The following is a 57671-nucleotide window of genomic DNA, read 5'->3' as shown; positions in this document are numbered from 1 at the left end:
AGCGCCTCGGACGGCTGGTTTCGGCTACAAAGGAACACCACGGCGAGAGTGCTGCGTGGGACTACACCTTCCCGAATGGAAAAACGCACAGTTAAATTATCCGAGGGGTGAAGTCTCACGAAGTCATCCAGGAAAGCGTCTTCAATCTTTTGATCTGGATCTGGAAAACAAAGATTATCTGAAAGCACGTGCGAATGCCCTCGGGGTTACTAAGAAAATGGTCGAGGATGCAGTAAATAGCTATGTTGAGCTTACTGTATGTGCTGACCTTGCTAATCCTCAAGCACGGGCGGCTGGATAGAGCAAGCAGCTCTGGCCTAAACCCCTCCCTTGGTAATGTATCATTTTACGTACCGCAAAGTGCGATGGGGGCGCTGACCTTTCGTTCATCGAAGTGGAAATATATGTCAGTGACTCGAGTCAGATTGAGTTGCGGTTGCCTATACTTGATGGCTGCGGCGACGAAATTAGTCATGCGTTTGTATGCGCGGCTGACGCAATCAAAGCGTTGGAGTCCATTCACGATAGAATCGAACAGTCGGTATAATCAGGCCAATCACTGCGACAGCTTTTCCGTTGCGGCTACGCCTCACTTCAAAACTGCGCGTGTTGGCGGCGTTATACATAGAAGGATCGGTGCCTTGGCATATAGTGCTGATCCTTGCCTACTGTCCGCCCAACGGGTTGAATCCTCCGCTTGCGCCACCACCTTGTAGGGAAGAGCCGCCGCGAGGGCGTTGCTCGGTTCATCGTTTCAATGCGTTTCATGGGAGGATCGCCATGCCTTTTGCACCGTCCAGCATGCAAGTCGAAAGCACCGCCTTCACGCCGAATGGGACGATTCCGAAGCGCCATTCGGCGGAAGGTGACGATGTGTCCCCGGCCCTGAGCTGGAAGGATGCGCCGGCGGGGACCAAGGGCTTCGCGGTGATCTGCCACGATCCGGATGCGCCGCTGGTGAAGGATGGCAGCTACGGTTACGTCCATTGGCTGCTCTACAACTTGCCGGCGGATGTCACCTCGCTGGAAGAAGGCACGAAGACGGGCACTGCCGGCATCAACGATGGTGGCGCTATCGGCTATGGAGGTGCCATGCCGCCGGAGGGCCACGGGCCGCACCAGTATTATTTCTGGGTGCTGGCGCTGGATACCCTCACCGAACTGCCCGAGGGACTGACGCAGCCGGAACTGCTCAACGAGCTTGAGCCGCATATTCTGGGCATGAGCCGGTTGGTGGGGACGTATCGCCGCGACTGATTCGCCTTTGACTATTTAGACGCCGCTTCACACACTCGGCGCCTTCCCTTGGGAGGCGCCGAGTGTCGTTTGGGGCCTGGTTCAGCGATAGCCGTCCATCAACTCGCGTACCAGTGGCGTATCGGCGTCGCGGTGGGTGGGGAGCTCGAAGCGGGCGCGGGCGATGGCGGTGCGCGAGAGCTGGGCTTCAATCAGCGTTTCGCCGTCCTCGGCCAGGGCGAGGGTGTCGCCGCGCGGGCCGAGAATGCGTGAGCCGCCCCAGAAGTGGCTGTCGCCTTCGGGGCCGAAGCGGTTGGCCATGATCACGGGGGTGCCGTAGGTCATGGCGTAGAACTGCAGGTTGACGGCCCAGTTCTGCTCGTTGGAAAAGTCGTCGCTGACGATGCCAGAGGCCGAGTTGATCGGTGCGCATAGTACGGTGGGGCGGGCTAGCAGGGCGGCGTGCACCAGCCCCGGGTTCCACAGGTCGGCGCAGATCAGCGAGGTCGCCGACCAGCCGGGACACACCGGAAGATGCGTGAGCTCGCTGCCGTGGGTGAACAGCTTGCCTTCTTCCAGGCCACCGTAGGTGGGCAGGTTGAGCTTGCGGTGCACGGCCTGGAGCTTGCCGTGCTGGAGAATCGCCAGGGCGTTGTAGTACTCGCCGGGGCTGGCCTCCTCGACGAAGCCGATCACCACCTGCATCTCGCCGGCGGCGCGGGCCAGCTCGTCCAGGCGCGGATCATGAGCCGGGCAGGCCACGTCGATCACCCGGTTGCCCAGGCCGTAGCCGGTCAGCGAGAGCTCGGGGAAGACCAGCAATTCGAGCCCCTTGCGGCGTGCGTCGGCGATGAACGCGAGATGGCGTTCGAGGTTGGCATCGACATCGCCGAGGCGGGCGTTGATCTGCGCGGCGCCGACGCGAAGGTGGTCCTGGTAGTGCATGGTGGCGTCTCGCTATTGTTTGGAAAACGTGGGTGCGCCGAGCAGCGCCAGCAGGTCGCTTGCCGGACGTGTCTCGAGGCTCATCACCACGTCGTGCAGCCGGGCCGCGCGCTCGCCCAGCACTGGTTCGGCCAGCGCCCAGTACTTGGCGAATATCTCGGCGTCCGAAAGCGGGCGATCGGGGTTGCCGCGCGCCTCGAAGTCGGCGCTTTCGATGACCTCGCCGCTTTCCAGATGCAGCCGGGCGCGCGCCCAGCGCTCGGCGGGAAAGCGCGCATTGAAGGTGTCATCCTCGTGGATTTCCACCTTGCTGGCCAGGGCCTTGAGATCCGGGGCGTCGAGTTCGTCGCTGACGCCGGCGACATCCACGGTGCCTCGGCCCAGGGCGCAGGCGACGGACCAGGGCAGGCTGTACTGAGCCTGCTCGGTGGTGGTCGGGTGCGTCACGTGCAGGCGCTTGCCCTCGTGGAAGGTGACGATCTCGATGCGCGCGATGGCGGCGGGGTCGCGTTGCTCGGCGGGCAGTGACAGCACGGCTTCCACCGCGGGCTGGGCCCAGCGGCAGACCGGGTAGGCCTTGAAGTACTGCTCGTGGAGATACCAACGCTCGCCCAGGTCCTGCCAGAGAGCGGCTACGTCCGGCGCGGTCACGGTCAGCGCCGGGGCGCCGGTGAAGCCATCCTCGGCCAGCAGGGCGGCGGAGATGCCGGTCATCGCGCCCCAGCCGGAGCCGTCCTTGAGCATCGTGGGATGGTCGATGCAGCGCATCATCTGGCTGCGCGGGCCGTAGAACTCGGCGATGCCGAGGGCATGATGCAAGGTCTCGACATCGGCCCCGCGCAGACGCGCGGCCACGGCGGCCACCCCCAGGGCATTCCAGGCGCCGGAGGTGTGGTAGTCCGGGCTGGTGGCGTGCAGGGCGATCCCCGCGCGGGTGGCGATCTCGTAGCCGTAGGCGAGCAGGGCGAGGAAGTCACGCCCGGAGAGGTCGGCCACCTCGGGCAACGCTAGCAAGCCGGGAAGCAGGGCCACGCCGGCATGGCCCTTGGTCAGCACCTGGCCGTCATGGGCGTCGAGCGCGTCGATCAGCCAGGCCCCGTGCAGGGCGACGCCGGTGGGCGAGGCCTTTCCGGCGGTGAACAGCAGCGGGCGGTCGCCGCCATGCTGGGAGGTCACGAAGCGTGTGGCCTTGTCGGCCAGCGGCGTGCGAGTGGCGCCGGTGGCCACGCCCAGCAGATCGAGCAGGCAGCGCTTGGCCTGGTGGAGGTGGGCGTCGTCCAGGGCGGAGAGATCGACCCCGTGCATCCAGTCGAGGGGGGCATGGTCGTGCATGGCAGTGGCCTCGGGTGCTGGCGAAGAAAGGCGTGACGAAAGACGGGGCCGGTATGAGGCGGCCCGCGTCGCGGTCGGCGGCGGAGCCTGGCTCCGCGTGCCGGTTACAGCAGGTCGTGCTTCTCGAGGAAGCGCTCGGCGACCTTTTCGACGGGCTGTTTGTCGACGTCGACTTTGGCGTTGAGGCGCGCCATGGTGCCGTCATCGAGCAGGGCGGAGAGCGCGTTCATCCGTTCGGCGAGATCGGGGTTCGCCTCGAGCGTTTCCTCGCGGACCACCGGGGTCAGCGCATAGTCGGGGAAGAAGTGCTTGTCGTCCTTGAGGACGGTCAGGTCCAGGGCCGGGATGCGCCCGTTGGTCGCCGTGGTCATCGCCACGTCGACTTCTTCCTGATCCAGCGAGGTCAGGGTCAGGCCCTGGTCCATCCGCTTCACGTTGCGCCGGCCGAACTCGAAGCCATAGGTCTCCTGCATCGGGCGCAGGCCGTCATCGCGCGAGTAGAAGGTCGCGTTGGAGGCGAGCACCAGCTCCTGGCCGCCATTGATGACGTCGGCGAGATCGGAAATGGTGGCGATGCCGCGTGCTTCGGCGTCGTCTTTCCGCATGGCCAGGGCATAGGTGTTGTTGGCCTCGGAGGGCTCGAGCCAGATCAGCCCCTTCTCGGCGTCGAGTTCCTTGACGCGCTCGTAGGTGGCCTCCGGCGAGAGGTCCTCGGTCACCTTGTTGTAGCTGATCAGCGAGGTGCCGGTGTATTCCCAGTAGAGATCCACCTGGCCGCTCTCCTGGGCGCGGCGCAGCACCGTGGTGCCCATGCCGGCGCGCTGGTCCACGTCGTAGCCATGGGCCTGGAGGTATTGCGTGGTCATGCTCGACAGGATGAGCTGTTCGGTGAAGTTCTTGCCGCCGACGGTGATGTCCTCGGCGTGGGCGGCGGTACTGGTGAGGGGGCTGACGAGGGTGCTGGCGAGAGCCAGGCCGCCGATCAGCGGGAGCAGGGATTGTCGCATGGATGACACTCTTGCCTGGGAAGGGGAAGGCAGCGGGCACCGTGCGCCGTCGGCCGGCACGGTGCCCGCTGTCTGCGGAACGACGATTACAGCAGGTCGTTTTCCTCGAGGAAGTTCTCGGCCACCTGTTCGATGGGCGTCTTGTCGACATCGACCTGGGCGTTGAGGGTGGACATGGTGTCGTTGTCGAGCAGGCCGGAGAGGGTGTTCATCTGCTCGGCCAGCTCGGGATTGGCGTCCAGAGTCGCCTGGCGCACCACCGGTGTCAGCGCGTAGGCCGGGAAGAAGTTCTGGTCGTCCTCGAGCACCTGGAAGTCGAAGGCGGGGATGCGGCCGTCGGTGGCGAACACCAGCCCCACGTCGACCTGCTCGTCGCGCAGCGCTTGGTAGACGAGGCCGGAGTCCATGCGCTTGACGTCGCCCCGGCTGGCGCGGAAGTCATAGGCTTGCTGCAGCGGGCGCCAGCCGTCTTCACGGGCGTAGAATTCAGCGTTCATGGCGAAGGTCAGCCCCTGCTCGTCGTTGACCGCCTGGGCCAAGTCGCTGAGCGAGGTGATGCCGGTTTCCTCGACGCTTGCCTCGCGCATGGCCAGCGCGTAGGTGTTGTTGGCGTCGGAGGGCTCGAGCCATACCAGGCCCTTCTCGGCGTCGAGTTCCTTGACCTTCTGGTAGGTCTCGTCGACGGTCAACCCTTCGGCGGATTCGTCGTTGTAGTTGATCAGCGAGGTGCCGGTGTATTCCCAGTAGAGGTCGATCTGACCGTTTTCCTGAGCCTGACGGAGAACGGCGGAGCCCAGCCCGGCGCGCTTCTCGACGTCGTAGCCGAGGCCTTCCAGGTACTGGGTGGTCATGCTGGAAAGGATCTGCTGCTCGGTGAAGTTCTTGCCGCCGACCACGATCTCGTTCGCCTGGGCGGTGGCCAGGCTGCCGGCCAGCACTGCGCCGGTGAGCAGGGGGATCAAGGTTTTCATGGTGTCGCTCCTTTCGTTGCTTGTTGGACAGCCGTTGCTTGTTGGATAGCGGTTGATTGTCGGGTTCGAGCCGTCGAGGGCGTCCGCTAGGCGCGGCCCGGATTCACCCCGCGCGGCACTACCACGAAGGCGGTGATGGCGATGAGCATGTCCACCACGACCGCCAGCAACGCCGTGGGAATCGCGCCGGAGAGCATCATGACCGGGTCGTAGAGATCGATGCCGGTGAAGATCAGCTCACCGAGACCGCCCGCGCCGATCAGGAAGGCCAGCGGCACCGTCCCGATGTTGATCGCCAGCGCCGTGCGGATGCCGGCGAAGATGACGTACAGCGCATTGGGCAGTTCGACCCGCAGCAGGCGCTGGGTGGGCGACATGCCGATGCCCGCCGCGGCTTCCTTGAGGGCCGGATCGACGCCCTTGAGCCCGGTATAGGTGTTGCGGGCGATGGGCAGCAGCGTGGCCACGAACAGCCCGAAGACCGCCGGGACGGTGCCGATGCCGAGAAAGCTCATCGACAGCGCCAGCACGGCCAGCGTGGGGATGGTGGTGCCCACGTTGAGGACCTGCATCATGGATTCGGCGACCCGCGCCATGCTGGGGCGCGATAGCCAGATGCCCAGCGGGATGGCGACCAGGATCGCCAGGCCACCGGACATGACGGTCAGCCACAGGTGTTGCACGGCCAGGTAATGGACGTCGGGCAGATAGAAGATGAAGTCGTCGATCACGCCGCTGGACTGACTCCAGACACCAGCGAGGAAGACGGCCACCAGCACCAGCAAACGCCCGGCGCCGGCAAGATTCAGCGTCGGCATGGGCTTACTCCTTGGGGGCCGATGACGGAGAGGCCTCGTCGAGCGCGACGCCGTCATCGCCCTTGGAATGGGCGCGGTAGCGCGACCCCAGGTGATGGGTGATCGCGCGCTGGGTTATCTGGCCGACGATGCGGCCGTCGTCGTCGACGCAAGGCACCCAGGTCATGTCGTGGGCGAACATCAGCGAGGCGACCTTGCGCAGGTCGTCGTCGAGGCTGACCACCACCGGCACGCTCTGGTAGTGATCGCGGCAATGGCCCTGGGTGGTGCGGGCGACGGGGGCGGTGATGATGCCCACCGGCTGGCGCTTGTGGTTCACCATCACGATGCTGTTCACGTAGCCGTAGGATTCGATGCGCTGAAGTGCCGTGGCCAGGGTGTCGTCCGGGCGGACGAGGCCGATTTCCTCACTGGCCAGATCGCGGACCTTGACCAGGTTGAGGCGCTTCAATGCCCGATCCTCGCCCAGGAAGGATTCGACGAAATCGTTCTTGGGCGCAGCGAGCAGCTCGTCCGGCTCCGAGTACTGGACCAGCTTGCCTTCACGGAAGATGGCGATGCGATCGCCCATCTTGATCGCTTCGTCGATGTCGTGGCTGACGAACATGATCGTCTTCTTGAGGTCCTGCTGCATCTTCAGGAACTCGTCCTGAATCACCGCCCGGTTGATCGGATCGATGGCGCCGAACGGTTCGTCCATCAGCATCACGGGGGGATCGGCGGCCAGTGCCCGGGCCACGCCGATGCGCTGTTGCTGCCCGCCGGAAAGCTCGCTGGGATAACGCTTGAGGAAGGCATCCGGCTCCAGCGCGATCATGTGCATCATCTCGCGGGCGCGCTCTCGGTACTTGGCCTTGTCCCAGCCCAGCAGCTTGGGCACCACGGTGATGTTCTCCTCGATGGTCATGTTGGGGAACAGACCGATCTGCTGGATCACGTAGCCGATGTTGCGGCGCAGATCCTGGGTGTCGAGGCTGGTGGTGTCCTCGCCGTTGATGAACACCTTGCCCGAGGTCGGGCGGATGATGCGGTTGATCATCTTCAGGGTGGTGGTCTTGCCGCAGCCGGAGGGGCCGAGCAGGATGCAGATCTCGCCGCTCGGCACTTCCATGCTGATGTGGTCGGCGGCGGTCACCGCGCCCTTGGGCGTGTCGAAGACCTTGGTCAAGTTATCGAGTCGAATCATGAAGCGGTCCTTGTCGGGTCGGCAGCCTGTTGTAGTTTGCAGCGCGTGGCGCGGAGGCGAATCAGGTGGTGGCGGCGCGTTCCATGCCCTTGGGCGTCAGCCGCTTCTGCAGGGCCAGCAGCGCATAGTCGACGATGATCGCCAACACGCTGACGGCCACGGCGCCGAGGATCAGCTGACGTGGGTCGGACTGGGAAATGCCGCGACTGATGAGCGTGCCGAGCCCGCCGGCGCCGATGTAGGCGGCGATCGCCATGACACCGATGTTGAGCACCACGGCGGTACGCACGCCGGCCATGATCACCGGCACGGCAAGTGGGATCTCGACCATGCGCAGGCGCTGGTTCTGGCTCATGCCGACGCCACGCGCGGCTTCGCGCAGGGCCGGGTCGACGTTGTTGATGGCGGTGTAGGTGTTGCGGATGATCGGCAGCTGCGAGTACAGCAGTACCGCGATGACCGCCGGCATGTAGCCGATGCCCTGGCCGATGAGCGAGAGGATCGGAATCATGATCCCGAACAGCGCGATGGAGGGAATGGTCACGATGATCGAGGCGATGTAGAGCACGGTCTTGGCGATGCGCTCGTTTTTGGTGATGGCGATGCCAATGGGAACGCCGGTCAGCGTGGCGATCCCCACCGCGACACCTACCAGACTGATGTGCTCGAGGGTGAGGGTCCCCAGCAATTCGAGATTGTCGAGAAAATATTGCAGTAATTCCACGGCACGGACCTCGCACTCGCGATCGGAGTGGTTTGTTTGAACTCGTATAAATTTCTTATATGAAAGGCTTTTTATAAGTTCGTATTATGTGAAGAGCATAACACGCTCTTCGCGAGTGCCCCCCGTTTTGGGCATTAGGATGTGTCATCTCATTCATTTTCAGTGGCAATGGGCGTTCGATAGGAAATTCAACGACTTCGCCGTATGCTCGTCGGCGATAATGTCGCGTTTTGATTTGCCTTGCAGGAGGCCTGCATCTTGAGCACTCGCCGAACGAATTACCGACTCGCCGCCGCCCAGATTCAATGCGTTTTGGCCGATGTCGCGTGCAATGTCGAGACGCATCGTCGCGTCATCGAGTCGGCGCGCCACCAGGACGTTGATGTACTGGTGTTCCCCGAGCTCTCGTTGACAGGTTACGACCTGGGGACGCGTGTCCCCGAGGTCGCGATGGAGCGCGACGACCCGCGTCTGCTCCAACTGGCGGATGCCGCCGGCGATATGCTGACCGTGTTGGGCTTCGTCGAGCGCTGCGGTCGCGGCGAATACGCCAACGCCATGGCGTGCCTGTGTGGGGGCCGCGTCGTCGCCGTGCACCGCAAGCTCAACCTCTGTACCTACGGCGGGCACGAGGAGGGCAAACATTTCGGTAAGGGGCAGGCGCTCACCGTCGCCGACGCCGATGGGCTCGCCTGCGGGGTGATGATCTGCGCCGATCTCTGGAATCCGGGCCTGGCTCACGCGGCCATGCTGGAGCGGCCCGATGTGATGCTGGCGCCGGTCAACGCGGCGACGGGGATGGTTGACGGCGACTTCGACGACGAAGGCAATTGGCTGATCTGCCTGAAGTTCTACGCCATGATGTATGCCACACCGATGGTCATGGCGCATCGCTACGGGGCCGAAGGTGACGCTTGGTTCTGGGGCGGCAGTTGCATCGTCGGCGTCGATGGCCGAGTGCTGGCACGGGCCGAGGACGGCGAGACCCTCGTCAGCGCCGACATCGACACCGACGAGATCGACGCCGCGCGTTTTGCGATGCCGACCCACCGCGACGCCGATACGCCACTGGTGGCTTCGCTGATGGCGCAGCGGCTGGAGCGCGAGCGCCGCGGCTGAGGCCGTGGCCTGTACCTGGCGTTCCGAGTCTTCGCAAGGAGGTGGTCCGCAGCTAGGCGGACCGTTGCTCTTGGCCACGTCGACCTTGATCAGCGCCGCTCTTCGGCGCAGGTTATCGCCATATCAGTCTTCGGCCGGGTCCAGCGCTGGGCTGGCGAGCGGCAGCTTCAGCAGGATGGCGTAGCACAGGGCCGCGGCGATGACGCCCACCAGCGGCGGGAGTACCGGGGAGAAGTAAGCCATCCCGGAGGCGATCGCATAGGAAGCCAGGCCGATCCAGTTGAAGGCCGGCAGGCTGACGTCGGCCAGCGCCGGATACCGGCCCTTATGGTTGAGCCAGAAGTCCGCCATGATCACGCCGCCGATCGGTGGGATGAAGGTACCGAGCAGCACCAGGAACGGAATCAGCAGGTTGTACATGCCGCCCACGGCCAGCACGGTACCGATGGCAGCGCCGGCCACGGTGACCACCTTGCGCTTGTCGGTGCGCAGCAGGTTGCAGCCGGCGACGGCGAAGTTGTAGATGGTGTTGTCCTGGGTGGTCCAGATGTTGAGGAATAGCATCAGTACGGCAAGCACCACGAAGCCCTGAGCCAGCATCACATCGACGATATCCGCCTGCTGGTAGATCATCGCCCCCAGTGCGCCAGTCAGTACCATCAGGCCGTTGCCGACGAAGAAGGCGGCCAGCGTCGCGATCACTGCGATCTTCGGCGTGCGGGCGAAACGGCTCCAGTTGGTGGCTTGGGTGCCGCCACTGATGAAGGTGCCGATGACCACGGTGATGGCCGCGGCAAGGCTCATGCTCTCGGAAGGCGTCTGCCCCGCAAGGCCGGAAAGCCCACCCACGTCCACCATGCCGGTGTAAAGGCTGATCAGAATAAACAGCATCATCGCCGGCACGGCAAAGCGGGAAAGCAGATCCAGTCCGCGAAAGCCGATCATTGCGGTGACGCAAAAGGCAAGGCCGAACAGCACCATCAGCGGAGTCTCGAGCGACGCCGACAGGCCGGTGGTCTTTACCAGCACCACGGCGATGGTGGCGGTCCCCCAGGCGTACCAGCCGATCTGGGTGAAGCCGAGCACGAAGTCAGACAGCTTGCTGCCCATCTCGCCAAAGCAGAAACGTCCCATCAGCACGGAGTTGAGGCCGCTTTTACAAGCAATATAAGCCAGGGCCGCTGCATAGGCGCCCAGCAGCAGGTTACCGATAAGAATCACCCCCAACAGCTCACCGAACGGGAATGCGATGCCGAGTGATCCGCCCGCCCACATGGTGGCGGTAAAAAAGGTAAAACCGAGCAGTACAACCGAGGTTGAGAGTAGCCCTTTACGTTCATTATTGGGCACTTCGCTCAATGGGTAGTCTGAGTTTTCCATCGTATGCTCCGCGGAGAGTCCGCATGAATAGCTGGAGGTAGTCTTGCTACACCCTGCATGAAGCAAAAGACGTTCCACTATTGGGTAGTGATGGCAATCACTGTGCGAGGTTGTCGATTTCCGCTTTTCGGTGAGTCAATCAGTCGTGCAATGTGCACAATCAACTCCGCAACGCGGGGCCTTGGCTATCGTAGAGCGTAGTCCTTGCACCGCTATGGTTCATTGGAGGTGTCATTGTGGGGCTGACGCATGTCACAAAAATGCCCGAGGCGCTGCCTCGGGCATTCTGAAGCCAATAGGTGTCATCCTATTTCAGAGACTGGAACTCTCCTTAGTATTCCCCACGGTATTACACCCAGCGTCGGCGGCGTCGCGTTTTCCAGCGCCGGTCGATGAAGCGCTCGTCGCCCTCGAAGGCTTGCAGGCGCGCTTCCAGGTAGAACCACTCGGCGTCGCAGCTCAACTCCGCCCAGGTCTCGGTGTGTACCTGCCAGTCGTCGCGCTGAAAGGCCTGGCGCCAGCTCTTGCTCATGGTCGCGGTGGCCGGGTCCGCAGGGTGGATGGCGTAGCGCTCGTCCGCCGAGGCGATGTTGGTCAGGCCGTGGTCGTAGGCGATCTCGCCGAAGTCGTCGATGATGGCATGCCGGGTCCAGCCGTCGGTCAGCGAGTGGGTGACGTCCCGGGACTGTTCGCCCGCGCGTACGATCCGATGTTGCATGGGCCCTGAAAACACCGCCGGTTCGAACTGCACGGGCGGTGTATCGTGCGGGGCTCGCTGGGGCAGTGTGAGCCGTGAGTCGGCCTCATGCAGGGTCAGCGTCACCGGATAAGGGCTCGGCCAGACCAGCGGCCAGTAGGCGGTGGTCACCGAGACGCGCAGCCGATGCCCGGCAGTGAAGCGATAGCAGGTCTGGTTCAGTGACACGGTCACGTCGAGCGGCGTATCGCACGGCACCTCGGAGGGTGTGACGTGACTGTCACGGTGGCAGAGATTGAGTACGCCGTAGGAGACGCGTTGCGACACGCCTTCGGGCGAGACGTCGCAAACGCGCACGATCAGGTTGGCGCGCGGCTGGTCGACGCTGACCCGCAGGGATAGCGTGGGACGCCCGAGAATCACCGTGTCGGCATCCAGTGGGTCGGTGTCGTAGGTCAGCGAGTGGGCGTCGTCGCCGCGTTGATCACCAGCGATCTCGGGGCCGCTGCTGTGGGGGATGTACTCGCCGCATTGCAGGCCGTTGTCGGCGGGCGCGCGCAGTTTGGCCACGCCGGGGCGGGCGGCGCCATCGTTCGGGGCATGCAGCTCGCCGTTGCCTAGCGCCAGGTCGCGGGCAGCGATGTATGGGTTCGGCCACTGTGTCTCGGCGAGCCATTCGCCGGGCACGTCGAGGCGTTGTGGATCGGCCTCGGAAAAGGACGGACAGAATACGCGGTACAGCGGTTCCTCCATGATGCCGGTGTCGCGATCCTTCAGCCAGTGATCCCACCAGCGCAGCGCTTCCTGGAGGAAGCCGATGGTCGGTCCCGGCATCGCCAGGTGCGGGTAGGCGTGCGGCCAGGGGCCGACGATACCGCGCCGGGGGCAGGGCGCATGCTCGAGAATCTCGGCGACGAAGTTGACGTAGGCATCGGCCCAGCCGGTGACGGCCAGGGTCGGCGTCGTCAGGCGCGAATAATCCTCGCATACCGAGCCGTGGCGCCAGTAGGCATCGCGCGTCGGGTGATCGAACCAGTTCTCGGCGACGAAGGGTTGATGGGCGAGCCGGTGCTGCCAGAGTTCGCGCCAGTCGTCGCGCAAGGCGGGGTCCGGCGGCCGCGACATGAAAGCAAGCGATGAGGCTGCCCAGCCGAAGTTCTCGTTGAGCACGCAGCCGCCCTTGTAGTGGACGTCGTCGTGATAGCGGTCGACGGTGGCACCAACGGCGATGATCGCGCCGAGCGCCGGCGGTTGGCGCGAGGCTACCTGCAGAGAATTGAACCCGCCCCAGGAAATGCCCATCATGCCGACGCGGCCACTGCACCATGGCTGTTCGGCTATCCAGGCGATCGCGGCGACGATATCGTCCTGCTCGCTCGCCAGGTATTCGTCCTCGAGCACGCCGTCCGAGTCGCCGCTGCCGCGCAGGTCGATACGCAGCGCGGCGTAGCCGTGGCCGGCGAAGTAGGGGTGCATGCGTTCGTCGTCGGCACTGGTGGCATCCCGCTTGCGGTAGGGAATGCACTCGATGATCGCGGGCACGGGATGGGTCTCGGCATCAGCCGGCCGCCACATTCGTGCCGCGAGTAGGCTGCCGTCGGGCAGCGGAATGAACAGTGCCGGTTCCTCGACGATCGGGTGCGGGAAGTCGCGTACTTCCCGGGCATCGGGTTGGCTTCCACTCGGAAACATGGAGGGTCCTGTCGTCAGCAGGGGGCGATGCTCGCATCGCCCCCAGTAAGGAAGATGGGATCGATGCGGGAGTTAAAGCAGGTCGTTTTCGGTCAGGAAGTCCTTGGCGACTCTTTCGATGTTCTGGTCGTCGACATCCACGCGGCGGTTGAGATCGATCAGCGTCGCGTCGTTCAACGCGGCAGACATGTCGTTGAGCAGGGGCTCGAGGTCGGGATGCGCGTCGAGCGTTTCCTCGCGTATCACCGGCGCCAACTGGTAGACCGGGAAGAACTGCTGGTCGTCGTCGAGCACCTCGAAGTCGAAGGCGCCGTTGCGGCCATCGGTGGCGAACACCAGCGCTACGTCGACCTCGCCTTCGCGCAGCGCATTGTAGGTCAGCCCTGAATCCATGCGCTTGACGCGCGAGCGCGGGAACTCGAATCCGTAGGCTTCCTGCAGCGGCCTTAGACCGTCGTCGCGGGCATAGAATTCGGCATTGGAGGCGAGCGTCAGGTCGGCGCCGTCGTTCATCGCCGTAGCCAGATCCGAGAGGGTGTGGATGTCACGCTTCTCGGCGTCAGCCTCGCGCATGGCGAGTGCGTAGGTGTTGTTGGTGTCCGAAGGATCCAGCCAGATCAGGCCTTTCTCGGCATCCAGGCGCTTGGCGGTGGCATAGGTCTCGGCCGCGTTGTCCGGCTGCGGCTGATCATTGAACAGAATCACCGAGTTGCCGGTGTATTCCCAGTAGAGATCGACCTGGCCGTTCTCCTGCGCCTGGCGCAGCACCGAGGTGCCCAGCCCGTCGCGCTTGTCGACGTTGTAGCCGTTGGCCTTTAGCAACTGGTAGGTGGCCGAAGTGAGGATCAGGTGCTCGGTGTAGTTGAGCCCGCCGACCACGATGGGGTCGTCTTGCGCGTGCGCCGTCGTGGCGACGGTGGAAAGGCTCAGGCCCAGGGTGGCTAGTAGTGTCGTGATGGGGTGTTTCATGGCAGCGACATACCTCTGTTGTTATAGAGTGTTATCGAGTTGCGACTTTGGTCGTTACCCAGAGTAACGCACCCCGCTGCCGTGATTGATGAGAATCCATGATGCCTGCGATTTCGAACGCCAACAGATGATAAGGCAAGCGCCATGGCGGGGTAATAGTCATTGGTGGGGAGTAGGGGGCTTGGTTGAAGACTTGACATTAAAAGTTCTGCAATACACTTTAAAATAATCGAAAAAGATGCAATTCCTCGCCCAACTAAGTATGGGTGTAGCGCGAACGGGATGCTTATGAAGACCGAGACTATGAACGAGCTGGTCCAATTCCGACACAATCTGCACCAGGAGCCTGAGTTGGGCTTCGAGGAACATGATACGTCTCGCAAGGTGAAAGCCTATCTTGAGTCGCTAGGCGTCGAGTACGTCAGTGGTATCGGTCAGACTGGCATCGTGGCCTGGATCGTGGGCGCGGCTGGCGATAGCGATGCCAGTGTCGGGCTTCGGGCCGATATGGACGCGTTGCCCATCGAGGAAAAAAGCGGCGTCGAGCATGCCTCGGCGCGTGCCGGGCGGATGCATGCCTGCGGCCACGACGGCCATACCAGCATGCTGCTGGGGGCGGTCGAATACTTGAAGGAAAACGACGATTTTGCAGGTACGGTCTATTTCGTGTTCCAGCCAGCAGAAGAAGGAGTCGGCGGCGCCAAGGCGATGATTGCGGACGGTATCTTCGAGCGTTTCGATATGCGTGAAATCTACGCGCTACACAACTGGCCGTCGCTGCCGATCGGCGAGTACGGCCTTATCCCGGGGCCGATCATGGCCGGTGGTGACAGAATCGATATCACCATTCACGGCCGCGGTGGGCACGGTGGACTTAACCCACATGGTTGTATTGATCCTGTTCGCATCGCCGCCGAACTCGTGCATAAGGCCCACACCATCATTGCCAGGGAGGTCGATCCGCTGAGTCCGGCGGTGTTGAGCATATGTGCTCTGCAAAGCGGTGACCTGGCTGGTTTTGCCGTTATCCCCGATACCGCAAAGTTATCCGGCACCATTCGCGCTCTCGACGAAGCAACCCGCGAGATCGTGCAGTCGAGCCTGCGCCGACTCTGCCAGAGTCTGGAACAGTACTATGGCGCGGAGATCGAGTTAGTCATTGAGGATAAGTTCGGGGTCACCTACAACGATGCGGGCGCAACCGAATCGGCTCGGCATGTCATAGCCACCTGCTTCGGGGAGGAAGCGCTGGCGGTGAACCATAAGCCCTGCATGGGCGGGGAGGATTTCTCTTATATGCTGGCCGAGCGTCCCGGTGCCTATATCCATGTCGGGTCCGGCGACGCCGAGCATAGCCGCGGTCTTCACCACCCTGAGTACGATTTCAATGATCGGATCATGCCGGATGGCATCCGGCTGCTCACCGGACTGGCTCGCAAATCGCTTGAAAAACAACTTCAATGATGTGAGTCCATTAATAGCGTGAGCTGTCACGCCAAAGAACACCCTAAAACAATAGAAAGGAGGGCACTTATGGCCACCAGCCGCCAAAGGAAAGTTACCCGACCGTACATCATTTTCGTGGTGGTGATGTTCCTGCTAATGATATTTCCACTGTACGGGCTCGCCAACCACGTGTTCCCGCTCGTACTGGGGCTGCCTTTCGGTCTGTTCTGGGTCATTCTTTTAGAGCTGATCGCCTTCTGCGTGTTGTGCTTTTTCTACCGCTATGAGTATGGCAACGGAGGCAAGCATGAATAATTGGGTATTCGCGCTGGGCTCAATGCTAGTGTATCTGGTACTTGCCTTCGTGATTGGGCTCATGGCTGGACGCAAACGCTCTTTCTGGTCGGTTTCCGAATATGCGGTTGCGGACCGCGGTCTTGGCCTAATCGTGATCTGGTTCATGATGGGAGGGACGGTTTTCAGTGCGTTTTCCTTCCTCGGTGGCCCCGGCATGGCCTTTTCCCAAGGGGCAGCCTCGTATTTCGTGCCGGCCTATATAGCGCTAGGGATCCTTCCATGGTACTTGCTGGGGCCGAAGGTAGGCCGTATTGGCGCTCGCAAGAATTTCTTCACCATGGGGGATTTTTTGGGTGATCGATATCAGTCCAAAGCGTTGACCGTGATCGTAGGGGTGATTTCGGTACTGGCATTCATCCAGTATCTGACCCTCCAGATCAAAGGGATGGCCTTCATTTTCAATATTCTCACCGACGGAGTGATCCCCTACTGGTTCGGCGCATTGCTGGCCTACGGCATCGTGGTCGCCTATGTGGCAACCTCGGGGGTGCGCGGGGCAGCGTGGAGCGATGTGCTGCAGGGCGCGCTAATGCTTATCGTGGCTTGGACAGTGGGCTATTACCTAGTCTATACGCTGCAGGGCAGTCCGACGGAGATGTTCACTGCAATTGAACAGGCAAAGCCAGGATTTTTGACCATCGGTCAAGACGGCTCCCCGATGTCGGCCATGGCGTATTCGACCGTCATATTGGTATCGGCCCTTGGCTTCCTGATGTGGCCGCATCTATTCACCAAGTCCTATACAACCACCGAAAAGCGCATCAAGATCACGACAATGGCGTTCCCCTTGTTTGGTATCTTTTTGGTGCCGGTGCTGTTCGTTGGCTTTGCTGCCATTGGTGTGGTTGCTCCAGACGCGCTGGAAAGTTCGGACGAGATATTGCCGCACCTCGTGACCAACTATCTTGGGGCGAACAGCTGGCTGTACGGCTTGATTGGGGCAGGCGCTCTGGCTGCAGCAATGTCGTCCTCGGATGCGATCACCCATGGCGGCTCGGTCTCGCTGGGCCGCGACGTGATCCTGCCTTTCAAGCCGGACATGGATGAACGCACACAGGTCTGGATCATGCGTGTCGGTGTGGTTGCGATTGGCGCAGCGGCTTATTGGCTATCGATTTTCGGGGCGGCTGGCATCATCGCGCTGCTGGTTGGCGCCTATGGGTCGATCGCGCAGTTCGTACCGGCGGTGTATGGCGCCCTGATATGGCGGCGTGGCACCAAGCAGGGGGCCATCGCGGGGATGGTTGTCGGCATAGGCGTCAACTACTACTTCCAGATCGTGGCGGAATCGACGCCGCTGGACATCAATGCCGGCATCGTCGGCCTGCTGTGCAATATCGCGGTGTTCGTCGCGGTCAGTCTGATGACCCGGCCCGTACCCGCTACACTCGCAAACGAGTATGCAGAGGCTTGAATCCAGCTATCGTTACAGCGCACGCAACGAGGCGATCAAGCGGTCCATGTCCTTGCCCGGGTAGCCGATGACCACCAGCGCCCGCGATTGATGGGCGCGGGTCGCGGTCCGGGTCAGCCGGCCACCTGCAAGCTGGATAACATGGTAGCTGCCGGCATGGTCGTTCGCCTGCACCAATCCCTTGGCGCGAACCAGCGTGGTTGTCGCCTCGCTCAGTAGAGCCTCAAGAGTGGCGAGGTCGATGACGTTGGCGAACTCTACGCTCTCGGTGACCAGCGGCCCGCTGCCTCGCGCCTTGCTAGAGGCTTGGGATGTTGCTGCCGGCTTCTCTGCCTTTTCGAGCGTTCTGCCCGCCGTCGGATTGAGTGCGGCGATTGATTGCAATACCTGCTCGCGCTGCGCCTCTGTCAGCCAGTTGATGCGGTTGATGCGTAGCTGAGCCACCTCTCGGATCTGGTCAACGACGATATCTTTGACTGCCGCGTCGGTGTAGTGGCGCGTAAAGGCACTGGCGTCTATTAGTGTCTCGGCGTGTTCGAGCCGGAAGCCGTGTGCTGCATCGAGCAACTGCATGAGCGGGCGTGGCCGGGCGATGCCGCTGGCCTCGAAGACCAAATGCGATGGCGGCGTCGGCCATCGCCGGATGTCGCGAAGCTGTGCGGAAAGATTGCCGGCGATCCCGCAACAGGCGCAGCCGTTGGTCAGCCGCAAGATGTGGTCTTCCTGCGATTCGATCAGCTCGGCATCGATGTTGATACGCCCGAAGTCGTTGACTAGAAACAGCGCGTTCGTGAGTTCACCGCTGGCAATGAGCGTGTTGATGCGAGTGGTCTTGCCACTGCCGAGGAATCCACAGAGCAGCGTGGCGGGAATGGGCAATATCGATGTACTCATCGTTTCTGACTCCATCCACAAGCACGCTGATCACGGGAAGGGCTGGGCACTCTGCCCAACCCCAGGGGAGCCGTCCTTGGGTATTGATCAACGGGGCGCTTTGCCCCGGTATTGAGTGCCTTGCCTGGCGTAATCCGAGTAGCGTTTTGCCTGCCGGTATCTATTCACACCTAGCCACCGCCCGTCGACCGACCGGAAAGCAGCGTGTCGAACACACCGATGTCCTTGAGTGACGTGGTGCTGTCGAGCGGGTCCTCGTCGAGTACTGTGATATCGGCAAGCTTGCCTGGCTCAAGGCTGCCGATGCGATCGTCCATGCGCAGCGTGTAGGCCGCGCCTAGCGTGATCGCCTCCAGTGCGCGGGCACGACTAATCTTCTCTGCTTCGCCCAAGGTGACCCCGCTGGCGGTCTCGCGCGTGGTAGCACACCAGGCGGTAAACAGCGGCGAGATCGGCGTAACCGGCGCATCGCAGTGAATGCCGAAGACGATACCCATGCGGTCGGCACTCGCCGTCGGCTCGAGTCGCTGGCAGCGATCGAAACCGAGTGTTTTGGACAGGTGTACATCGCCCCAGTAGTAGATATGGTTGGCGAAGATGTTCAGGCAGGCTCCAAGACGTGCAACTCGCTTTAGCTGATCTTGGCGGATCAGTTGCACATGCTGCAGTGTGTGCCGATGGTCTGGCCGTGGCCACATCGTTAACGCCTCGTCCAAGGCATCAAGGATTATGCTGACCGCTTCATCACCGTTGGTATGCACATGGAGGTGCAGCCCGGTCTGGTGGTAGTGCTGAACCATGTCGTGAAACGTTTGTGGCGGTGCGTTCCAGACGCCGTTCTCCTGCCCGGTAAGATAGCCAGGCCACTGCAGGCGGGCGGTGAAGTTCTGTATCGCGCCGTCGGTGACTAATTTGACGAGCCCAAACTGCAGTCGCTCGTGGTTGTAGTCGATGGCCTGCTGCACTCGCTCGCTACCCATTTGCGGGTCCCAGGCCAGAGCGTTGAGCGCGGGCACCAGGCGGACCGGGAAGTCCTTGGCCGCAGTGGCCTCGCGAAGTGCCGCAATCGCGGCATCACTCATGGGGTTGAGCAAATCAGTGATTGTGGTCACGCCCTCGCGCCGTGCCGCTTGGGCATATCGATTCAGCGCGCGTGTATCTGAGACGCCCTCGAAGATATCGAAGTCTAGTGCATCGAACACCGGATGCATGGCGGCGAACTCTTCGAGTACGCCACTTGGCTGGCCCTGATCGTCTCGCACGATGCCTTCGAGATCCATATCTACGAGACCCGCCAGAGCAATGGTCGCGCTGTTGACGAACATTACATGCAGGCTGGCATGAATAACGACGATCGGTCGTGTGTCGCTTACCGCATCCAGCAACCACCGGTCGATCGGTGCAGCGTCGAAATAGACTGGATCCAATCCCCAGGCAATGAGCGGGCTGTCTGCAGCCCCCTGGTCAACGTGTGCGGCCAAACGCTGCTGAACCGCCTCGGGTGTCTTGAGTCCTTCCCAAAGCTTGCCTTCCGGGTCCCGCCGGTCGAAGTAGCCTAGATAGAGATGGCTCCAGACTGAGCCTTCCAGCGCATGGCTGTGGCCTTCGACGAAGCCGGGCACCAACACCTTGTCGGCATAGCGGTCGTCGACGACTACCTCGCCGAAACGCCGTATTTCGTCGATTGGTCCGACGCCGAGTATCCGCCCGTCCCGTATTGCCACACATTGTCCGACCGGTTGCGAGGGATTCATTGTATGGATGGCTTTGGCGGTGTAAGCAGTGATTGTCATGGATCTCGGATTTCATGCCTGTGAAGAATCCATCATAGTTAGCCTACCGCCGCCAGGCAAAGCATTGACCACCTGGAGTTTCCCGATTTTTTGGTCTCTTCGGCATAGGTTTCTGGGCGCTCATTGATCTCTTCGGAACCTCGTCATGCCCCCCAGTACCATTCGGACCTTCCCTAGGGAGGCGCCGAGTGTCGTCTGGGCCTCGCTGGGTTGGCAAGTCGCGGTGCGGAGGGCTCTTGGATAGCGATCAGTGGCGGGAGGTCGGTGTCTCAGGCGAGGCGTTGTCGTTGGGGGCGGCCTGATCGGCGTAGCACGGCGATGACGCGGGTGTATGATCGCCCGCCACGCGGTCTTCGTCTTCCAATGCCTTGAGCAGCATGTCGCGTAAATACGGGAGGTGCGAGCGCTGCGGCTCGCGGGAGGCGGTCAGCAAGGTGAGCGTGCCTTCGCGCGCCCAGCGCATGAGGGGCAGCAAGACGTCGGGATCGTCCTCGATCTCCCAGCGGTAACGATGGCTGAACACGGTGTCGTTGAGCTCACCTTGGTGCCAGCCACGACGCAAGGCGTTGGAGGGCGAGGCGTCGCGGTACCAGTCGGTCAGTTGCAGCGACTCACGGCGTTTGCCGCGTGGCCATAGGCGGTCGACGAGAACGCGTGCACCATCGTCCTCCTCGGCGGCCTGATAGATACGTTTGAGTGCGATCGTATACGACATTGCAGCTCTCCTTCGCCAGATACGTGCCCTTCGCTAGATGCAATGTAAGCCTATATCGATCTAGGCGATACGATAGGAATACGCCATTTCGGCCAGGGGGCCGCGTCCGCCGGCCAGGGTGAGCGACAGGTCGTGAAGCCCCTCCCAGACGGGTAACGCCGCGGCGCCCTTGATGGCCAAATCCAAGCGCTGTGCGAACAATAATAGCTTGTGTAGCCGCTTGAGCGGCATCCGTTTCAAGGCCTGCTGGTATAGCGGGCGACGCTTGTCGGGAATCGGCGGGCGCTGTGCCTTGCAGGCGTGATCAAGGCTTTGCCCTTGATCGAGATGCTGTGCCAGCGACAGAAAAATGCGCAGCTCACGCGTCAATGCCCACAACACCACCGGGGCCTCGATGCCTTCGCCGCGCAATCCACTGACGATGCGCGAGACGCGCACGCGGTCGCCGCGCAGGCAGGCGTCGATCAGCGTGAAGACATCGTAGCGTGCGTTGTCCTCCACGCCGCCGGCAATGGCCTTGGTATCGAGCCGGGCGTTGGGCGGGTTGAGCAGCGCCAGCTTCTGCAACTCCTGGTCGGCGGCCAGCAGGTTGCCTTCGGTGCGCTCGCCGAGCAGGCGTGCCGCGTCCATGTCCATCGACAGACCATGACGCGACGCGCGATCCCGCACCCAGAAGTGCAGGCGCTGATGATCCACCGGCCAGACCGGAACGAACACGCCGATCTTGTCCAGCGCCTTGAACCAGGCGCTGGACTGCGCGCGTCGGTCGAGACGCGCGCTGCTGATAAGGAGGATGTCGTCGCTGTCCTTGGCCTGTCGGGCGTAGGCATCGAGTGCCTTGGCGCCTTCTTGCCCTGGCGATTGGCTGCCCAGGCGCAGCTCGATGAGCTTGCTCGAGGCAAACAGTGACATGCTTGCTGCCGACTCCGTGAGCCGCCCCCACTGAAAGCCATTTTCCACGTGGAGCACTTCGCGCTCCTCGACGCCACGCTGACGCGCTACGGCACGGATGGCGTCGCAAGCCTCCATATGGATCAACGGCTCGTCGCCGGCGACGATGTAGACCGGCTGGAGGCGCTTGCCGAGCGCCTCGTCGAGTTTGTCGGGAAAAACCTTCATGGCGTCTCGAGCGCGCGCAGCCGCTCGACGAGTTGACGAGCCGCCTCCCGACGCAACGAGCGAAGTGCTTCGTCGCGCAGTTCGTCCTGCGCCAGCAGGTTGTTGTTGTCGACGTTCAGCGTGGTGCTGGCCTCGAGGGTCTGCTGATCGAGCAGGTAGGCGTTGTCTTCGCTGCGCTGTACCGAGAACGGCACGCTGAGGGTCAGGCGACGTTCCTGATTCCCGCTGACTCCCTGAGTCAGGCGTGTCTCACGGACCTGCTCCTCGCTCAGGTTGACGCGTAGCGGGGCGTCGTCCTCGAGTGTGGTGCCGGTGCCTTTCAGCGCTTGTTCCACGGCGTCTTCGAAGCGTCCGTCGGGGGAGGACAGCGTCAGCGCGGGGATGTCGAGCGCGGCCGCGTCGAGCCCGCGCAGTTGAAAGCCGCACCCGGCGAGCAGTGTCGTCAGGGTCAGCAGGAGCAGAGATCGGATGATGAGCGAACGGCGCTTCACGCAGGCCTCCTTGCGAGCTTGGGCCCGTTCCGTTGGGAACGGGCGTATGGGCCGAGTCAGTTGGCGACGATATTGACCAGCTTGCCGGGCACGACGATGACTTTGCGCACGGTCTTGCCCTCGGTATGGCGACGTACGTTCTCCGCCTCCAGCGCCAGGGCCTCGACAGCGGCTTTGTCGGCCGCCGCCGGGACGTCGAGGCGGGCTCGCAACTTGCCGTTGACCTGCACGGCGAGTTCGACGCTGTCCTTGACCATGGCCGCTTCGTCGGCGACTGGCCAGTCGGCGTCGATGACCGGCGTCTCATGCCCCAGGGCTTCCCATAGCGCATGGCAGGCGTGCGGCACGATAGGCGCCAGGATCAGCACGCAGGCTTCCAGCGCTTCGCGCGTGACCGCCAGGCCTTGTGGCGAGGTATCCTCGAATCGGCCGATGGCGTTGACCAGTTCCATGACCGCGGCGATGGCGGTGTTGAAGGTGGTCCGGCGGCCGATGTCGTCGCTGGCCTTGGCGATGGTCTCGTGAGTCTTGCGGCGCAACGTCTTGTGTTCGTCGTCGAGCGCGTCGACATCCAGCGTGACGGGCGTGCCGGCGTCGAGGTGATCGGCGACGAGTTTCCAGAGGCGCTTCAGGAAGCGGTGCGCGCCCTCTACGCCGGAGTCCGACCATTCCAGCGACTGCTCCGGCGGCGCGGCGAACATCATGAACAAGCGCACGGTATCGGCGCCGAAACGGTCGATCATCGACTGTGGATCGACGCCGTTGTTCTTGGACTTGGACATCTTTTCGATGCCGCCCATTTCCACCGGCTGGCCATCCTCGCGCAGCACGGCGCTGACGGGGCGGCTCTTGTCGTCGCGTTTGACGTCGACATCGGCAGGATTGAACCAGTCCTTGCTGCCGTCGGCGTTGTGGCGATAGAAGGTCTCGGCGATAACCATGCCCTGGGTGAGCAGGCGCTGGAAGGGCTCGTCACTCTCGACCAGGCCGAAATCGCGCATCAGCTTGTGGAAGAAGCGCGCGTAGAGCAGGTGCAGAATCGCATGCTCGATCCCGCCGATGTAGAGGTCCACCGGCAGCCAGTAGTTGGCGCGCTCGTCGAGCATCGCCTCCATGTTGTCGGCACTAGCGAAGCGCGCGTAGTACCAGGAGGATTCCATGAAGGTGTCGAAGGTGTCGGTCTCGCGCGTCCAGCCCTTGCCGAGGTCATAGAAATCCGGCATCTTCTTGAGCGGTGAGCCGGAGGCGTCGACCTCGACTTCCATCGGCAGGGCGACCGGCAGCTCGTCATCGGTGAGCGGTACGGTCTGGCCTTCGGGCCCGTATTTGACCGGGATCGGTGCGCCCCAATAACGCTGACGTGCCACGCCCCAATCACGCAGACGGAAGTTGGTCTTCCGCGTTCCTTGTCCGTTGGCTTCGAGCTTGGCGGCAATAGAGTCGAAGGCCGCTTCGAAGTCGAGCCCATCGTACTCGCCGGAGTTGATCAGCGGGCCATGCTCGGCATGGGCGCCCCGGGACAAATCCGGCGCGTTACCCTCGGCATCGGCGATCACCGGTTCGATGGCGATGTCGTATTTGGTGGCGAATTCCCAGTCGCGCTGATCATGGGCGGGAACCGCCATGACCGCGCCGGTGCCGTATTCCATGAGTACGAAGTTGGCCACGAAGATCGGCACTTCACGGCCGGTCAGCGGATGGATCGCCTTGTAGCCGGTATCCATGCCTTTCTTTTCCATGGTCGCCAGCTCGGCTTCGGAATTGCCGCCGTGTTGGCACTCCACCAGGAAATCGGCCAAGGCCGGATTGTCGGCGGCCGCCTGCTTGGCCAACGGGTGGCCGGCGGCCAGTGCCATGTAGGTGGCGCCATAAAGCGTATCGGGGCGCGTGGTATACACCACGAGCGGGTCGGCCTGGCCGGCGACATCGAAGGTCAGCTCGACGCCAGTGGACTTGCCGATCCAGTTGCGCTGCATGGTCTTGACCTGTTCGGGCCAGTCGACCTCGTCCAGATCGGCGAGCAGTTCCTCGGCGTAGTCGGTGATCTTGAGGAACCACAGGGGGATTTCCTTGCGCTCGACCGGCGCGCCGCTGCGCCAGCCGCAGCCTTCGATGACCTGCTCGTTGGCGAGTACCGTCTGGTCCACCGGGTCCCAGTTGACGGTCGACATCTTCTTGTACACCAGGCCTTGTTCGACCAGCTTGGTGAAGAACCACTGTTCCCAGCGGTAGTAGTCGACGTCGCAAGTGGCGAATTCACGATTCCAGTCGTAGGCGAAGCCCAACGCCTTGAGCTGACGGCGCATGGCGGCGATGTTGTCGTAGGTCCAGGCACCGGGCGGAACCCGGTTCTTGATCGCGGCGTTTTCAGCGGGCATGCCGAAGGCATCCCAACCCATGGGCTGAAGGACGTTCTTGCCCTGCATGCGTTGAAAACGCGAGACCACATCACCGATGGTGTAGTTGCGCACGTGCCCCATGTGCAGTTTGCCGCTGGGATAGGGGAACATCGACAGGCAGTAGAACTTCTCCCGGGTCGCGTCCTCGACGGCCTTGAAGCACTGGTTGGTTTCCCAGAAGGTCTGGGCGGCGGATTCGGTTGCGTGCGGCGTGTACTGTGCGTCCATCGGTTTGATCTGGCACCTTGCGTTAGGCTTGGCTTGAAGCGGATAACGCCCGGCCTCGCGATGTGGTAGAACGGAGCTGGGCGGGACGTTGTCCGTGTGTTACGACAGGCCGTCAGGATACCCCAGTCATGCGCCTACAGGTAGGGGCATGGCGTCGACGACAGATCAGGAGAAGCGTTATGAGCGAACGTCACGATCAAGAGCATCGCCTGAGCCGCGCCTATGAGCGGGTTCTCGAGCGTCTCGAAAAAGGCGCTGGCGATCTGTCCTGGGAGTCGTTGCAGCGCGAAATGGACGACGCCATCGAGTTCGAGGCGGAGTTCGAGACCTATACCAAGGATGAATTGGCCTTGCTACGCGCCTGGGTCGAACGCGATATGCGTGATTTGCGAGGGTTCCTGGCTCGGGGCGGCGAAGGCATTGCCACCTGGTTGGGTATCGATCTGGGCACCATTTCGCGGCGAATCACCGAGGCGCTTTTCTCCATCGCCGATCGCACCACCGTCGATCAGGCCCGCTTCGAGGACGATCTCGAAGCGGCGCGCGCTGATTATGTCGAAGGCGAGATGGCCGTACCCGGCCGCATGCGCTGCGTGCACTGCGACACGGAAGTCGTGCTCGAGTCGATCACCCGCCTCGAGCCGTGCCATCAGTGCGGGCATCGGTATTTCGCGCGGATCAGTGGGGTGAACCTGGATCAGTAGCGACACAATCAAGGAATAAAAAAGACGCCGTATTGAGAAGGCGTGCTGCATCAGCAAGCCTCAGCAATTACGGCGTCGCTATTGGGTCAATTCAAGTTCATGGGTCGTATTGGGTCAGTTCAGGTTCATGGAAAGTGATGCCGAATGCTCTTCCCGGCCTTCATCTTCGTGCAGGGAGCGCTTGGCCGATTCAGGCAGTTTCAGGCCGCCCCATAACGCTAGAAGTGAGATGATAAGCAGATAAAACGCTGGCGAAAGGGGATTCCCTGTCACATCAATTAGCCAAGTCGCAATGAGTGGTGCTGTACCGCCGAACAGGGTGTACGCCACGTTATAGCACAGGGCGGAAGCCGTGTAGCGTACGCGGGTGGGGAATTGCTCGGATAGCAATACGGCGGTGACCACGTTACAGATGACAGCACCGATGGCCATCATGATGGCACCTAGCATAGCGCTCCACAGTTGTCCGCTTCCAGCCAGCACATAAGCGGGGAATACTGCAATCATCAGGCTCAATCCTGCAGTGAGTATCGTGTTTCGGCGGCCTACCCAGTCTGAATAGCGTCCAATAATGGGGCAGAGGATAGCGGCAAAGATTAAAGCCCCCAGGCTAGCCAATAGGGAAACGGTGCGCGTGGCATCACCTTCCACTTTCATGTAAGTCGTAAAATATGTCGTAAACATATAGAACGATAAGGCTGTAGCCGAAATAAAAGCACCCAAGCATAGTAAAGTGCGACCGTGTTGACGGATAGTTTCCCGCAAGGGGGTATGGTGCGTTACGGGCTGGGACTTCAATATCTGGAATACGGGGGATTCATCTAGTCGTAGGCGCATATACAGACCAATGAGTCCCAATGGTGCGGCCATTAGAAAGGGGAGTCGCCACCCCCAGTTCTGTAATGTCGCCTCTGACATGACGAGATCGATGCAATACGCGAGCCCGGCGGCCGTGGCAAAGGCTACAAACGTTGAGACAGGAACGAAGCTGCCGTAGCGAGCTTTCTTTTCTTGAGGCGCATGCTCCATCACAAAAGCGCAAGCACCTGCATATTCGCCCCCCGCTGAAAATCCCTGTAGGCAACGTGCCAGCGCTAGCAACAACGGCGCTAGTAGCCCGATGCTGGTATATGTTGGTAATACCCCAATCAGTGTCGTGGAGCCAGCCATCATGAGTACTGTTATCGAAAGTACGCGTTTGCGTCCGATCTTATCACCCAGCATGCCGAAGAAGAGGCCTCCTAAAGGCCTGAGTGCGAAAGAAACGGCGAATACTGCGAAGGTTTGTAGTAAGGCAAGGGTAGGATTGCCGGGAGGGAAGAAGTGCTGAGAAATGATGACCGCGAGAAAACCGTATATTGCAAAGTCAAACCACTCGACGAAGTTTCCGATGGCGGAAGCGGCAATGACCTTTCTCAGCGTGGCAATACTGACATCGTCGGTATTTTGCTCTTTTGAAGATGAAGACGTCGGCATGATTTAACTCCATTTAATATGAAAGGCGAGGTTGTTGTTAGCGCCGATGCCTTTGGAGTACGACGAAAGGCATATAACCCCTTCGACGATAGTCCGAGTGTTTGCGTATAAGGGTAATGTAAGCGACTGTTATGTAGCTGGAAGCGACATTTTTGTATTCGCTTGGGTAGGTCTTTACAGATGCGCGTTGGTGTGGAGTCTTTCTCCATGATGGGAGAGCGTCTAGCCTTGGAACGCTCCTGGCAGAGTGCCTGCGCGGCATGCTGGCATCGGTCGATGTTCAGTCCTCTTTGAGGCCAATGTGAGTTGGGGCTGAGGGGGCAAATAAGTCTCTGGTCTGTCGACTCCTGGCGCGTCACTGTAGGGAGTTCGAAGACAGTCTTTTATGCTGCTTCGACGCTAACAATACTCGCCAGGGAGGTTTCCCATGACACAACCCAACGTATTGGTTCTGATGGCCGACCAACTCAACGGCACGTTGTTCGAGAACGGGCCTGCTGACTTCCTGCATGCGCCTAACCTCAAGAAGTTGGCCAAGCGCTCGGTCAATTTTAACAATGCTTATACGCCTAGCTATCTGTGTGCACCGGGGCGGGCCGCCTTCATGTCGAGCCAGTTACCGAGCCGCACCGGGGTTTATGACAACGCCGCAGAATTCCCCTCCAGCGTGCCGACCTGGGCGCATCATCTACGCCGCGCCGGTTATTCCACCTGCCTGTCAGGCAAGATGCATTTCGTCGGCCCCGATCAGCTCCACGGCTTTGAAACGCGCTTAACCACTGACGTTTATCCTGCCGATTTCGGCTGGACGCCGGATTACACCAAGCCGGGAGAGCGTATCGACTGGTGGTACCACAACCTGGGCTCGGTGACCGGGGCCGGCGTCGCCGAGATCTCCAATCAGATGGAGTACGATGACGAGGTCGCTTTCCACGCCGAGCAGAAGCTTTACGATCTTTCGCGCGGTCACGACAAACGCCCCTGGGCGCTGTGTGTCAGCTTCACCCACCCGCACGATCCTTATGTGGCGCGTCGCAAGTATTGGGACCTGTATAACGACTGTGAGCATCTGGAGCCGCAGCAAGGGCCAGTGCCCTTCGATAAGCTGGACCCGCATTCCCAACGGATCTTCGAGGCCAACGACTACACCAAGTTCGATATAAAGCCTCAGGATGTGCGCAACGCGCGTCATGGCTATTTCGCTAACATTTCCTATGTCGATGACAAGATCGGCGGCATCCTGGATGTGCTCGAACGGACCCGCATGCTCGATAACACGATTATCGTGGTGTGCGCCGACCACGGTGACATGCTTGGCGAGAAGGGCCTGTGGTTCAAGATGAGCCCCTATGAAGGCTCGTCGCGTGTGCCGCTGATGCTTTCCGCGCCGGGGATCGAGCCGCGCAATGTCGAGGACCCGGTGTCGATCATCGACATCAACACCACCATTGCCGACTTCGTAGGAATCGACCTGTCCTCGATCGCGCCCTATACCGATGGCCAGTCGCTGCTGCCCTTGGCCCGGGGCGAGAAGCGCGATGCACCGGTGTACATGGAATACGCTGCCGAAGGCAGCTATTCGCCGATCGTGACCATTCGCGAGGGTAAGTGGAAGTTCAACTACTGCGAAATCGATCCGCCGCAACTGTTCGATCTGGAATCCGACCCGCTGGAGAAACACAATCTGGCGGAGAATCCCGACTACGCTGAGAAGCTGGCCGAATATCAGGCCAAGGTGCACGAACGCTGGGATATGGCCAAGTTCGATGCCGATGTGCGCGCTTCCCAGGCACAACGCTTGCTCGTCTACGAAGCGCTGCGCAACGGCCATTACTATCCGTGGGATTATCAGCCGTTGCAGGATGCTTCCGAGCGTTACATGCGTAACCACATGGACCTGAATGAGGTCGAGGAAGCCCAGCGCTACCCCCGCGGCGAGTAAGGCGATGGCGAATCAGGCCGTCTGAGCCGAGGCGGAAAGCAATACGAACGCTCGTGTCAGCCGGATACGGGCGTTTTCTTTCACTGGGCGGGTATTTCCCTGTGTCAGGCTCCTTGGGCACGGGGAAAAGTTTGTTATCGTACTTCTCGAAGCAGCGACCACGAGAAGGAGGCAGGTATGCGCAGCGAGGCGCTACCCGACACGATGGCGGCGATGTTACTGACCGAGCATGGGGACATCGACAAGCTAGTCTATCGGCAAGACGTTTCTACCCCCAGGCCCGCCAGAGGCGAAGTCCTGGTGCAGGTGACCGCGACAGCCAAGAACAATACCGACCGCAAGGCGCGAGAAGGGCTTTATCCGACCAAGGACAAGGGAGATACGACCTCGTTTCAGATCGGCGGATCGCCGACGCTGACCTTTCCGCGCATCCAGGGCGCCGATGTGGCCGGGCACGTGGTGGCTGTCGGCGAGGATGTGAGCGCTGAGCGCATTGGCCAGCGTGGACTTCTGGACTTCAATATCTACGCCGACGCACGTCCCGATATCAATCTGACGCCTGACTATTATGGGCACGGTGCCGATGGCGGCTTTGCCGAGTACATTGCCGTGCCGTCGGCGCAGTTCCACACGGTGGATAATCCCGAGCTTGCCGATGCCGAACTCGCGGCGATGGGCATGTGCTCTTATCAAACTGCGCTGCACATGTTGAATGCGGCCAGCGTCAAAGCCGGGGAAAACGTCCTGGTGACAGGCGCCAGTGGTGGAGTGGGCACGGCACTGATTCGGCTCTGTCGTATCATGAGGGCGACGCCTTACGCGCTGAGCCAACCGGACAAGGCAGAGGCACTACTTGCACTGGGCGTGGAAGCCGTGCTGGACCGCTCGGACATGCAGGATTTCACCGAGAAGGTGCGAGTGCTGACGCAGGACCAGCCCATCGATGCGGTCATGGATTTGGTCGGAGGCGAAATGACCGACCGCTTCATCGATACCATGATCTTCGACATGAAGCGCCGCACCACCTACCCACGCTTGAGCATTGCCGGCGCGAGCGGCGGCAATATCAGCGAGATCATGTGGACGCGGATTTATTTGTATCAGGTGCAGATATTCGGCGTCTCCCACGGTACACGTGACGAGGCCGAACAACTGGTGGCCTGGATTCGCGGGGGGCAATTGAAGCCGGTCTTGCACGCCGCCTTCAAACTCTCCGAGCTGCATGACGCCGAGCGCTATTTCGTCAATCGCAACAGCAACTACCTGGGCAAGATCGTGATCGTCCCGGATTCACAGTGGCAAGAACATGGCGCGCCCTACGCATTGAAGGAAGAAAAATGAGCGACGAACTGACGCTGCAACTGATCGACTTGCATGCCGGCGGCGACGTCAGTCGTATCGTGACCGGGGGTATCGACCCGCTGCCGGGCAACACGGTGCGCGAGAAGATGGAGTATCTGCGCGAGGATGCCGATGGCCTGCGCCAGATACTGCTCAGCGAGCCCTATGGCATTCCCGAGATGTCGGTGGATCTGCTGGTGCCCGCCAGCGATCCGGAAGCCGAGGTGGGCTACATAATCATGGAGGTGATGGGGTACCCCATTTATTCCGGCTCCAACACCATCTGCACCGCCACGGCCGTGCTGGAAAGCGGTCTCGTGCCCAAGCGCGAAGGATACCAGCGCTTCGTACTGGAATCCGCGGCCGGCCTGGTGCATATCGAGGCGCGGGTAGAAAACGGCGTCGTGGAGGGCATTACCTGCGAAGGGTTGCCCAGTTACATCGACACCTATCGGGCCAGCATCCATGTGCCTTCGGTCGGGGACGTGACCTACAGCGTGGCGTATAGCGGCGGCTTCTACGCCCTGGTAGAAGCCGCTGAGCTGGGCTTCTCGCTGAACCGGGACGAGGAGGCACGGCTGGCGGAATGCGCCCATGCCATCGTCGAGGCGATCCAGGCCGAGCGAGGCTTCTCGCACTACACCCTGGGCGATGTGGGGCCGTTGCCATTCCTGCATTTCATGGGCCCGGTGGAACAAGTCGCGGATGGCTTCTTTCGCTCGCGTTCGACGACCTATGTGCATCCGGGCGTGATCTGCCGCAGTACGACCGGCACGGGGACCTCGGCGCGTTTGGCCTTGATGCACTACGAAGGCTCCCTCCAGCCGGGGGATAAGCTGGAGACCGTATCCCTGCGCGGCACGGGCTTCATTGGCGAGTTCACCGGCTCCCGGCAGGAAGGGGACCATCAGGTGGCCGAGAACACCATCACCGGCAAGGCACATATGCTGGCGCGTTCGGACATCGTCATCAACTGCAACGATCCGCTGGTGGAGTGCGGCAGCCTGCACCATATCCTCACCAGTGGGCATCGCAAGGCCGAGGCGGTGTTGCCGGTCGAGGAAGAGGCATCCTTGCCAGACTAGGCCAATCTTGGCACGACGCGCGGATTTCACCGCGCGTCGTGCCGCGAGCCTGCTTTGACCGCGACGCCCGCTACTTGCGGCGCCGCCAACGCAGCCCGGGGATGAGTAGCAACAGGGCGAGCCCCCATGTCGGCCAACTGCCGGTGCGCGTGAATAGGGTCAAGCCCTGCATGGGCTGAACCTCGCCGCTGATGCTGGCGGTTTCGAAGCGTGGGGCGCGCTGAGTGATATGACCCTGGGCGTCGATGATGGCGGTAACGCCGTTACTGGTCGCGCGCAGTACGTAGCGGCCGTTCTCGAGCGCGCGCAATTGGGCCATCTGCAAGTGCTGGAGCGGACCAATGGAGTTCCCGAACCAGGTGTCGTTGGAGACGGTGAGCAGCACGTCGGCGTTGCGTGCTCGCTGGGCGACCAGGTCCGCATAGATGATTTCGTAGCAGATCGCGCTGCCCAGGTGCATACCCGCGGCCTGGATCGGTGCCTGATCGGAGGCCCCGGCGGTAAAGCTCGACATGGGCAGATCGAAGAAGGCGATGATCCCGCGCAACAATCCTTCCAACGGTAAATACTCACCGAACGGCACCAAGTGTTCCTTGCGATAGCTGCCTTGGCTGTTGCCCATTCCGATGACCGCATTGTAGTAGTCGCCTTGCTTGTCGCGCTGAACGATACCCGTCAGCAGGGCAGTATCGGCGGGCAGCGTCGCCTGTACGCGTTCCAGAACGGGACGCGCCTGGGACGCGAACATCGGCAAGGCGGTCTCCGGCCATACGATAAGGTCGGTGTCGTCGCCCTGGTCGCGGGTCAGTCTGGCGTAGGTGCTGGCGGCCTTGCGTTGCCCCTCGGGGCTCCACTTCGAGAGCTGGGGGAGATTGCCTTGCAGCAGGGCGACTTGCTTGGGGTCGCCTTGCGGGGATGTCCACTGGGTGGGCAGCACCAGCGGGAGACACCACATCGCGACGAGCGGTACCAGGGCCCACAGGCGACGCTTCAGTAGCGCGACCAGCAAGGTGCCGCTGAGGGCGACGATCAACGACAGCAGGTAGGCGCCGCCGATGGGCGCCCACGGTGCTAGCGGCGATTCGACATGGGCACTGCCGAGCAGTAGCCACGGAAAGCCCGAGAACGCCCAGGTGCGCAGTGCCTCGCCGAGGACCCAGACGCCCGCGAAGGTGATCACGGACCATCGCGGGCTCGTGAAACGCCGATAAACACCGAATACCACGCCATAAAACAGCGCCAGGGTGACCACGAATAGTGCGGTGAGAAAGACCGCTAGGGGGACGCCGGTATAGCCGTAGTCATGGATCGAGACATAGATCCACGACGTGCCGGCACCGAAGAGCCCCACGCCATAGCTCCAGCCGCGCAGCGCCGCCTGGCCGGGCGTGAGGTCGTGGAGGCCGTAGAAGACCAGAGCGACGGCGAAGGGGCCGATCCACCACCATTCGAAGGGGGCGAAGGTAAGCGTCGTGAGCGCGCCGGCGAGCAGCGCGACGAGGTATCCCATCCAGGGGCGATAGGTGCGGGAAGACAGCATGAGGCACTCCTTGTCGAAGGTGCCTCTTATAACAGAGCGCGGCGCTGTGGGCCATGCTGCACATGCGCCTGCCCGGTTTTAATGCTTGTCGCCGTCCCCGGGTTCTTCGGCATCATCTTGGGGGCAGGGCGCGACCTGCAAGAGGCGGATACGGCGGTTGTCGGCATTGAGCACGGTGAAACGCCAGGTGCCCAGGTCGGCGTATTCGTTGCGTCGCGGCAGATGTCCGAAGCGCTGCATGACCAGGCCGCCGACGGTATCGAATTCCTCGTCGGGAAAGGCCGTGTCGAAGCGTTCGTTGAAGTCTTCGATGGGCGTCAGGGCGCGAATTGCATAGGTGCCGTCGCCCAAGTCGCGAATGTCGTCTTCTTCATCGATGTCGTGTTCGTCCTCGATGTCGCCGACGATCTGCTCGAGGATATCTTCGATGGTCACGATGCCTGCCGTGCCGCCGTATTCGTCGACCACCACCGCCATATGGTTATGGGTGTCGCGAAATTCCTTGAGCAGGCTGTTGAGGCGTTTCGACTCGGGAATGAACATCGCCGGGCGCAGGATATCGCGTAGCTGAAAGCGTTGGCGCTCGGCGTCGCTGAGCTTGAGCAGCGGCAGGAGGTCCTTGACCAGTACGATGCCCAGTACCTCATCGAGGTTTTCGTCGATGATCGGGTAACGAGAGTGCGCGGTCTCGAGGATTATCGGCAGGCAGTCCTCGGGGCGCTGGTCGACATGCAGGGCGGTTACCTGGGAGCGCGGGATCATCACCTCGCGCGTTTGTTGATCGCTGATCTGGAACGCGCCTTCGATGATGGTCAGCGCATCCTGGTCGAGGCGCAGTCGCGTACCGGCCTCACGCAGGAAGGTGAGCAACTCGTCTCGTGAACTCGGTTCATCGGAGTCGTTGGAAAAAGCGTTCAGCAGTTTATCCAGCCAGGATTTGCCACCCTGGCTGCTCGATCGGTCTTCGCTCATGCGATAGGTCTCTCGTTCCTCATGGACGATAACGCGGGGATGATAAAAGGGCGTGCACGGCCATGGGCCGAGCATCGCGGGGCGTCGAGATGAGTGCCAGGCGGAGGTTCACTCGGCATAGGGGTCACCGATCATGAAACCTGCCAGTAGCTCGCGCTCCAACGCTTCCATCTCTTCGGCTTCACGCTCATCTATATGATCGTAGCCGAGTAAATGCAAGGTGCCGTGGATCACCATATGGGTGTAGTGGTGGGCCAGGCGCTTATCCTGTGCGGTGGCCTCGGTGACGACCACCTCGTGGCAGATCGCCAGGTCGCCAAGCAGTGGCAAGGAAACGCCGGGTGGCGTTTCGAACGGAAAGGACAGCACGTTGGTGGGCTTGTCCTTGCCCCGATAGTCGCGATTGAGCGTCTGGCTCTCTTCAGGAGAGACGAAGCGCACGGTCATTTCCGTGCGCGCTTCATCGGGATGGCGAGCGAACACGGCGCCCACCCAAGCCTCGAGATCGGCCTGAGTGGGCAGCGCGGTTGCCGTGTCAATGGCGACCTGACGGTCGATATCGGGGGTCATGCGTCTGCCGGCTCGTCGTTATCGCGGCGCGTGTCGTTGTTCTCACGCTTGGCCTGTGCACGCCGTTCTTGGCGGGCGCGCTCCTGCTCTTCCTCGGCGCTCTCGAAGGCGTCGTAGGCTTCGATGATGCGCTGCACGAGGGGATGGCGGACTACGTCCTTGGCGACGAAATGCGTGACGCCGATCCCTGCGGTGCCCTTGAGCACATCGAGGACTTGAATCAGCCCCGATTGATTACCGCGCGGCAGGTCGACCTGGGTGATGTCGCCGGTGATCACGGCGGTGGAGCCGAAGCCGATGCGCGTCAGGAACATCTTCATCTGTTCGCGCGTGGTGTTCTGGCTCTCATCGAGAATGATGAAGGCGTTGTTGAGCGTGCGACCGCGCATATAGGCCAGCGGGGCGACCTCGATTACTTGCCGTTCGATCAGCTTGCCGACCTGTTCGAAGCCCAGCATTTCGTAGAGCGCATCGTAGAGCGGTCGCAGGTAGGGGTCGATCTTCTGTGCCAGGTCGCCGGGGAGGAAGCCCAGGCGCTCGCCGGCTTCCACCGCCGGACGCACCAGAAGAATCCGTCGTACCTGTTGCTGGTTGAGCGCCTCGACCGCTGCTGCGACTGCCAGATAGGTCTTGCCGGTACCTGCCGGGCCGACCCCGAAATTGATGTCGTGATCGTGAATGCTGGAGACGTAGGTCTGCTGGTTGTGACCGCGTGGCTTGATCAAGGCACGCGGCGTGCGGATGAGCACGCCGCCCTCGTCGAGCGTTTCCTCGTCTTCTTCCAGTGACTCGAGGCCGGATTCCTGCAGGAAAAGGTGCACAGTGTCGGGCGTCAGCTCGCTGGCTTCCGTCTCACGATAGAGATGCTCGACGACATTGGCGGCCGCCTTGACGTGAGGGCCGGGGCCTGCGAGCTGAAAGGTGTTGCCGCGATTGCGCAGCGTCACGCCCAAGCGTGTCTCGATGAGCTTGAGGTGTTCATCCTGCTGCCCGCATAGACTGGCCAGGCGCATGGGGTCGTTGGGTTCGAGTGTCAGCGTGAGGATGCGATGTGCCTGCGAAGTGTTCTGGCTCAACTCGAGGAGATCCATGGGTTGGAAGTGTGAATTCAGCTTAGCGCCCCGGACAACGCCGGGGCAATGATCTTGCGCAAGGATTCGTCGCGATAGCAGACAAAGACCGCTGGCAGCGCCTCAATAGCGAGCCGGGGAGGCCAGATCGCCACGCAGGGAATTGGGCAGCGCCTCGGTGATCTCGACATCGACGAAGTAACCGATGAGCTCGGTCGGGTTGGGCGCGCGGAAGTTGACGACCCGGTTGTTCTCGGTGCGGCCGGAGAGCTGACCGGGATCCTTGGGCGAGAAGCCGGTGACCAGGATGCGCTCGGTTTGGCCGACCATGCGCCGTGAAATCTGCATGGTCTGCTGGTTGAGACGTTCTTGCAGGATCGCCAGACGCTGTTTCTTGGTCGCTTCCGGCGTTTCATCTTCCAGGTTCGCGGCCGGGGTGCCCGGGCGCGGGGAATAGACGAAGCTGAACGAGGCGTCGTAGCCGATGCGCTGGATCAGGTCCATGGTATTCATGAAATCTTCTTCGGTCTCGCCGGGGAAGCCGATGATGAAATCTGAGGAGAAGCTGATGTCCGGACGCAGCGCGCGAATGCGCTCCAGTTTGTCGACGTATTCCTCGACGGTGTGGCCGCGTTTCATGGCCGCCAGGACACGATCCGAGCCGGCCTGCACGGGCAGGTGCAAGTGGCTGACCAGCTCCGGAATCTCGCCGTAGGCCTCGATCAGGCTGTCGGAGAATTCCACCGGGTGCGAGGTGGTGAAGCGAATGCGGTCGATGCCTTCCACGGCGGCGACGCAGCCGATCAGCTCGGCAAGATCGATCTCATCGCCCAACTGGTTCTCGCCGCGATAGGCGTTGACGTTCTGGCCCAGCAGGTTGATCTCGCGCACGCCTTGGTCGGCGAGGTGGATGACTTCCTCCATCACCGGCTCGAAGGGCCGCGAAACTTCTTCGCCACGGGTATAGGGCACCACGCAGAAGGTGCAGTACTTCGAGCAGCCTTCCATGATCGAGACGAACGCGGTGGCACCATCCGCCGTGGGCTTGGGAAGGTGGTCGAATTTCTCGATCTCGGGGAAAGTGACATCGACCATGGAGATGGTCTCCGCCCCTTGGCTCGAGTCGAGCATGGTCGGCAGCCGATGCATGGTCTGCGGCCCGAAGACCATATCCACATGCGGTGCGCGCTTCTGGATGTTGCCGGCTTCCTGACTGGCCACGCAGCCCCCGACACCGATCACGAGATCGGGATTGGCGGCCTTGAGCTTCTTCCAGCGCCCGAGCTGGTGGAAGACCTTTTCCTGGGCCTTCTCACGGATCGAGCAGGTGTTGAGCAGGATGACATCGGCCTCCCGCTCGTCGTCGGTCAGCTCGAGTGCATGCGATTCGCCGAGTAGATCCGCCATGCGCGCGGAGTCATACTCGTTCATCTGGCAGCCGTGGGTCTTGATGAAGAGTTTCTTCGCCATACCGATCCGGTCGGTGCGTCGAGCGCCCGACATATGTCCGTGATTGGGAGTAAGTAAAAGCGTGGCCGTAAAGCGTGGCCCAGCCGCTTGTCCAGGATAAGAGGGGATATTATACGGATTGACGGCATCGTGGGCCAGCCTTGCGCCTGCGTCGAATCGTCCGCGATGATACCGAGGCTGTGATACGCTAGCGTTTCTCGCGTGAGGTGTCTCTTGAAGGTACGCTGCGGACAGGCAAGATCGACCCCAGGATGGCGAAATTTTCGTGTTCGATGAGTCGGTTATAGCGCGACGATGAGTGGTTAAAAATTGTACGATTTGTCGCTATGACAGACATTACGGTGGTCTCGCCGCCGTCAAGGTCAGGTTTTCCCAAGACTTATCCACAGAATGTGTGGATGGTCGCCCGCCGAGTCGCGACAGGAGGTCCTCTCGGCTGGGCGATACAACGCGTGGAGCAGTACGTACTCGTGAGCCGTTCGTCATTCATGAAGAAGCCACGTTATGTCTAGAATCAAACCTCTGATGCTGAGCTTGGTCCTCGGGGCCTGCGCTTTTAACGCTCATGCACAAGACGATGGGCAGTACTGGGTCTCGGACAAGTTGCCGACCTATGTACGTAGCGGCCCCACCGAGGGCTATCGTATCGTCGGCACGCTCGAGAGCGGCGACCCCGTGACGCTGCTGGGGCAGCAGAACGATTACAGTCGTGTTCGCAGTGAGGAGGGCGATGTCGTCTGGATTCCCAGTCGTTATCTGCAGGAGTCGCCGAGTGCCAGCTCGCGCTTGCCCGAGTTGCAAGCGCGTGTGGATGAATTGACCTCGAAGCTCGACGGTATCAATGAAGAATGGGAACAGCGTGTTCATGACATGAAGGCCACGCTCAACGAGCGGGCGCAACGTATCGAAGACCTGGAAGCGCGCAATGACGAGTTGAATACGGCGTACAGCGACGCTCAGGAAACCACGCGCGAGCTCAAGGCGCGGCTCGATACGCAGGAGCAGGATCTGTTGATGCGTTACTTCACCTACGGTGCCGCCGTGGCCGGAGCCGGCTTGCTGGTGGGCCTGATCGTGCCGCACCTACCGCGTCGGCGTAAGCGTCGTAGTGGATGGTTTTGATGCCGTGTCGCAGATGTGTGAACGATGCAAGGTGGAAAGAGAGGCGTTAACGACCTATGCCGACGGATGAGTGGTTGGAGCGCTGGGAAGAGGGCAGGATCGGGTTCCATCGGTCAACGCCGCATGACGCCTTGACGCGCTACTGGCCGTCACTTGGGGCGCAACCCGGCGGCAAGGTGCTGGTGCCCCTGTGTGGCAAGAGCCTGGATATGCGCTGGCTGGCCGAGCAGGGACACCCCGTGCTCGGCTTGGAGCTCTCGTCGCTGGCCATCGAGCAGTTCATGGCCGAAAGCGAGGCACCGATATCACGCTACACGCAAGATGCTTTCTCGTGCTGCCGTCAGGGCAGCATCGAGCTCTGGTGTGGCGATTTCTTTCATTTCCATACCGCGCAGGCCGAGGAGTTGTCGGCGTTCTATGACCGCGCGGCGCTGATCGCGTTGCCCGAGGCCACGCGGCAACGCTATGCCTTTCACTTGGCGCAATTATTGTTGCCTGGTGCGCGAGGTTTGCTGATCAGTTTGATAGATACGCACTCACCCGAGAGCGGCCCGCCGTATTCGGTGGCCGATGACGAAGTCGAGCGTTTGTTCGCGGCGAATTTCGAACTGACACATCTGGAAACGCGACCACCGGATGACGCTGGCAAGCAGGAAAGCGTGTGGTCGCTGATACGGCGTGGGCCGCGACTGGCATGACTGCCCGTCGCGGCTCTGGCATGGGTCAGTTCTTGAGCTGGCGGGAAAGCTCGGGGTCGCTGAAGGCGCGCCGCAAGGCGTTGCTCAGCAGGTCGCTGACCATGCGGTTGTTGGAGTCCCAGTCGGGTTTGATGGCGAAGCTCTGCTTGCGCTTGGCCGTATAGGTGCCGGTGTATGTACCGCCATCGTTGGTGACCTGGGCACGCAGCACCGCCTGTAGCTGCGCGGCGTCGAGTAGCGGCGCATCGGCCTCGACGGGGGCGTAACTGAGATCGGCGAGCGTCAACGTTAACGTCGCGTTGGCGCCACCGTCCTCGACGGGTGAGAAGCCCATGTGGCGCAATGCCTGTTCCGCCTGCGTCTGTAGTTTGGGAATGACGTCATGCGCGGGGACACGGATCGTCGATGTCGACGCGGGTGAGCCGGAGCGCGTACCCAGCACATCGCTTCGCCGCCCATCGACCACGCTGAAGGCAATTTCCTGCCCGTTTCCCGTGTGAGGAAGATTCGTCCCGATATCGGGCTTGACCTGAAGAATCTGGGGGCTCTGGGCGCAGCCGGTCATGAGCAGTGGCGTCATGAGTAGTGCGATGAAAGCGAACGCGGAACGTGTCCTGACGGGAATTAGCCGGCGCATACGCATCGTGTGTCCTGAAATGAAAAGAAAAAGTTAGTGCAGCTTGGCTGCGAGTATAGCGGTAGCTCAAGAGTGCGCGAAGCCCTTTTGGCGTGACCGCAGTACCCACAGGCCAACCATCGGGCCGGGCAACATCAGCCAGGCGACCCACGGACCGAGCGTCGTCCAGATGGGAAGCAGCCATGCCAGAGATGCTGCCGATATCGCATAGCCGATGGCATTTTGCAGGGTCAGGGCGCTGCCGACCAGCGACGCCGGACAGGCGCGTGCCGATAGCGCCGAGAAATGCGGCGAGTCGATGACCGCGAGTAGGCTCCACAGCGCCAGGAACAGTGCCGCCCAAAGCCCCGACATGCCGCCGAGCCAAGGGTACAATAGACAGCAGATGGCAGAGCCGCTCAATCCCAACTGAGCAATGCGACGACTGCCCAGGCGTAGGCTCAGCCAGCCCCCCAGCCAGCATCCCGGCCCGCCGATGGCGATCAGCACGAAACTGCCGAGCGCCAGTTGTGTGGTCGTCAGGGTCGGCAGCGCCGTGGCCAGTAGAAGAGGGAGCAGCGCCCACAGCGTATAAAGCTCCCACATGTGCCCGAAGTAGGCGCTGGCGGCGTGTCGAAATTCTTCGATTCGGAAGGCGCCGAGACCCGCCCAGCGCGATGTCTTGCCGGCCATATTGCGCAAGTGGGGCGCTTCGCCGAGACGCCAGATCATGGCGCCTGCGATGAGTGCCAGCAGCGAGGCGCACCACAAGGCGCTGCGCCAATCTCCTCCCAGTGATAGTCCGGCCAGCAGATGCGGCGTCGCGGTTCCTATGACCAGCATGCCCACCAGCCACGCCAGCCCGAGCCCCGTGCGTTGTGGCGCCCAGCCCACCATGAGTTTCATGCCCACCGGGTAGATGCCGGCCAGTGCCATGCCGGTGATGAGACGTAGCGCCACGGCTGGCCACAGACCGCCGGCCCAGGCAAGCAAACCATTGCTGAGGGCGCCGATCAGGCAACAGGTGGCGAACAGGCGGCTTGCGTCGCGTCGGTCGGCAATGCCGCTCAGGCCGATCATCAACGTGCCCAACAGAAAGCCGACCTGCACGGCACCGGTCAGCCAACCCAAGTTATGGGCGGCGAGCGCCCATTCACGTTCCAGGTCGCCGATCACCGCGTTGGGAGTGAACCACAGTGCGGTGCCGAACAGCTCGGCCAGGGCGATCCAGACGATGGGCATGACGGGGCGTTCGACTTCTCCCTGCACTCAAAGTCCCAGTGCGGAAGACGTCAAGCGACGTGGATCGGCGCCGCCGTAATAGTGCCCATCCTCGATCAGCACCGACTGTGCGGCCCCCATGGCGTCTTGTTGCGAGACCGTATGACCCATGGCTTCGAGCAGGCCGATGGTGTCTGGGCTGATGCCTTCCTCGATGCGGATCTCGTCGGGCAGCCACTGGTGATGAATGCGTGGCACGCTCACGGCGCTTTGCACATTCATGTCGTGATCAATGACGTTCATGACTACTTGCAGCGTGGTGGTGATGATCCGCGAGCCACCGGGGCTGCCGGTGATCAGGAAGTTCTTGCCATCCTTCTTGACGATGGTCGGCGTCATCGATGACAGCATGCGCTTATTGGGCTCGACCTTATTGGCCTCGCCGCCGATCAGCCCGTAGGCATTGGGCGTGCCCGGCTTGGCGGAAAAGTCGTCCATTTCATTGTTGAGCAAGAAACCCGCGTTATCGACGACGATGCCCGAGCCATAGCTGAAGTTGATCGTATAGGTATTGGAAACGGCCAGGCCGTTGTCGTCGGCGATCGAGAAGTGCGTGGTTTCGTTGGACTCATAAGGCAGCGGGTCACCCGCCGCGATGGCATCGCTGGGCGTGGCGCGCCCCATGTCGATCTGCTCACGCAGCTCGTCGGCGTAGGCCTTGGAGGTAATGCCCTTAAGCGGAACATCGACGAAATCGGTATCGCCTAGGTACTCGGCGCGGTCGGCATAGGCGCGCTTCATCGCCTCGGACATGACGTGGATGGTGCGAGCCGAATTGAAGCCCATCTCGCCGATGTCGTAGCCCTCGAGGATGTTGAGCATCTGCACGATATGCGCGCCGCCGCTGGAGGGTGGACTCATGGCGTAGACGTCGTAGCCGCGATAAGTCCCATGCACGGGTTCGCGAATCGTCGGCTGGTAGGCAGCCAAATCCTCGGCGGTCATGAGCCCATCGTGTTTTTCCATTTCCTGGGCGATGAGTTCGGCGGTCTTGCCCTCATAGAACTCGCGCGGGCCGTGGGCCGCGATGCGCTTGAGCGTTGCCGCGAGATCCGGCTGGCGGAACGTTTCGCCAGCGGTATAAAGGCTACCATCCTCCTTGTAGAACACGGCACGCGAGGCATCCCATTGGCCCAGGCGTTCGCGTGCGTCGCGCAAGCCATTGGCGAAACGCGGCGGTATCTCGAAGCCGTCTTCGGCGAGTCGAATGGCGGGGGCCAGGGCCTCGGCGAGACTGAGCGTGCCGTATTTATCCAGCGCCAGCGCCAGCCCGGCGACGGTTCCCGGGACGCCGGAGGCGTTGTGGGTGAAACGCGAAAGCTCGGACACAGCCTCGCCTTGCTCGTTCTGAAACATCGTCTCATAGGCCGCCCCAGGCGCCTTTTCACGATAATCGATGGCGATGACGTCACCACTTTTTTCATCGGAGATCAGCATGAAACCGCCGCCGCCGATGTTGCCGGAGCGCGGCTGGGTGACGGCCAGTGCGAATCCCGCGGTGACCGCCGCGTCGACGGCGTTGCCGCCGTCTTGCATGACGTCGCGGGCAATCTTCGAAGCCAGATAATGGCTGGTGGCCGCCATGCCGTGTTGGCCTTCCTGGGGATGGAAGCGCTCGCCTTCGAGAATCGCCTGTTGAGCGATGGCGGGAAGCGACAGGGTGGCGAGTACCGCGCACAGTGCCAGACGTCGTCCATGGCGCAAGGTAAGTCGAATCATGCTGGGCCTCTCGCGAGTGGTGCGGCGATACAGCGCCGCTTTTTTATGAGGGATTGCTTTTACTATCGAAGGCGTCGTCTAAATATGCAAGGAGTGCGTAGCCCCTCTCAAGGCACAGGGCAGCGCATGTACAGTAGCCGCAAATGCCCTCCAACACGATGTCGGTTCATAGTGAGCGCACCAGTGACGCCATGCGCTCGCGTTGATCCGCATCCGGGAGCGGACCGTTGGCAGCCCCGATATTGTCCGCTGCGTGCTCCGGATCGCTCGTCGCCGGAATGGCACAGGTCACCGCCGGGTGGCTGACGATGAACTTGAGGAATAGTTGCGCCCAACTTTCGATGCCGAGTTCCCCGGTCCATTCGGGCAGTGACTCGCCTTTGACCCGGCCGAACAGCGATCCCCTCTCGAACGGCTCGTTGATCAGGGTCGCGACACCGTTATGGGCCGCAGCCGGCAGCAGACGCTCCTCTGCATGGCGGGTCGCGATGTTGTAGTTGAACTGGACGAAGTCGATCGGTTCGCGCTCGACGATCCGGGTAAGACGTTCGTGACTCGACACGGTGTAATGGGTGACGCCGATATAGCGGACTCGGCCCTCGTCCCGCCAGGCCTTGAGAGTATCGAGCTGGGTCTGGAGATCGACCAGGTTATGAACCTGGAGCAGATCGAGGTGACCGCCGCCCATGCGCTCACGCGAGGCCTCCATCTGCGCAATTCCGGCATCCTTGCCACGTGTCCACACCTTGGTTGCCATGAATAAGTCGTCGGCGATATTGAGCCGCTCCGCGAGCCGGCCGACAACGGTTTCAGCCCGACCGTACATCGGTGAACTGTCGACGAGCCGGCCGCCACCGTCATAGAAATTCTGCAGGACCCGTTCCAGCGGCTGCATCGCATCGATGTTCCCGGGATCGACATCGAAGGTCCGCGCGGTGCCAAGCCCAATGACGGGAATGCGCTGTCCGGAAGCCGGGATTTCACGAAGGTTCAGCGTCGTCGGCGCGGCGCGCAGCGCCGTCGGGCCAAGCGCGGCTAACACCCCGGCGCCTGCAGACAACTGGAGGAACGCGCGGCGCGACATGGAACCGTGCCTGCCGGGAAAATGGTTGTCATCGGTCATCGGGTTCTCCTTGCCGCCGTCGAGACGGGCGTTGCAGTGTCGGTGGCCCGCGCCTGCCGCGATACGCCGAGGCGGTAGCCGATAACCGCCCACAGCGCCGCCAGCGGAATAGCGACGACCGAGATGCCGCTGATACCCAATCCGAGGCCCGTCAATCCGGTATAGACCCAGCCCGCGATGGCGTCACCTCCGCGATAGACCACGGTATCGATGAAATTCTTCGACTTGTACTTCTCGAATCGGGGCACGACCGTGAACAGCATCTCCCGGCCCGGTTTGGCCAGTGCGTAGTTGCCGGCACGCCGGATCACTTGGACCGCGGCGATGCTGAGTAGCACGGGGGACGCGACCAGCACCAAAAAGCCCGCGGCGACGAGCAGCGGTACGAATGACAGCGCACGGCCGAGGCCAAAGTACTGAACGACTCGGGCGGTGAGAAATAGTTGGATGCCGACGGTGAGCGTGTTGGTGAGCAGGTCGATGGTCGCGAATACCGAGGTGCGGTCGCCGCTGTCGTCGATGGCATTGCTGATGATATCGGCCTGGATGAAGTACAGGAACGTAGCCAGTGTCGTGTACAGCCAGATGAACAGGCAGATTCCGAGCAGATAACGCGACTGCAGGACCGCCTTCACCCCCTCGAACAGCGTACCGCCGAGCGGCTGGTTCGTAGTGCCATGCTCGCGACTGCGGTCGGACCAGCGTTCCAGCACCCACATACACGGCAGGGTACAGGCGAGAATCACGGCGGCGATGGGCAACAGGCTTGCTGGTTCGAGTTGCTGGGCCAGCACGCCGGTGATCGCCGGGCCGCCGATCGCGCCGGCGCTCCCGCCGGCGGCGATGGCACCGAACAGGCGCGTCGCCTGGCGATTCGTGAATACATCGGTCAGGAAGCTCCAGAAGACCGATACGACGAACAGGTTGAACACCGACAGCCAGACGAAAAAACCGCGCGCCGCCCAGACCATCTGCACGTCGACGCGCAACCAGAGCCAGAACAGCGCGATGCAGGCGATGAAAATGCCGTAGACGGCGGGGATCAGACGCGTACGACGGAAGCGCGTGGCCAGTGTGGCGAACACCGGCACAGCCAGAAGCATGGCGAGAAACGTGGCGGTAAATAGCCACTGCATGTTCTCCACGCCGCCGCGCACGCCCATCTCGTCGCGCACCGGCCGTAGGATGTAGTAGCTGCATAACAGGAAGAAGAAATAGGCCGCGGCGCTTAGCAGGCCGGGTAGTTCGCTGCGACTGACGTTGACGGCACGCGAGAGAAACGGTACCTGGCCATCGCCACTCGGCGGATTCGAAACCATGGAACCTCCGGGACCGCAACGGTCCAAAATGCATCCCGCTCACGAAGGGCCTTAATGGAGAGCAAGCCGGTGCTCCTATGAGGCTCGGTCAATTTACTATCGAAGGCGTTATCGAAATATGCAAGGTGGCCGTGTTCGAACAGACCCATGTGCCTGTTTTTCCGCCCGGCATTCGCTAGAATGAAGCCTTCATTTCCAGCCGAAAGCACCTTTATTGCTTATGCCCGACTTCAAGATTGCGCCTTCGATCCTGTCCGCCGATTTCGCTCGTCTGGGTCAGGAGACGGAGGACGTATTGGCATCCGGTGCGGATATCGTGCACTTCGATGTCATGGACAATCATTACGTCCCCAACCTCACCATCGGTCCGATGGTGTGCAAGGCTCTACGTGATCATGGCATTACCGCACCCATCGACGCGCATTTGATGGTCAAGCCGGTGGATCGCCTGATCGGGGATTTCATCGGGGCGGGTGCGAGCTACATCACCTTTCATCCCGAGGCCAGCGAACATATCGACCGTTCACTGCAGTTGATCCGCGATGGTGGCTGCAAGGCCGGCCTGGTCTTCAATCCCGCCACGCCGCTTGCCTATCTCGACTATGTTATGGACAAGCTCGACATGGTGCTGCTGATGAGCGTCAATCCCGGCTTTGGGGGGCAATCCTTCATCCCCGGCACGCTCGATAAGCTACACGAGGTACGCCAGCGCATCGATGCCAGCGGTCGCGATATTCGTCTGGAAGTCGACGGTGGCGTCAAGGTCGAGAATATCGCCGAGATCGCACGCGCCGGCGCGGATACGTTCGTCGCCGGGTCGGCGATCTTCAAGGCACGCGACGAGGCGGAACCGCATCGTTACGATAGCGTCATGCGGGCCTTCCGCGACGCCTTGGCACAGCGTTGAGTCAGGTGCTTCATGGCCGATGACGAGCACGCCGCACGCGCTCAGGCCTGGTATCTGTACCTGGTCGAAACGGCGGCGGGGGCGCTATATACCGGCGTGACCACCGATGTGGCGCGTCGTTTCCGCGAACATTGCGATGGCAAGCGCGGCGCGCGTGCCTTGCGCGGCAAGGGACCATTGACCTTGCGTCATTCGGAATACGTGGGCAGCCACGGCGAGGCGCTGCGTCGGGAGGCGGCGCTCAAGAAACTCAGCCCCGCCGCCAAGCGTGCTTGGCTAGCGGCACGCGAGGGCGGGGCGTCGTCGGCATAGGCCGTTATCATAGGCCCGTCGTCATAGATCGCCCTCATAGGCCGTGGTCATAGACAGCGCGCCAACGTTTCGAAGACCCGCGCAACGGCTTCAGCGCCGGGGTCGACGACACCTTCCAGGGCACTGTCGGGGATATAGGCGGCACGTCCCGCCCGGGCGCGGGAGAGCGTCGCCGTATGCGCGGCACCCTGACGCGCTGCCTGGGCCGCTTCGGTGAGCGTGGCGTCTTTTTGGAGCGCCTGGAGCGCGGGAATCAAGGCATCAAGCAGGGTGCGGTCGCCGGGTTGGGCGCCGCCATAGGTCTGCATGCGCTCGACCCCTTGCCAGAGGCTGTCGACCAGGTTGCGATGCTCGAGGCTGGTCGCCGTGGCGGTCATCAGGATCGATAGCAGTACCCCGCTCGAGCCGCCCATGCCGGTGGCCAGGCATTGTCCAAGGCCTGCGAATAACCGTTCGGGGTGGGCGGTATCCAGCCGGCCTGCCGTCAACGCCTGCTCGATGGCATCGGCGCCCTCCACCAAGCTGCTGCCGGCATCGCCGTCGCCGCTCTGGGCATCGAGCCCGTCGAGATCGTCACGTGCATCGCGTAAAACACTGAGCACCTGAGTGAGCGCCGCCGTAACGTGCGTCGCCTGGGGTGCGTTGTCTTGCTGTGCGCCGTTGCGGGCGACGAGATTGGGCGTGAAAGTGTCCGGCGGGCGCACGTCCTGGACGCCGGGCCAGGCAGGGGCGTCGGTAGGCGCCTGCAAGGCTGTACGCATGGCGTCGTCGGCGGCCATTAGCGTCACCGAGAAGCCGTGCATGTCCAGCGAGGTCATCAAAGGCGCGGGGCCGATGAGCTGGGTCAGTCGTGCTGGGCCGAGTTCATCGATCAAGCTGGCGGCCAGTACGCCCATCTCCTGTGTCGAACAACTCCCGAGGTTGTTGAGCAGGGCGATCCAGCCGTCGGTATGACCACGCGCCTCGAGGGTGGTCGCGAGGGGCGTGACGACGTGGCTCATGGCGTCGCGTGCGCTATCCGGCACGATATGCCGGGCGCCCGGCTCGTTGTGGATGCCGAGTCCCAGTTCCGGGCTTCGGTCGGGACGTGCTTGGCCTGGCAGAGTGGCTGGCGTGAGCGCCATGCCCATCGAGGCCATGCACTCGCATGCGTGCTGAGCCAGCGCTTGAATATTTTCCAGCGCGTCTTGCTGCTGCGCGTGATAGCCGGCGATCTTGTGAATCAGCAGCGTGCCGGCAAGGCCGCGTGGCTGTGGCGTATCGGGCAGAGAGATATCGTCGGCGACGATGACCATGGCGACCTTGAGGCCTTCGCGACGCGCATGTTCGGCGGCCAGTCCGAAGTTGAGCCGGTCCCCGGTATAGTTCTTGACGACCAGTAGGCAGCCGGCCGACCCACAGACCTCGCGAATGGCAGCGAGTACGGCGTCCATGCTGGGCGAGGCGAACAGGCTGCCTGAAATCACCCCGGTCAGCATGCCGTCGCCGATGAAGCCCGCATGCGCGGGCTCGTGTCCGGCGCCGCCACCGGATAGCACCGCGACTTGTCGCTGGCCGAGCGTATCGCGATCCCAGGCGCGACGAATCAGGATGCGCACGCCGCTTTGGGGCTCGGCAATACGCAAGGGGGCGAGGTGGCCGGCGGCGTAGAGCACGTCGGTGACGACGCGTGAAGTGTCATTGAAAAAATGTTGCATGAACGGGCTCCATGATCGAGATGGGCGGTGTCTCGATCATGGTGGTCCGACTAGATTAGTGCAACTTCATGCGTGGGCGCAGGTAGCGATTGAGGCCATCGACGACGACGGTCATGCCGGTTTTGACCACGCCATGGATGGCCATCTGATGCATGCGGTAGAGCGAGGCATAAAATAGCTTGGCCAGGCGCCCCTCGATGAACAGGCTGCGTGCCGAGGTGCCTCGCATCAGGCTGCCCACGGCATCGAAGTGGGCCAGCGAGATCAACGAGCCACGGTCGCGAAACACGAAAGGCTTGAGAGGCTTGTCGTCCATGGCCGCGCGCAGGTTGCGATACAGCAGGGTGGCCTGCTGGTGGGCCGCTTGGGCGCGCGGTGGCACGCGCGTGTCGTCGGGCTGAGGGCATGAGGCGCAATCGCCGAAGGCGAAGATGCGCTCGTCGTCGAGACTCTGCAGCGTCTGGTTGACCTTGAGCTGATGATTGCGCTCGGTGGCAAGGCCCAGTTCGGATAGAAACGCTGGTGCGCGAATACCCGCCGCCCAGACGTTCAGATCGGTGGCGATGCGCGTTTCGTCGGCGGTAATGAAGCCGTGTTCATCGGCGCAGGTCACGCGGGTGTCGACGTGGATCTGCACGCCGAGCTTTTCCAGTTCCTTGTGCACGGCCTGGCTTATGCGCTCGGGGAGTGCGGGTAGAATGCGTGGTGCCGCCTCGATCAGGTGGATCTCCAGCTTGCCGCTGTCCATGGCGGTGAAGCCGTAGCTGTGCAGCATCTTCGAGGCACCGATCAACTCCGCAGCGAGCTCGACCCCGGTGGCACCGGCGCCTACCAGGCCCACGCTCAGCTTGGGATGGGTTCGACGTTCGGGGTCGCTGTAACGCAGAAAGGTGTTGAGCATGTTCTGGCGGAAGTTTTCGGCCTGCCCAGGGCTGTCGATGAAGTGGCAATGCTTGGCGACGCCGGGGGTGCCGAAGTCGTTGGAAACACTTCCCAACGCCATGACCAGATAATCGTAGTCGATCGTGCGGGCAGGGAGGATCACGACGCCGTCGTCGTCGATGATCGGTGCCAGCGTGATGGTGCGGTTGTCGCGATCGAGGTTGCTCAGCGTACCGCGCTGGAAGCCGTAACCATGCGCCTTGGAATGACCCTGATAGGAGACTTCGTCGAGGCTGGAGTCGAGCACGCCCGTGGCTACTTCGTGTAGCAGGGGTTTCCAGATATGGGTCGAGTTGCGGTCGACGAGCACGATCTCGGCGCGTTGGCGCTTGCCGAGCTTGCGTCCCAGACGGGTCACCAGCTCGAGGCCGCCGGCGCCGCCACCGACCACCACAATACGGGGTGTGGACATACTGACTCCTGGAGAAGACATTGAGAGGTTTGAAAAGAGGGTCGCCAGGGTCGGGCATCGCAGCGGAAAGGCAAGGGCACGAAACGCACGATGGTGAACTGTGCGTCGTGACGAGTGGGCGCTGGCGCCTAGTGTCGGCGACGTCTGCGTATAGAATAACGCTGTTCGCGTACCAAGAACACCGTGGAGCACGCGCGACGTCGAGTTTTTGCGTAATATTACATGCATTATGGTAGGCGCTTTCTGGTTCAAGGAGACGATCATGTTATCCAGCGCGATACATCCCGCTCTCGAGGGCATTCGGCTCGTGGTCTTCGATCTCGACGGGACTCTGATCGACTCCGTACCGGACCTGGCTGCGGCGGTCGACGGCGCGCTCCGCGAGTTGGGATTGCCGGAAGTCGGTGAGGCGGCGGTGAGGGGCTGGGTCGGCAACGGCTCTGGCAAACTCGTCGAGCGGGCGCTTTATGCCGTCGGCGCGCAAGACACGGAGCTCGATGCCGCGCATGAGGCTTTCTTACGCCACTATCGGCAGGCGCCATGCCGGTTGACGCAGGTCTATCCCGGTGTTCGCGAGGCGCTCGAAGCGATTGGCGCGCGCGGTGTGACATTGGGGCTGATTACCAACAAGCCGACGGCGTTCATCGCCCCTATTCTAAAATGCCTGGGCCTTGAACATTACTTTGCGCTGACCTTGGGTGGCGATGCCTTGTCGACCAGGAAACCCGATCCGGCGCCGCTGCTGCATCTGGCGGACCGGCTCGAGGTCGCGCCGAGTGCATGCCTGATGGTGGGGGATTCACGACACGATGTGGAAGCCGGTCGGCGGGCGGGTTTTCGTACATTGGCGGTGCCATACGGGTACAATCACGGCGAGCCGGTGGCCGCGAGCGAGCCGGATGTCATGGTTGAATCGCTGGGGGAACTCGTTTAGTGTTTTTCGATGCTGGCGTCTATACGCTAAGCCTTTGATAATCATCTGCTATAACGGATAGCGTTTCATGGATCTGGATGCTCCCTCATTCCGTAGAGCCCATGCGTTGATGCGCGCAGTCAAACGCTGGCGATGGTGATGCTCGCCGACTCGTCCGAGTGTCGGCCTCATGCGGAAGTGCGAATTCGTCACGACGTAGACTTTCACCAAAGGAATGCAGGGCATGATGACCCCCGAACGCTTCACCGAGCTGGCGCAGGCCGGCTATAACCGTATCCCCGTGACCCGCGAAGTGCTCGCGGATCTCGACACGCCGCTTTCTACCTATCTCAAGTTGGCCGATGCGCCCTGGACCTTCCTGCTCGAATCCGTGCAGGGCGGTGAGAAATGGGGGCGTTATTCGATCATCGGCTTGCCGAGTCGCGAACGCATCGAAGTGCGCGGCCAGGTGGTGCGTCATATCGCCGATGGCGAAGTGCTCGGCGTGACCGAAGTCGATGATCCGCTGGCGTGGATCGAGCAGTTCCAGGCGCGCTTCAAGGTGCCGCAGGTCGACGATCAACCGCGTTTCGATGGTGGCCTGGTCGGGTATTTCGGCCATGACACCATCCGCTATATCGAACCGCGCTTGCGGGGCGTGGAAAAGCCCGACCCCATCGGGGTGCCGGACATCCTGCTGATGGTCTGCGATGAGCTGGTGGTTTTCGATAACCTCTCCGGGCGTCTGACGCTGTGGACGCACGCCGACCCCGACGCGACGGAGGCCTATCCGCGAGCCTTGGAGCGTCTCGAAGCCCTGGAAATGAAGCTGCGCAGCGCTACGCTCAACACCGTTAGTCCCGGTACCGGTGGGCCGGCGGTGGAGGAGGGGCATTTTACCTCCGGCTTTACCGAGGCGGGCTTCAAGGACGCGGTCGAGCAGATCAAGGAATACGTGTTGGCCGGCGATGTCATGCAATGCGTGCCCTCGCAACGCATGACGATTCCGTATCGCGCGGCGCCGCTGGATCTGTATCGCGCGCTACGCAGCCTCAACCCGTCGCCCTACATGTTCTTCTTCAACCTCGACGATCACCACGTGGTTGGGTCATCACCGGAAATCCTCACGCGTCTGGAAGACGGCGAGGTCACGGTGCGTCCCATTGCCGGCACGCGGGTACGTGGCCAAAGCGAGGCGGAAGACAAGGCGCTCGAGGCCGAGTTGCTTGCCGACCCCAAGGAGATCGCCGAGCACCTGATGCTGATCGACCTGGGCCGCAACGACGTGGGACGCATCAGCGAAACCGGCTCGGTCGAGGTCACCGACAACATGGCCATCGAGCGCTATTCGCACGTCATGCATATCGTCTCCCACGTGACCGGCAAGCTGAAGCCCGGCATGTCGGCACTCGACGTGCTACGCGCCACCTTCCCGGCGGGCACGCTTTCTGGCGCGCCCAAATTCCGCGCCTTGCAGATTCTCGACGAACTCGAGCCGGTCAAACGCGGAGTATATGGCGGGGCGGTTGGTTATCTTTCCTGGCACGGCAACATGGATACCGCCATCGCCATTCGCACCGCGGTCATCAAGGATGGACAGCTACACGTGCAGGCCGGCGCAGGGATCGTTGCTGACTCGGTACCTGAGCAAGAGTGGCAGGAAACCCTGAACAAGGGCCGCGCGCTTTTCCGCGCGGTGGCGATGGCCGAGCGTGGCCTCGACAATCTCGGCTAACGAGGAGCGGCGCAGAGCACCGAGGATGTGACCACCTACTCCTGCGCATGAAGGTTTAGCGTGAAGATGAGTCGTTGGGCGATTTCTTACGGCGGTTCTGATACTTATCGGCCATTTGCTTGGCCGTTCGTTTTGCCTTTTCGCGGTTCTCGGGCTTGCGGAACCAGTTGGCAATGGCGGCGCCTATCATGCGTTTCATCGTTGCCTCCTGCGAATGAGGAATGTCTCTAAGCCATGTCTTTAAGCATAGACATGGCGTCGTCCCGTGGCGAGATCAAGTGCCAGTCGTGACCGTGCCGTGCAATGCCCGGCACGGCACACTTCACGCGCAGGGGTTCCAACCGCGAGGCCGTTGGGGGAGTTAGCCCCCAGCAAATGACATGGCTTGGTCGGCAACCATCCCACAGGCTTTCTCGCCGACCTTGTCGCCGAGGGACGTCAGATTGAATTCCTGATCGTCGCCCTGAAGGATACCGCTCAAGCCTTGCTGGTAGTCATTGTCATCGGTGGGCTCGGAATTGATCCCTAGTTGCTCCATGACTTGGTCCTTCGCGATATCGGCGCTACTACCCAGATAGCCGTTATCCTGGCAATAGCTGATCACGCCCGTGAGATTGGTCAGGCTACTAGGGTTGAAGGAACCGCTGGACAGCGTGCTCAACAGGCTGGCGCTGCCATTGCCTCCACCCCCGCTACCGGACATCATGTCCGTTGCTTCATCTTTCATGCTGTCGAGAGAAAATGCCTGTGCCTGCCCCATAGACATGAGGCCGAGAAAACCGGCGAGGGCGAAGCTTTTAAAACGTGTATCCATACAATCGTATCCATGTCAGTAAAGAGCGCCCCCGCATAAGCAGCACGTAGGGGGCATCCGTGTGACCAGCTGTCGATAGCGATGTTCCTTCTGCAAGATCATTCGCGCATGAGCATGTCCGCGCCATCGGTAAGCAGGCGCGACAGGCAGAGGTTAATGTGGTGGCGGGAAGGGCGGCTGCGAGCGCTTGACATGCTCCGTGGCGCGCGAGCACTATAACGGCTATGAATATACCAGATCTGACATTCGGTCCCATGCAGTGGTGGCGCTCCTGAGCGAGGGGCGGCACGCTTGTGACTGAATAAAATGCCGCCGTCAGGGCGGCATTTTTGTGTCTACTGTTCCCTGCACGGCTGGCATACCCTTATAAGCCGACCTGGATAAGATTCTGGGTAACGATCTGACTCACAAAGAATTAATGCCATAGAACTTAGGACTTTATTGCCATGTCCGTGCTGATGATCGATAACTACGACAGCTTTACCTACAACGTCGTGCAATATCTGGCGGAGTTGGGGGCCGAGGTCGTCACCTACCGCAACGACGCCATCACCCTCGAGGAGATCGAGCGCTTGGCGCCGAGTCACCTGGTGATCTCGCCGGGGCCGTGCACGCCCAATGAAGCGGGCATTTCGCTCGAGGCCGTACGTCATTTCGCCGGCAAATTACCGATCCTCGGGATTTGTCTGGGACATCAGGCCATCGGCCAGGTCTTCGGCGGCGAGGTGGTGCGAGCACCGCAGGTCATGCACGGCAAGACATCGCGGGTCGAGCACGATGGCCGTGGTGTGTTCGACGGCTTGGCCAACCCGCTCGAGGTGACGCGCTATCACTCGTTGGTGGTGGCCGAACAAGGCCTGCCTGAGTGTCTCGAGATTTCAGCACGCGTCGTGGCCGATGACGTCACGCCCGAGTTGATCATGGGCATGCGCCACAAGACGCTGGATATCGAGGGCGTGCAGTTCCATCCCGAATCGATCATGACCCGTCAGGGCCATGAGCTTCTGGCCAACTTTCTGAAACGCCGCGCGTAACGAGGAGCGAAACATGCAGATGCGAGAAGCCATCGGCGCGGTGATGCGTCGCCGTCACCTGAGCTTCGATGACACCCACGCGGTGATGAAAGCGATCATGACCGGTGAGGCCAGCGACGCCCAGATCGGCGGCTTTCTGATCGGCCTGGCGATGAAGGGCGAGACGGCGGACGAGATCACGGCGGCCGCGCAGGTGATGCGTGAATTGATGCTGCCCGTCGAGATCGACCGCACGCACCTAGTGGACATCGTCGGCACGGGCGGCGACGGGGCCAACTTGTTCAACGTCTCGACCGCGTCCAGCTTCGTGGTTGCCGCTGCCGGTGGCCGTGTCGCCAAACACGGTAATCGTAGCGTGTCGTCGTCTTCCGGGAGCGCCGACTTGTTCGACGTAGCGGGTATTTCGCTGGAGCTGCCGCCGAATGAAGTGGCGCGCTGCATCCAGGAAGTCGGGGTCGGCTTCATGTTCGCGCCCATGCATCACCAGGCCATGCGTCATGCCATCGGCCCGCGTCGCGAGATGGGCGTGCGCACCGTGTTCAACATTCTTGGGCCGCTGACCAACCCCGCCAATACGCCGAATCAGTTATTGGGTGTCTACGATCCCGCGTTGCTGACGATCATGGCGGAAGCCTTGAAGCGACTCGGCAGCGACCATGTGCTGGTCGTCAATGCCGAGGACGGTCTCGACGAGATATCCCTGGCCGCTCCGACGCATGTGGCCGAGTTGCAGGACGGCGAGATTCGCGAATACACCATCGCGCCGGAGGACTTCGGCATCGAGCGCCAGTCGCTGGCGCCGCTGAAAGTAGTGACCGCCGAGGATAGCCTCAAGCTGGTCAAGGCCGCACTGGTGGGAGATGGCCCGGCGGCGGATATCGTGGCGCTGAATGCGGGGGCCGCGCTTTACGCTGCCGGCGTGGCGGACACGTTGAAAGAGGGCGTGATCCTGGCGCAGGATGCTCAAGGGTCCAAACTGCCGCTGGAGAAGATGAAAGAGCTCGCGGATTTCACGCGTATTCTGGCCCATAAGGACGACCGCTGATGAGCCATGAACACGACACCGGCCTGCCGACGATTCTGGCCAAGATTCTGGCGCGCAAGGACGACGAGATTCGTGAGCGTCGCGCGCGCGTCAGCGAAGCACAGCTTTTAGAACAGGCGCGCCAGCAAGACGCGCCGCGAGGCTTCGTCGCTGCGCTCGAGCGGCGCATTGTGGAGGGCGACCCCGCGGTGATCGCCGAGGTCAAGAAGGCCTCGCCCTCCAAGGGTGTGATCTGCGAAGACTTCCAGCCGGCCCAGGTCGCCAAGGCATACGCCGAAGCCGGGGCCAGCTGCCTCTCGGTGTTGACCGATGCCGATTTCTTCCAGGGCCACGAGCGTGACTTGCAGGCGGCGCGCGAGGCCTGTGCACTGCCGGTGATCCGCAAGGACTTCATCGTCGATGCCTATCAGGTCAGCGAAGCACGGGCCATCGGCGCGGACTGCATCCTGCTGATCGTCGCGGCACTCGACGACGCCCGCCTGAAAGCATTGCATCAACACGCCCATGAACTGGGTATGGACGTGCTGGTGGAAGTCCACGATGCTCATGAGCTGGAGCGTGCGCTGGCGTTGGATTTGACGCTGGTAGGAATCAACAACCGCGATTTGCGCACCTTCGAGACCTCATTGGCGACGACCTTCGAGCTGCTGCCGCGCATTCCACAGCATGTCACGGTCGTCACCGAGTCGGGAATCCACACGCGCGACGATGTCGAGCACATGCGCGAGCATGACGTGAATGCCTTTCTGGTCGGCGAGGCCTTCATGCGCGAGGCGGACCCGGGCAGTGCCTTGCGTCGCCTGTTTTTCTAGACGCGCATTCGCCAGTTTCTTATGCCGTCTCCTATCGGGCCGCCTTGTGCGGCCCGATGGCGTTGGGGGCATTCAGAATTGTGGGGTATTAAGAATTGTGGGGCGTTCAGAATTCGGGGGAGTCGGGGTAGATCAAACTGATCAGGGTGTCCCCGGCACGAGGGGTAAGCGGTGCCCGGTCGTTGGCGACCCGAATGCGGCCGTTGGGACCGATACAGAATAGGGGCAACAAGCGATTCTGGTGCGCCTGGCGATAGTCATCGATGCTGAAATTGGCGCTCAACTTGGCCTTGCGAACCTCGCCGCCACGGTAGACCACGCTCGAGAGCTGGGCATACGTCACGTCTTCGCCGAAGACCATGGGCAGGTGATCCAGCGCCTGTTCCTGATGGCGATGGGCATGCTTGCTGGTGCCCGCCGCAAGGCGAAAGACTTTGCCGTGCCCTAGCACATGCTCGAAATGCAGGATCGCCAGGTTGTTTAGTTCGCGGTAGGGCGACAACGGCAGCAGGTGGCCGATACCGGTCAGTTCGAGATGCTGGGTGGCATGCTCGGAGAGCGGGTTGCCGTAGTAGACAGGCAAGCCGGCCATGCGCGCTTCCTGTACGGCGTCCCAGCTGTTGTCGGTCAGGCGCACGGTGAAACCGGATTCTTCCAACGCCTTGGCGATGGTACGGGCCACTGGGTTGGCACCGATGATCAAAAAGCCGGCGGGCGGTGGTTCGCTGACCTTCAATGCCAGCGCGATGGGACGCGACAGCAGGCTTTGCACCACGACGGTGCTGATGATGACCAGGAAGGTTACCGGCACCAGCATTTCCGCGCCCGGCATGTTCAGGTTCTCGAGCTTGAGGGCGAACAGCGAGGCCACGGCGGCGGCGACGATGCCGCGCGGCGAGAGCCATGCCAGCAGCGCTTTTTCTCGCCAATTGAGCCGAGTGCCCAGGGTGCAGACCCAGACCGCCAGAGGGCGGGCCACGCCCACCAGGATGAGCAGAAACGCCCAGGCGGGCCAGGAAAGCTGTGCCAACTGATCGACGGTCAAGCGTGCGGCGAGCAGAATGAAAAGCCCCGAGATCAACAGCAACGAGAGCGTTTCCTTGAACTCGATGATCTGCTGCGTGGGTACGCCGCGCATATTGGCCAGCCACACGCCCATCACCGTCACGGTCAACAGCCCGGATTCGTGAAAGAGCATGTTGGAGAGCGTGAACAGCGACAGCATGGCCATCAGCGTGCCGAAGCTGTGCAGGCGCTGTGGCAACCAGTGGTGGCGCAGTACACAGCCCCACAGATAGCCCCCCAGGCCGCCGAGACCGAAACCGATCAGTGCCGTTTTGGCGAATAATACCAAGGTGTAGGTGGCGGCGCCGTTGGATGCGCCCAGGGCGACGAATTCGTACACCAGCACCGCGCCGATGGCGCCCACCGGATCGATCAGGATGCCTTCCCAGCGCAGGATCTGCGAAAGGTGCTCGCGGGCGCGCAGCGTCTGCAACATGGGCAGTACCACTGTCGGCCCCGTCACCACCAGCACGGCGCCCAGGACGCTGGCCATTTCCCACGACAGCCCCAGGGTATAACGTGCCGCGACGATGCCGATAATGCCGGTGACCAGTGCTCCCCAGGTGACGAGCCGGCGCACGATGTGGCCATGGCCGCGCAGGTCGCCGAAGTCGAGCGTCAGGCTGCCTTCGAACAAGATCACCGCCACCGCCAACGAGACGAGCGGGAACAACAGGTCGCCGAGCAGCGCATCGGGCTGGAGCAGACCGGTCACGGGGCCCATGACGATACCCACGATCAAAAGCGGCAGGATCGCCGGCAATTTGAGACGCCAGGCCAGCCATTGGCAGATCAGCGCGAGCAGGCCGATCAAGGTCAGGTCGACGGCAGCGTGCTCCATGGTCGCGCTCCTTGGGGTGAACGAAAGCGCGAAGCCTAGCGTCGCCTCACGCTAGTTGCAATGCACGGCAAGCGTTAATGATGAATGTGTCTATATCGCTACTGGATGCCCCGTTATGGCGTGCTCGCTGCACCGTTTTGGTGTACGGCGATTCAGCGATTG

52 protein-coding genes (1 of these 52 only partly in view) are annotated in these 57671 nt (G+C 61.8%); 19 read left to right on the top strand and 33 right to left on the bottom strand.

Going from position 1 to position 57671, the window contains the following annotated elements:
* Window positions 1–55 precede the first annotated feature (55 nt).
* Both OP494_RS13545 and OP494_RS13540 read left to right on the top strand, forming a co-directional pair.
* The gene (locus tag OP494_RS13545) at window positions 56–301 is read left to right on the top strand and encodes a hypothetical protein (RefSeq protein WP_280541482.1); all 246 of its coding nucleotides are present in this window, start codon (window positions 56–58) and stop codon (window positions 299–301) included.
* A 479-nt stretch (window positions 302–780) separates the two neighbouring features.
* Complete coding sequence (locus tag OP494_RS13540; protein WP_280541480.1) at window positions 781–1257, top strand: YbhB/YbcL family Raf kinase inhibitor-like protein; 477 nt, start codon at window positions 781–783, stop codon at window positions 1255–1257.
* Between the two features lie 81 nt (window positions 1258–1338).
* On the opposite strand, the gene OP494_RS13535 is transcribed toward OP494_RS13540, so the two are convergent.
* The 7 genes from OP494_RS13535 to OP494_RS13505 all read right to left on the bottom strand — a co-directional run bounded on the left by OP494_RS13535 (window position 1339) and on the right by OP494_RS13505 (window position 8219).
* Window positions 1339–2181, bottom strand: a complete 843-nt coding sequence (locus OP494_RS13535) for a nitrilase-related carbon-nitrogen hydrolase (protein WP_280541478.1) — start codon at window positions 2179–2181, stop codon at window positions 1339–1341.
* Window positions 2182–2193: 12 nt separating this feature from the next.
* Complete coding sequence (locus OP494_RS13530) at window positions 2194–3513, bottom strand: MmgE/PrpD family protein (protein ID WP_280541477.1); 1320 nt, start codon at window positions 3511–3513, stop codon at window positions 2194–2196.
* A 104-nt stretch (window positions 3514–3617) separates the two neighbouring features.
* Window positions 3618–4520: a glycine betaine ABC transporter substrate-binding protein gene (locus OP494_RS13525; RefSeq protein WP_280541475.1), complete on the bottom strand. Its 903-nt coding sequence runs from the start codon at window positions 4518–4520 to the stop codon at window positions 3618–3620.
* A gap of 86 nt (window positions 4521–4606) precedes the next feature.
* Window positions 4607–5491 (bottom strand): glycine betaine ABC transporter substrate-binding protein, encoded by an 885-nt coding sequence (locus OP494_RS13520; RefSeq protein ID WP_247640389.1) that lies wholly within the window; start codon window positions 5489–5491, stop codon window positions 4607–4609.
* Between the two features lie 86 nt (window positions 5492–5577).
* Window positions 5578–6309 carry an ABC transporter permease gene (locus OP494_RS13515; RefSeq protein ID WP_097023069.1) on the bottom strand — a complete coding sequence of 244 codons (732 nt, stop codon included), beginning with the start codon at window positions 6307–6309 and terminating at the stop codon, window positions 5578–5580.
* A 4-nt stretch (window positions 6310–6313) separates the two neighbouring features.
* The gene (locus OP494_RS13510; protein ID WP_247640388.1) at window positions 6314–7495 is read right to left on the bottom strand and encodes an ABC transporter ATP-binding protein; all 1182 of its coding nucleotides are present in this window, start codon (window positions 7493–7495) and stop codon (window positions 6314–6316) included.
* A gap of 61 nt (window positions 7496–7556) precedes the next feature.
* Complete coding sequence (locus tag OP494_RS13505; RefSeq protein ID WP_247640419.1) at window positions 7557–8219, bottom strand: ABC transporter permease; 663 nt, start codon at window positions 8217–8219, stop codon at window positions 7557–7559.
* A gap of 258 nt (window positions 8220–8477) precedes the next feature.
* On the opposite strand from OP494_RS13505, the gene OP494_RS13500 reads away from it, so the two are divergent.
* A complete protein-coding gene (locus OP494_RS13500; protein WP_280541470.1) occupies window positions 8478–9338 on the top strand; it encodes a nitrilase-related carbon-nitrogen hydrolase in 861 nt (286 codons plus the stop codon).
* A gap of 123 nt (window positions 9339–9461) precedes the next feature.
* Here OP494_RS13500 and codB read toward each other — a convergent pair whose 3' ends face one another.
* The 3 genes from codB to OP494_RS13485 form a co-directional block, all read right to left on the bottom strand.
* Window positions 9462–10718 carry a cytosine permease gene (gene codB, locus OP494_RS13495; protein ID WP_280541469.1) on the bottom strand — a complete coding sequence of 419 codons (1257 nt, stop codon included), beginning with the start codon at window positions 10716–10718 and terminating at the stop codon, window positions 9462–9464.
* A gap of 349 nt (window positions 10719–11067) precedes the next feature.
* Entirely contained in the window at window positions 11068–13107 is a 2040-nt protein-coding gene (locus tag OP494_RS13490) for a CocE/NonD family hydrolase (protein WP_280541468.1), read from the bottom strand.
* Between the two features lie 72 nt (window positions 13108–13179).
* A complete protein-coding gene (locus OP494_RS13485; protein WP_280541466.1) occupies window positions 13180–14076 on the bottom strand; it encodes a glycine betaine ABC transporter substrate-binding protein in 897 nt (298 codons plus the stop codon).
* A 288-nt stretch (window positions 14077–14364) separates the two neighbouring features.
* Here OP494_RS13485 and OP494_RS13480 point away from each other — a divergent pair, with 288 nt between their 5' ends.
* The 3 genes from OP494_RS13480 to OP494_RS13470 all read left to right on the top strand — a co-directional run bounded on the left by OP494_RS13480 (window position 14365) and on the right by OP494_RS13470 (window position 17293).
* Complete coding sequence (locus OP494_RS13480) at window positions 14365–15540, top strand: amidohydrolase (RefSeq protein WP_280541465.1); 1176 nt, start codon at window positions 14365–14367, stop codon at window positions 15538–15540.
* 69 nt (window positions 15541–15609) lie between these two features.
* Window positions 15610–15837: a hypothetical protein gene (locus OP494_RS13475; protein WP_280541463.1), complete on the top strand. Its 228-nt coding sequence runs from the start codon at window positions 15610–15612 to the stop codon at window positions 15835–15837.
* The gene (locus OP494_RS13470; protein ID WP_280541462.1) at window positions 15830–17293 is read left to right on the top strand and encodes a sodium:solute symporter family protein; all 1464 of its coding nucleotides are present in this window, start codon (window positions 15830–15832) and stop codon (window positions 17291–17293) included. Before OP494_RS13475 ends, OP494_RS13470 begins: the two co-directional genes overlap by 8 nt.
* Window positions 17294–17305: 12 nt before the next feature.
* Here the strand turns inward: OP494_RS13470 and OP494_RS13465 are convergent, their stop codons facing one another.
* The 6 genes from OP494_RS13465 to leuS all read right to left on the bottom strand — a co-directional run bounded on the left by OP494_RS13465 (window position 17306) and on the right by leuS (window position 24932).
* Window positions 17306–18187: a GTP-binding protein gene (locus OP494_RS13465; protein ID WP_280541461.1), complete on the bottom strand. Its 882-nt coding sequence runs from the start codon at window positions 18185–18187 to the stop codon at window positions 17306–17308.
* A gap of 170 nt (window positions 18188–18357) precedes the next feature.
* Window positions 18358–19911, bottom strand: coding sequence for an amidohydrolase (locus OP494_RS13460; RefSeq protein WP_280541460.1), 1554 nt, complete (start codon window positions 19909–19911; stop codon window positions 18358–18360).
* A 316-nt stretch (window positions 19912–20227) separates the two neighbouring features.
* Window positions 20228–20695 carry a DUF488 family protein gene (locus tag OP494_RS13455; protein WP_280541459.1) on the bottom strand — a complete coding sequence of 156 codons (468 nt, stop codon included), beginning with the start codon at window positions 20693–20695 and terminating at the stop codon, window positions 20228–20230.
* Between the two features lie 60 nt (window positions 20696–20755).
* Complete coding sequence (holA, locus tag OP494_RS13450) at window positions 20756–21814, bottom strand: DNA polymerase III subunit delta (protein ID WP_280541458.1); 1059 nt, start codon at window positions 21812–21814, stop codon at window positions 20756–20758.
* Window positions 21811–22305, bottom strand: a complete 495-nt coding sequence (gene lptE / locus OP494_RS13445) for an LPS assembly lipoprotein LptE (protein ID WP_280541456.1) — start codon at window positions 22303–22305, stop codon at window positions 21811–21813. Before lptE ends, holA begins: the two co-directional genes overlap by 4 nt.
* Before the next feature lie 56 nt (window positions 22306–22361).
* The gene (gene leuS, locus OP494_RS13440; protein WP_280541455.1) at window positions 22362–24932 is read right to left on the bottom strand and encodes a leucine--tRNA ligase; all 2571 of its coding nucleotides are present in this window, start codon (window positions 24930–24932) and stop codon (window positions 22362–22364) included.
* Window positions 24933–25111: 179 nt separating this feature from the next.
* Here leuS and OP494_RS13435 point away from each other — a divergent pair, with 179 nt between their 5' ends.
* Window positions 25112–25636 carry a hypothetical protein gene (locus OP494_RS13435; protein ID WP_280541453.1) on the top strand — a complete coding sequence of 175 codons (525 nt, stop codon included), beginning with the start codon at window positions 25112–25114 and terminating at the stop codon, window positions 25634–25636.
* 114 nt (window positions 25637–25750) lie between these two features.
* On the opposite strand, the gene OP494_RS13430 is transcribed toward OP494_RS13435, so the two are convergent.
* On the bottom strand, window positions 25751–27112 hold the full coding sequence (locus tag OP494_RS13430) for an MFS transporter (RefSeq protein WP_280541452.1): 1362 nt from the start codon (window positions 27110–27112) through the stop codon (window positions 25751–25753).
* A 427-nt stretch (window positions 27113–27539) separates the two neighbouring features.
* Here OP494_RS13430 and betC point away from each other — a divergent pair, with 427 nt between their 5' ends.
* The 3 genes from betC (at window position 27540) to OP494_RS13415 (ending at window position 31480) form a co-directional block, all read left to right on the top strand.
* Window positions 27540–29054, top strand: a complete 1515-nt coding sequence (gene betC, locus OP494_RS13425) for a choline-sulfatase (protein ID WP_280541451.1) — start codon at window positions 27540–27542, stop codon at window positions 29052–29054.
* A gap of 177 nt (window positions 29055–29231) precedes the next feature.
* Window positions 29232–30395, top strand: a complete 1164-nt coding sequence (locus OP494_RS13420; protein ID WP_280541449.1) for a zinc-binding dehydrogenase — start codon at window positions 29232–29234, stop codon at window positions 30393–30395.
* Window positions 30392–31480 carry a proline racemase family protein gene (locus OP494_RS13415; RefSeq protein WP_280541447.1) on the top strand — a complete coding sequence of 363 codons (1089 nt, stop codon included), beginning with the start codon at window positions 30392–30394 and terminating at the stop codon, window positions 31478–31480. The genes OP494_RS13420 and OP494_RS13415 overlap by 4 nt, the downstream gene beginning before the upstream one ends.
* Window positions 31481–31550: 70 nt before the next feature.
* Here the strand turns inward: OP494_RS13415 and lnt are convergent, their stop codons facing one another.
* The 5 genes from lnt to miaB form a co-directional block, all read right to left on the bottom strand.
* Window positions 31551–33020, bottom strand: a complete 1470-nt coding sequence (lnt, locus tag OP494_RS13410; protein WP_280541445.1) for an apolipoprotein N-acyltransferase — start codon at window positions 33018–33020, stop codon at window positions 31551–31553.
* A 78-nt stretch (window positions 33021–33098) separates the two neighbouring features.
* Window positions 33099–33992, bottom strand: a complete 894-nt coding sequence (locus tag OP494_RS13405; RefSeq protein ID WP_280541442.1) for a transporter associated domain-containing protein — start codon at window positions 33990–33992, stop codon at window positions 33099–33101.
* A gap of 108 nt (window positions 33993–34100) precedes the next feature.
* A complete protein-coding gene (gene ybeY, locus OP494_RS13400) occupies window positions 34101–34562 on the bottom strand; it encodes an rRNA maturation RNase YbeY (protein ID WP_280541440.1) in 462 nt (153 codons plus the stop codon).
* Window positions 34559–35638, bottom strand: a complete 1080-nt coding sequence (locus OP494_RS13395) for a PhoH family protein (RefSeq protein WP_280541439.1) — start codon at window positions 35636–35638, stop codon at window positions 34559–34561. The genes ybeY and OP494_RS13395 overlap by 4 nt, the downstream gene beginning before the upstream one ends.
* A 117-nt stretch (window positions 35639–35755) precedes the next feature.
* Window positions 35756–37102, bottom strand: a complete 1347-nt coding sequence (gene miaB / locus OP494_RS13390; protein ID WP_280541437.1) for a tRNA (N6-isopentenyl adenosine(37)-C2)-methylthiotransferase MiaB — start codon at window positions 37100–37102, stop codon at window positions 35756–35758.
* A gap of 504 nt (window positions 37103–37606) precedes the next feature.
* Here miaB and OP494_RS13385 point away from each other — a divergent pair.
* The gene (locus OP494_RS13385) at window positions 37607–38224 is read left to right on the top strand and encodes a TIGR04211 family SH3 domain-containing protein (RefSeq protein WP_280541435.1); all 618 of its coding nucleotides are present in this window, start codon (window positions 37607–37609) and stop codon (window positions 38222–38224) included.
* A 56-nt stretch (window positions 38225–38280) separates the two neighbouring features.
* Entirely contained in the window at window positions 38281–38922 is a 642-nt protein-coding gene (gene tmpT / locus OP494_RS13380; protein ID WP_280541434.1) for a thiopurine S-methyltransferase, read from the top strand.
* Between the two features lie 25 nt (window positions 38923–38947).
* On the opposite strand, the gene OP494_RS13375 is transcribed toward tmpT, so the two are convergent.
* The 5 genes from OP494_RS13375 to OP494_RS13355 form a co-directional block, all read right to left on the bottom strand.
* Window positions 38948–39502, bottom strand: coding sequence for a YajG family lipoprotein (locus OP494_RS13375; protein ID WP_280541432.1), 555 nt, complete (start codon window positions 39500–39502; stop codon window positions 38948–38950).
* A 123-nt stretch (window positions 39503–39625) separates the two neighbouring features.
* On the bottom strand, window positions 39626–40807 hold the full coding sequence (locus tag OP494_RS13370; protein ID WP_280541430.1) for an MFS transporter: 1182 nt from the start codon (window positions 40805–40807) through the stop codon (window positions 39626–39628).
* Entirely contained in the window at window positions 40808–42538 is a 1731-nt protein-coding gene (ggt, locus tag OP494_RS13365) for a gamma-glutamyltransferase (protein WP_280541428.1), read from the bottom strand.
* A 166-nt stretch (window positions 42539–42704) separates the two neighbouring features.
* Window positions 42705–43661: an aldo/keto reductase gene (locus tag OP494_RS13360; RefSeq protein WP_280541427.1), complete on the bottom strand. Its 957-nt coding sequence runs from the start codon at window positions 43659–43661 to the stop codon at window positions 42705–42707.
* The gene (locus tag OP494_RS13355) at window positions 43658–44980 is read right to left on the bottom strand and encodes an MFS transporter (protein WP_280541425.1); all 1323 of its coding nucleotides are present in this window, start codon (window positions 44978–44980) and stop codon (window positions 43658–43660) included. Before OP494_RS13355 ends, OP494_RS13360 begins: the two co-directional genes overlap by 4 nt.
* 220 nt (window positions 44981–45200) lie before the next feature.
* On the opposite strand from OP494_RS13355, the gene rpe reads away from it, so the two are divergent.
* Window positions 45201–45887 (top strand): ribulose-phosphate 3-epimerase, encoded by a 687-nt coding sequence (gene rpe / locus OP494_RS13350; RefSeq protein ID WP_280541423.1) that lies wholly within the window; start codon window positions 45201–45203, stop codon window positions 45885–45887.
* A gap of 12 nt (window positions 45888–45899) precedes the next feature.
* Window positions 45900–46199 carry a GIY-YIG nuclease family protein gene (locus tag OP494_RS13345; RefSeq protein WP_280541422.1) on the top strand — a complete coding sequence of 100 codons (300 nt, stop codon included), beginning with the start codon at window positions 45900–45902 and terminating at the stop codon, window positions 46197–46199.
* Window positions 46200–46246: 47 nt separating this feature from the next.
* Here the strand turns inward: OP494_RS13345 and OP494_RS13340 are convergent, their stop codons facing one another.
* Together OP494_RS13340 and OP494_RS13335 are read right to left on the bottom strand one after the other, a co-directional pair.
* Window positions 46247–47896, bottom strand: coding sequence for a dihydroxyacetone kinase subunit DhaK (locus OP494_RS13340; RefSeq protein ID WP_280541421.1), 1650 nt, complete (start codon window positions 47894–47896; stop codon window positions 46247–46249).
* 55 nt (window positions 47897–47951) lie between these two features.
* Window positions 47952–49250, bottom strand: a complete 1299-nt coding sequence (locus OP494_RS13335; RefSeq protein WP_280541420.1) for an NAD(P)/FAD-dependent oxidoreductase — start codon at window positions 49248–49250, stop codon at window positions 47952–47954.
* Window positions 49251–49512: 262 nt separating this feature from the next.
* Between OP494_RS13335 and OP494_RS13330 the strand changes: the two genes are divergently transcribed.
* On the top strand, window positions 49513–50184 hold the full coding sequence (locus OP494_RS13330; protein ID WP_280541419.1) for a phosphoglycolate phosphatase: 672 nt from the start codon (window positions 49513–49515) through the stop codon (window positions 50182–50184).
* 226 nt (window positions 50185–50410) lie between these two features.
* Window positions 50411–51898 (top strand): anthranilate synthase component I, encoded by a 1488-nt coding sequence (trpE, locus tag OP494_RS13325; protein WP_280541551.1) that lies wholly within the window; start codon window positions 50411–50413, stop codon window positions 51896–51898.
* 55 nt (window positions 51899–51953) lie between these two features.
* Here trpE and OP494_RS13320 read toward each other — a convergent pair whose 3' ends face one another.
* A complete protein-coding gene (locus tag OP494_RS13320; protein WP_246895344.1) occupies window positions 51954–52097 on the bottom strand; it encodes a hypothetical protein in 144 nt (47 codons plus the stop codon).
* Between the two features lie 162 nt (window positions 52098–52259).
* Window positions 52260–52712: a DUF2501 domain-containing protein gene (locus OP494_RS13315; protein WP_280541417.1), complete on the bottom strand. Its 453-nt coding sequence runs from the start codon at window positions 52710–52712 to the stop codon at window positions 52260–52262.
* 446 nt (window positions 52713–53158) lie between these two features.
* On the opposite strand from OP494_RS13315, the gene OP494_RS13310 reads away from it, so the two are divergent.
* From OP494_RS13310 to trpC, 3 genes are read left to right on the top strand one after another with little or no spacing between them, the layout of a single operon-like run.
* Complete coding sequence (locus OP494_RS13310) at window positions 53159–53746, top strand: aminodeoxychorismate/anthranilate synthase component II (protein WP_280541415.1); 588 nt, start codon at window positions 53159–53161, stop codon at window positions 53744–53746.
* Between the two features lie 13 nt (window positions 53747–53759).
* On the top strand, window positions 53760–54791 hold the full coding sequence (trpD, locus tag OP494_RS13305; protein ID WP_040241971.1) for an anthranilate phosphoribosyltransferase: 1032 nt from the start codon (window positions 53760–53762) through the stop codon (window positions 54789–54791).
* A complete protein-coding gene (gene trpC / locus OP494_RS13300) occupies window positions 54791–55603 on the top strand; it encodes an indole-3-glycerol phosphate synthase TrpC (RefSeq protein ID WP_246895342.1) in 813 nt (270 codons plus the stop codon). The genes trpD and trpC overlap by 1 nt, the downstream gene beginning before the upstream one ends.
* A 106-nt stretch (window positions 55604–55709) precedes the next feature.
* Here trpC and OP494_RS13295 read toward each other — a convergent pair whose 3' ends face one another.
* Together OP494_RS13295 and OP494_RS13290 are read right to left on the bottom strand one after the other, a co-directional pair.
* Window positions 55710–57509, bottom strand: a complete 1800-nt coding sequence (locus OP494_RS13295; RefSeq protein WP_075369878.1) for a sodium:proton antiporter — start codon at window positions 57507–57509, stop codon at window positions 55710–55712.
* A gap of 152 nt (window positions 57510–57661) precedes the next feature.
* Window positions 57662–57671, bottom strand: the 3' portion of a protein-coding gene (locus OP494_RS13290; RefSeq protein WP_280541411.1) for a DUF2905 domain-containing protein. 191 nt of this gene lie beyond the right edge of the window; the window shows 10 of its 201 coding nt (coding positions 192–201); its start codon lies off the right edge, out of view — the gene reads right to left on this strand; it ends in the stop codon at window positions 57662–57664.

Source organism: Chromohalobacter sp. 11-W, from assembly GCF_029889905.1.
GTDB lineage: Bacteria > Pseudomonadota > Gammaproteobacteria > Pseudomonadales > Halomonadaceae > Chromohalobacter.
The sequence above is the reverse complement of the archived record's forward strand: the minus strand, read 5'-3'. Positions and strand labels throughout refer to the sequence as shown.

Bases quoted from the DNA above. Each gene is read 5' to 3' on its own strand.
- OP494_RS13540 (WP_280541480.1), top strand. From the start codon at position 781: ATGCCTTTTGCACCGTCCAGCATGCAAGTCGAAAGCACCGCCTTCACG.
- OP494_RS13535 (WP_280541478.1), bottom strand. From the start codon at position 2,181: ATGCACTACCAGGACCACCTTCGCGTCGGCGCCGCGCAGATCAACGCC.
- OP494_RS13530 (WP_280541477.1), bottom strand. From the start codon at position 3,513: ATGCACGACCATGCCCCCCTCGACTGGATGCACGGGGTCGATCTCTCC.
- OP494_RS13525 (WP_280541475.1), bottom strand. From the start codon at position 4,520: ATGCGACAATCCCTGCTCCCGCTGATCGGCGGCCTGGCTCTCGCCAGC.
- OP494_RS13520 (WP_247640389.1), bottom strand. From the start codon at position 5,491: ATGAAAACCTTGATCCCCCTGCTCACCGGCGCAGTGCTGGCCGGCAGC.
- OP494_RS13515 (WP_097023069.1), bottom strand. From the start codon at position 6,309: ATGCCGACGCTGAATCTTGCCGGCGCCGGGCGTTTGCTGGTGCTGGTG.
- OP494_RS13510 (WP_247640388.1), bottom strand. From the start codon at position 7,495: ATGATTCGACTCGATAACTTGACCAAGGTCTTCGACACGCCCAAGGGC.
- codB (WP_280541469.1), bottom strand. From the start codon at position 10,718: ATGGAAAACTCAGACTACCCATTGAGCGAAGTGCCCAATAATGAACGT.
- OP494_RS13490 (WP_280541468.1), bottom strand. From the start codon at position 13,107: ATGTTTCCGAGTGGAAGCCAACCCGATGCCCGGGAAGTACGCGACTTC.
- OP494_RS13485 (WP_280541466.1), bottom strand. From the start codon at position 14,076: ATGAAACACCCCATCACGACACTACTAGCCACCCTGGGCCTGAGCCTT.
- OP494_RS13480 (WP_280541465.1), top strand. From the start codon at position 14,365: ATGAAGACCGAGACTATGAACGAGCTGGTCCAATTCCGACACAATCTG.
- OP494_RS13475 (WP_280541463.1), top strand. From the start codon at position 15,610: ATGGCCACCAGCCGCCAAAGGAAAGTTACCCGACCGTACATCATTTTC.
- OP494_RS13470 (WP_280541462.1), top strand. From the start codon at position 15,830: ATGAATAATTGGGTATTCGCGCTGGGCTCAATGCTAGTGTATCTGGTA.
- OP494_RS13465 (WP_280541461.1), bottom strand. From the start codon at position 18,187: ATGAGTACATCGATATTGCCCATTCCCGCCACGCTGCTCTGTGGATTC.
- OP494_RS13455 (WP_280541459.1), bottom strand. From the start codon at position 20,695: ATGTCGTATACGATCGCACTCAAACGTATCTATCAGGCCGCCGAGGAG.
- holA (WP_280541458.1), bottom strand. From the start codon at position 21,814: ATGAAGGTTTTTCCCGACAAACTCGACGAGGCGCTCGGCAAGCGCCTC.
- leuS (WP_280541455.1), bottom strand. From the start codon at position 24,932: ATGGACGCACAGTACACGCCGCACGCAACCGAATCCGCCGCCCAGACC.
- OP494_RS13435 (WP_280541453.1), top strand. From the start codon at position 25,112: ATGAGCGAACGTCACGATCAAGAGCATCGCCTGAGCCGCGCCTATGAG.
- OP494_RS13430 (WP_280541452.1), bottom strand. From the start codon at position 27,112: ATGCCGACGTCTTCATCTTCAAAAGAGCAAAATACCGACGATGTCAGT.
- betC (WP_280541451.1), top strand. From the start codon at position 27,540: ATGACACAACCCAACGTATTGGTTCTGATGGCCGACCAACTCAACGGC.
- OP494_RS13420 (WP_280541449.1), top strand. From the start codon at position 29,232: ATGCGCAGCGAGGCGCTACCCGACACGATGGCGGCGATGTTACTGACC.
- OP494_RS13415 (WP_280541447.1), top strand. From the start codon at position 30,392: ATGAGCGACGAACTGACGCTGCAACTGATCGACTTGCATGCCGGCGGC.
- lnt (WP_280541445.1), bottom strand. From the start codon at position 33,020: ATGCTGTCTTCCCGCACCTATCGCCCCTGGATGGGATACCTCGTCGCG.
- OP494_RS13405 (WP_280541442.1), bottom strand. From the start codon at position 33,992: ATGAGCGAAGACCGATCGAGCAGCCAGGGTGGCAAATCCTGGCTGGAT.
- ybeY (WP_280541440.1), bottom strand. From the start codon at position 34,562: ATGACCCCCGATATCGACCGTCAGGTCGCCATTGACACGGCAACCGCG.
- miaB (WP_280541437.1), bottom strand. From the start codon at position 37,102: ATGGCGAAGAAACTCTTCATCAAGACCCACGGCTGCCAGATGAACGAG.
- OP494_RS13385 (WP_280541435.1), top strand. From the start codon at position 37,607: ATGTCTAGAATCAAACCTCTGATGCTGAGCTTGGTCCTCGGGGCCTGC.
- tmpT (WP_280541434.1), top strand. From the start codon at position 38,281: ATGCCGACGGATGAGTGGTTGGAGCGCTGGGAAGAGGGCAGGATCGGG.
- OP494_RS13375 (WP_280541432.1), bottom strand. From the start codon at position 39,502: ATGACGCCACTGCTCATGACCGGCTGCGCCCAGAGCCCCCAGATTCTT.
- ggt (WP_280541428.1), bottom strand. From the start codon at position 42,538: ATGATTCGACTTACCTTGCGCCATGGACGACGTCTGGCACTGTGCGCG.
- OP494_RS13360 (WP_280541427.1), bottom strand. From the start codon at position 43,661: ATGACCGATGACAACCATTTTCCCGGCAGGCACGGTTCCATGTCGCGC.
- OP494_RS13355 (WP_280541425.1), bottom strand. From the start codon at position 44,980: ATGGTTTCGAATCCGCCGAGTGGCGATGGCCAGGTACCGTTTCTCTCG.
- rpe (WP_280541423.1), top strand. From the start codon at position 45,201: ATGCCCGACTTCAAGATTGCGCCTTCGATCCTGTCCGCCGATTTCGCT.
- OP494_RS13345 (WP_280541422.1), top strand. From the start codon at position 45,900: ATGGCCGATGACGAGCACGCCGCACGCGCTCAGGCCTGGTATCTGTAC.
- OP494_RS13340 (WP_280541421.1), bottom strand. From the start codon at position 47,896: ATGCAACATTTTTTCAATGACACTTCACGCGTCGTCACCGACGTGCTC.
- OP494_RS13335 (WP_280541420.1), bottom strand. From the start codon at position 49,250: ATGTCCACACCCCGTATTGTGGTGGTCGGTGGCGGCGCCGGCGGCCTC.
- OP494_RS13330 (WP_280541419.1), top strand. From the start codon at position 49,513: ATGTTATCCAGCGCGATACATCCCGCTCTCGAGGGCATTCGGCTCGTG.
- trpE (WP_280541551.1), top strand. From the start codon at position 50,411: ATGACCCCCGAACGCTTCACCGAGCTGGCGCAGGCCGGCTATAACCGT.
- OP494_RS13320 (WP_246895344.1), bottom strand. From the start codon at position 52,097: ATGAAACGCATGATAGGCGCCGCCATTGCCAACTGGTTCCGCAAGCCC.
- OP494_RS13315 (WP_280541417.1), bottom strand. From the start codon at position 52,712: ATGGATACACGTTTTAAAAGCTTCGCCCTCGCCGGTTTTCTCGGCCTC.
- OP494_RS13310 (WP_280541415.1), top strand. From the start codon at position 53,159: ATGTCCGTGCTGATGATCGATAACTACGACAGCTTTACCTACAACGTC.
- trpD (WP_040241971.1), top strand. From the start codon at position 53,760: ATGCAGATGCGAGAAGCCATCGGCGCGGTGATGCGTCGCCGTCACCTG.
- trpC (WP_246895342.1), top strand. From the start codon at position 54,791: ATGAGCCATGAACACGACACCGGCCTGCCGACGATTCTGGCCAAGATT.
- OP494_RS13295 (WP_075369878.1), bottom strand. From the start codon at position 57,509: ATGGAGCACGCTGCCGTCGACCTGACCTTGATCGGCCTGCTCGCGCTG.